This window comes from Paenibacillus odorifer (assembly GCF_000758725.1).
Taxonomy (GTDB): domain Bacteria; phylum Bacillota; class Bacilli; order Paenibacillales; family Paenibacillaceae; genus Paenibacillus_AQ; species Paenibacillus_AQ odorifer.
Window position 1 is genome coordinate 3,748,653 of sequence record NZ_CP009428.1, and the last position, 57,671, is coordinate 3,806,323.

The following is a 57,671-nucleotide window of genomic DNA, read 5'->3' on the forward strand; positions in this document are numbered from 1 at the left end:
CCACTCGCTCCAAGTATGGCTACGAGCTCACCCGGCTCTAATTGAAATCCTATATCCTGCAGGACCGGATTTTTGTCTTCCCCAACTGCCTTGGCTAAGTGTTCAACTGTGATCATAGTTCAGCCTCTCCCTGTCTTCATCTATAATCTATAGTGTACTCTGAATGTGAGTTCAATTTCCATGCGAGCACTCGTTCTTATCTTACCTCAATTTCTAGGTTGTGGCGAGAATAATAACCCAAGCAAGCCGAACACGATATATAAACCACCCATCAGGGCAAAAATACCGCCGCTTAAGCCCACTTGCAGCAACAAACCACCAATGCCGGGGCCGATAATACTGCCAATACTAAAATGGAAAGAAGCAACCACATTGGCAGCTGGCAGTAGATGTCGTGGCAAAATATCCGCGGCCAGACTTAGCCCTAACGAGAAAAAGGAGCCCACTAGTCCTCCTGCGATCATCAGAAGCACCATTGTCAACGTAAAATGATCACCTGCCAGCGGCAACATCGTAAAGGCGATCCCGCCTCCGATCCCCGCAATAATCAGTACCCGCTTGCGGCCAAACCGGTCGCTCCACAGACCTAATGGAAACTGCAGAAGCAGTCCTCCGATCCCCGCAAAAGGCAATAATGCTGCAATTTGATCTGTGCTGTAACCGATACGCAGACCATATACCGGAAAGCTGCTATTTAAGCTGGCTTCCATAAAGCCATATAAAAGGGCTGGAATTAAAGCGAACCAGGCTAAGCTGTAACAACGACCGAAACGGCGAACCTGACTTTCACCACTCTCCGCTTTATCTGGCCGGGAATCCGGCAGAATTGTAGTCACAAGAATTAAGACTAACAAAAATAGAAATGCGAGAACAATAAAAGGCACGGCCTGTCCATAACGCAGCAGACTTATCCCAAGTGGCCCTAAGCTAAAGCCCAGACCATAGGACATGCCATATAGTGAAAGATTACGTCCGCGATGCTCGGCAGGTGTCATGAGTAGAACCCAAAGCTGGGCCCCGTAATTAATCGCAGCATCGCCCACACCCACAAGCAGACGCAATACAAACCATACCTTGATCCCTGTAAAAAAGGGAAACATGAGCAAGCTTACTAAGACTAAACTAATCCCACCAGCTATCAATTTTTTAAATCCAACCGCTCCAAGAACACGTTCAGCAATCAAGGTCATCCCAAATGATCCTATGTATAGGGCAGCAGCATTCAGTCCGTTCAGTGACGAGGAGACTCCTTTTTGCTCCAAAAGAATGGATAGAATGGGCAGCAATAGCCCTTGGCTAAGCCCCGCGGCTATAGTAGCTGTAATAAGAATCATGAAAGTCATTTTGCTATTACTTCGTATAGATACTTTAAGCCGGTCTGACACGGATGATATCCCCCTATAATAAAAACAATGATGTAATGGCAAACACCGAACATTATAGTGGACAACCTTCTTCAAAACAAGAGATAATATGTAGAAGTTACGGATTTCTGGGGGTGCATGTTACATGGATTACGAATTAAAAATCGACGTATCGCCGGTTTATGAACTGCTGGACAGTTTTATGATATATGTAACCAGAAAATGGATCTCCAATTTGGACCTCGGTCCCCACTGGGTAAGTGATGTGGAAGATCGCATTACTCCTCATAAAGTAACAGCTCTCATGCAAGCTGCGGAGTGGCCATTTACGGATTATGATGTGTTATATGCTTGGGTTTACAGCCGAGGGCCCGCAACGTCAGTGCTGCATTTTCTGGATGATCTGGATTCAGCTTCTATAGAAGAGTGTTATCAGCAGATCGCACCGTTAATTCATGATTTCACCATAGATGAAGCTTCCCGGATCAAGAGCAGCTATAGTCCGCTTCTAAGACTCTGGTATGAGCAATATTTTCGTCATGTAGAACACAAGATTTTACCGTTATTAATTGAAGATGCCTCCGAGAAAAAAATGCTGGAAAGCAAAATGGACCCTATTTCTTTAATTGAATATGCATCTGGTGGTGTAGTTTTCGAGGATATACGGGATCTTAAGACTATAGTATTATTGCCTACCGTTCATAATCGACCAATTAACACCTACTGCTTCTACAAAACTATGGTGATTGTACAGTATCCTGTAGATGTGCCATTGGAAGATGAAAATGAGCCACCGATGGTGCTATTGCGCATGACCAAGGCGCTGTCGGATCCAACCAGACTCCGATTGCTTCGGTATGTCGCCCATGAACCCAAATCTTTATGGGAGATGCAGTCCGATTTAAATCAATCCAGAGAAATGCTTATGCATCACCTAATGATCCTACGCGTAGCTGGTTTACTCCGTATCCATCTTCGTGGGGAACAAGATGAGCGCTTCAGTATCCGTCCAGACGGCGCTTCTGAGCTTCAAATGTTCTTAGAATCTTATATTCACCTATAGAACACTATACAGATACAGATCCAAGGAGTGAGAGATATGAAATACATGACTCAACAAGTAATTTTCGATCTAGATGATACGCTGGTTCACTGCAACAAATATTTCGATCTAATTTTAGGGCAATATTTCGAGCTCATGACTGATTGGTTTAATGAATTTGGCCCAAGCACCAGTGAATTACGCAGCAAGCAAATAGAAATTGATGTTGATACCGTCAACACGAGTGGCCTGGCCAGCGACAACTTTCCCAAATCCTTAATCGCCACCTACCGTTATTTCTGCGCCAAATATAACCGTCCGACAGATCGCTTTCATGAGCAACAATTACACAAGCTCGGTCTAAGCGTCTATGACCAAGAAATTGAAGCTTACCCTGGCATGGTTGAAACACTCGATACGCTGAAGCAAGAGGGTCACCATTTATTCTTGTATACTGGCGGGGACGACACCATTCAGCAACGTAAAATTGAACAAATGAAGCTGGATGCTTATTTTGACGATCGTATCTATATTCGGAAGCATAAAAATGTTGAGGCACTTGAAAATATTTTGGCTACCCAAAGCTTTGACCGCAAACGTACCTGGATGATTGGCAACTCGTTACGTACAGATGTACTTCCCGCAGTTACCGCAGGCATTAACAGTATCTACCTGAAGCAACAAAATGAATGGAGCTATAACCTTATCGAGCTGGAGCAGGAGATGCAGCAAGCCGTGATGACTATTTCGTCCATCCACGAGGTGCCTCCTGTCATTCGCTCAGCCGCTAAATTCAAAAACTAATAATCTAGCTACAACGTTACGTAGCATTGTTACAAATGACATATCTACACTACCTACTGGATGATTATACTATTTTTATAGTATTCCTATATTGTCTAGGAGGTGAGATATGAATAAGAAAGTGTCAGCTAAACAATCTCAGACCAAAAGACCTTTGCTTCCCATGATATTAGGTGTCGTTGTTGTAATCCTTCTCGCTGTAATTGTTTTCATCTTAAGCAATAAGACTGATGATACAGCAGATCTACCCAACTACACCGACGTAAAGGGAAGCATTGTTGTTGATGGGCTGAAATATGAGAAGCAACCTCATCTTGGAAGTCCTGATGCCAAAGTTAAAGTTATCGAATTCGCAGATTTCAAATGTCCCGCCTGCAAAATGTGGACTGAAAAGTATCTGGATACTTTTATTAAAGACTACGTGGATACCGGAAAAGTGGAACTTTTTTTCATGAACTTTGCATTTTTGGACCGGGACTCTTATCTTGCTGCTAGCGCCGGCGAAGCCATCTACAAGCAAAGCAACGAGAAGTTCTGGGAATACCTTCATAAGCTGTACGCTAATCAAGGCGATGAGAGCGAAATTTGGGCCACTCAGAAATTCATTCTAAAATTCGTTAAGAATAACATCGAGGGCATTGATTACGCTCAATTTGAAACAGATCTCAAGAATCATACCTACATGTTCGATGTAAAAGAAGACTTTAAGATCGCTGGTTCCTACGGAGTGAACGGTACTCCTAAATTTATGGTGAACGGAGTACTGCTTCAGGATTCTTCCTATGAAGGGTTAGCAGCAGCGATTGATAAGCAGTAAGCAGATTTTAACTGCGCCCTATAAGCTGTTCACTTTGAAAAAAGCGACCTTCTTATAGGGCTTTTTTGTGTGTATGAATTAAAAAAGATGACTTCTGTGATATACAGAAGTCATCTGCTGATTACTTAATTAAGCCTCTGCTTATTCTACCAAATGACACACGGCACTATGGCCTTCTGACACGATTTTCCGTTCAGGCTTGACAGCCATACATACATCCGAGGCAAAAGAACACCGCGGATGAAAAGTGCAGCCTCTTGGTGGATTGAGCGGTGATGGCACCTCGCCTTGAATCGATACCATCTGCTGCTTCTGCTCCACACTATCCGGAATCTTCAAAATCGAATTTAGCAGGACCTGCGTGTAAGGATGCGTAGGTTTCTTGAACAATTCATCCGCCGGAGCTTGCTCAACCACCTCTCCTAAATAAAGAACCGCGATATCATCACTCAAATACTCCACTACTGCCAAATTATGCGAAATAAAGATATAAGTCAGGTTAAATTCCTTCTGCAAATCCTTTAGTAGTTGAATAACTTGAACCTGAATAGATACATCCAATGCGGACACCGGTTCATCACAAATAAGCAATTTAGGATTCAGTGACAACGCTCTGGCAATCCCAACCCGCTGCAATTGTCCACCTGACAGTTCATGCGGATAAGCGTATTGGACTTCAGAAGGCAAACCGACCCGCTCAAGAAGTTCGATCACACGCTCATGCCGGCTTACTTTAGTTCCGATTTTGTGGATAGCCATTGCATCTTCAATAGCGTCTCCTACCGTCATTCTCGGACTTAGGCTCGCCTTGGGATCCTGGAAAATAATTTGCATATCCCGGCGCATCGCCCGCAGCTTCTCTTTATTTGCCTTTGAGAGCTCCACGTCCTCAAAAAATATTTTTCCTTTGTCAGATTCGAGTAGACGCAGAACCATTCGCCCTAAGGTTGATTTTCCTGAGCCACTCTCCCCAACAAGCCCCAGTGTTTTCCCCGCTTCCAGGGTAAAAGAAACATTCTCGATGGCATGCAGCTTTTTTCCTTGTACCCGAAAAGTTTTCGAGACATTTTCTACGCGCAAGAGCGGATTATTGGGCATAGGAAGCGACCTCCTCAGCATGATGGCAGGCGATCTGATGATCGGTGCTAAAGTCACGAAGTTTAGGAACTTCATTCTGACACCGCTCAGTTGTATAGAAGCAACGATCGGCAAATGGGCAGCCGGTCAATGTCTGTGTAAGTGTCTTTGCCGTCTTTGGAATAGGCATTATTTCTTTTCCCTTGTGGCCCACTTCGATAATGGAGCGTTTCAATCCAAGTGAATAGGGATGCGCCGCCTCACTTATGAACTTGTCCGTAGTGGCTTTCTCCATGATTTGGCCCCCGTACATCACGATGATTTTGTCACAAAAGTTGGTCGCAAGGCCAAAATCATGCGTTACCATCACTACGCTCATCCCATGTTTTCTGCGCAATTCCTGCAATAGTGCAAGAATCTGCATCTGCACAGTGACATCAAGCGCGGTTGTTGGCTCATCGGCAATCAATAATTGTGGTTCACATGCCAAAGCAATAGCAATCATGATACGTTGGCGCATACCCCCGGAAAATTCGTGAGGATAACTTTTAAACCGTGATTTGGGATCCGGAATCCCCATTTCATGCAAGAGCTGAATGGTTCGGTCAAAAGCTTCCTTCCGGTTTGCATATTGATGCGTCAGCATGGCTTCCATTATTTGATCCCCGATACGCATGATCGGGTTCAAACTGGTCATCGGATCTTGAAAAACAACGCCGATGTCACGTCCACGAATATCTTCTAATTGTTTGGGACGCATTTTAAGTAAGTCCTTACCATTAAACTGAGCTGTCCCCGATGTTATTTTTCCATTTTCGCGAATGAGCCCAATTGATGACATCAATGTAACGGACTTGCCGGAGCCACTTTCACCAACAATCCCCAAGGATTCATTTTCATTGATTGAAAAACTAACGCCGTTTACGGCATAAACTTCATCTTCACTGCGGGAGAACTTCACATGAAGGTCATCAATAGAAAGTAGCGGTTCACCCATATTAATTGCCTCCTTTCGGACTGAATGCTTCCTGGAGACCGTCTGCTACAAACAGAAACGAAAGCAAGGTTATTGCAAAGATACCTGCCGGAAAATACAGCAGCCACGGAAAGCCGAGAATATTCTCACTGGCTTGAGCAATCATACTCCCAAATGAAGGGATTGGCGGCCGAAGCCCCATGCCAAAAATACTTAAGCCTGCAATCTGGATGAGATCACCGGGAATCCCGAAGGCAAGAGAGACACCCATACTGCCGATAACATTCGGCAACATATACCTTCTAGCAATATGCGCCTGAGATGCGCCTAACGCTCTTGCCGCTTCCACCATCTCCCCGTCCCGCATACTCAGGACCAGACTTCGGATCAAGCGCGCATACCCCGCCCAGCCCGGAATCCCAATCGCTAGAATCAAAGATAAATACCCACGTCCCAGCATAATGACTAATATCAAGGCGAACAAAAATCCCGGCAAGGTCATCATGAAATCCACAGCACGCATAATAATCATATCGGCAATTCCGCCGCGCAATCCGGCCCATAAGCCCAATATGATCCCGATGATGAAGCTGACCAAAGTCGCGCCAAAGGCAATAATCAAAGCGCTTCGAACACTGAACAAGATCTGGCTGAACATGTCATGCCCCACATTATCCGTGCCAAAAATATGCTGCCATGTCGGCCCTTGATTGATGGCCAAAAAATCTCCCGTGCGATAATCATACGGAGCCACCCAAGGTCCGATAATCCCCGCGATCAAAAAAAGGACAACCCAGACCAAACCAATAACGGCAAGACGATGTCTTTTAAATCGCTTCCAACCTTGATAAAACTGGGATCTCTGAAGATTCTTTTTTCTCTTCAAAGCTACATCCGATTGAGTTGCTGCAACTGTGCCAGCCAATTGCTCCCCCTCCTAGGTTCGTATAGTCTGTGCCGCTTATAATCTGACACGCGGATCAATAAAGGCATAAATAATGTCAACAAGTAAATTCATAATCATAATCATGGATCCCAGCAGAAATACAGATGTGATGGCGAGCGGATAGTCGAAACTGGTAAATGCCGTCTGCATCACCTGACCAAGCGCTGGAATGGCGAAAATTTGCTCCACCCAGATCGTGCCCATCACTGTAAAAGCAAATTGAGGTCCGATGACGGTTATCATCGCTGTCAGCGAATTTTTGACACCATGCTTAAAAATCATCGGCCAATATTTGACGCCCTTAGCTTTTGCGGTCCGCATAAAATCCGACCTCATGGTTTCGATCAGACTGCCCCGCATATATCTGGCCACAACACCGACATTTGCCGCAGATAAACAAATAATCGGCAAAATTGCTTGCCTCCAGTGACCCCATCCCGTTACAGGCAGAATCCCTTGAAACACAACACCAAATAACAAAACCATAATCACCGCGAGAACAAATGCCGGAATGGCCTGACCCGTCAATGAGATGGTGCTTACAACATAATCGATCCAAGTGTTACGTTTGAGTGCTGCAATAATGCCAAGCGGAACCCCGATAATTACCGAAAGAACAACAGAACCAAATGCCAAAAGTGTACTGATCGGCAAAGCCTGCTTCAGTTGAGTCGCAATTTGCAAAGACGGATTCTGCATCGAATTACCGAAATCGAAGGTTAATTGATGCCATATATACTTCATGATTTGCTGCCACAGCGGTAAATTTAAACCATACCGGCTTTGAAATTGGTCCATGACTTGCTGATAGAGAACAGGGTTTTGCCCTTGCAGCGGAGCCAGTGCCGTAGCCATGGTATTCGTATTCATGAAACCGCCAGGTGAATAATACATCATGGTATAGCTGACTGAAATGACCAAAATTAAAGTGATAATGATTTGTAAAATGCGCTTTGAAATAAATTTCAATATGGTCAAATTCGACCCTCCTTTACCGATTCACGGGCACCATAATTGGCGCCCGCGATTGGTAATTATTCAACCCATTTAGGATTATTCTACAGATAAAAGATGCAGCCCATAGAAGTTGCCCCATGCCCAAGGATTTGATTGCACTCCTGTAATGCCGGGTTTTACCAAGAAGTATTGCTGTTGATAATACAACGGAATAGCATAAGCTTCTTCTAGCAGGTTATTAACTACCTTAGCCGCGATAGGAGCAGCGTCTTCGACGGTCAGCGCATTTACGAATTGCGCTTGCCACATTCTCAAATCTCTTAAGGTATCGGATTGATAACCGTTGTAGTATACCTGTACATCAAGTGCATTTTGATTCAACTTGCCACCTGGCGCGTTTGGTGCTACGAAGGTCCAAGCGGTTACAAAGGCGGCATGTTTTTCATCGTTATTTTTAGCATTTTTCCAAAGATCTACAATCTGTTGCCATTGTTCGGCGGCCGTTGGAAGCCCCGGTTGTTTCAGATAAGGCTGCCAATCCGCAGGCTGCTCTGCTGTCCATTTATCCAAAAAGGCGATATCCTCTTTGGCAGCTTTTTCTAATGCTGCCCAGTCGCTCCATTCCACACCGGCGTTCTTATTGTCCGGATCTCCATATTTTTTAATGGCCGGTTTATAATAAGTTTCCTTGGTCCAATCCACGAATTGTTTCGTAGCTTCTAATGGAGCATCCAGCGTTCCTATGGAATATAGTTGCTGCGTTGCACCCATGTCCAAACTTCCTGGTTCACTCCAGTTTGTTGCGCCCGACGCCAGAATAAAGCCCGGTTTTGCATCGCCCTGAGGTCCGCTGTACTGATAAGCGTTAAACTGCGCCTCATTGAGCTGAACTAGCTCTGTTTTGATACCAAGATTTTGTTGCAGTAATTGACCTAACGCCAAAGCGATTTGCTCACCCTGAGCATCTACTTGCTTGACCCCAACATACAGCGATAAGGTTGGCAGACCTTTACCGCCTTCATAACCGGCATCCTTCAATAATTGTTTGGCTGCCTCGAGATCTTCCGGAAGTCCTTGCTCCAGTTTTTCCGTTGGCCAACCTGGTGAAGCAAAGATATTGGTCGCCCCGCCCATGCCGTTCAGCACCGATTCTACGATCGGTTTACGTTGGATCGCTTTGGCGATAGCCTGGCGCACCTCTTTTTTGTCATATGGAGATTCCGTTGTCGGGTTGCTCCAGAGCAAATATTTGATCGCATAAGTCGCTGCAGTATACAACTGGGACTTTAGCTCATCCGTTTTCTTCACGTATTGTAAATCAGACGCGCTTTGGATTAGAACAACATCCGCATGGCCGGACATATAATCCTCCACCGGCACGGTTGTTGCCGGAAGAACATGGATGGTCTCTACATTGCCGTGATTAAGCTGGCCAGCTGCACCTACATAATTCGGATTGCTCACCATGACGAGTTCACCGTTTGGTGTAAAAGATTTAACCATGTAAGGGCCATTGCTCACAAAATTCCCCGGTTCAAACCACTTACCAGGGTTCGCTTCGACCGCTTTAGGATTCATAGGCATCGACCCGGAAAGAACCATATCACCCAAAATCGCGTGAGGCAGCGTGGTCGTAATTTCCAGAGTGTAATCATCAACTACTTTTAGACCAACTTCTTCTTTACTTACAGATCCGGCATGGTATGCATATCCGTTCTTCACAAAATTAAGCACGCTTAGCCAAAGTTGTGCGGTTGTGTTAGCTGGATCCAATTGATACATATAAGAAAAATAAAAATCATGGGCGGTCACAGGATCGCCGTTAGACCATTTGGCATCTTTACGGAGGGTAAATGTCCAAGTTTTTTTGTCGTCGGAGACGGTATAACCTGTCGCAATTTTCGGAACGATTTCATTATCCTGATTGTAGCCATAAAGCCCTTCGAGCAAAGTTCCTTGCCCTACCAGAATTTGTCCTTGCCATTGTGTAGGATCAAGCGTCGGGATCTTTGGATTGAAAACGGTTACCGAACTTCCCGCCTTAATTTCAAGATCAGCAGCACCTTCATTCTTAACTGCCGTTTGACCCACATCACTGGTTGCTTTTACCGAAGTATTGCTATTGCCTGCAGCATTTTTACCGTTCTCATTGGCACTATTAGAGGAATTACTGCAAGCAGTCACAGATAACAAAGAAAATGACAGAAGTAGAGCTAAGAACGCGTTCTTTTTTTTCATCCTCAAGTGAACCCCCTCGTACATAGTCATGAATCTAAAAAATAACATTTTATTTTTTGTTATCTATGATGTTATCTTTCACCTTCTCATGTTTTGCCCCCCTAAATTTAAACTCAGATGTTTGTTTGTGAACTTTCGAATATCTTCTTTTGAATTTCACTTAGAAAACTAAGAGTAATCGCTTACATTCTAAAATTTTCCACAAAGATTGTCAAGAAAAAATGTTACTTTAGTTAGCATAACTCGTTATAATTAATATAACTTATTTGTTGAATATGAATTTTTCGTTAATATTTTATTAGCTTTTTTAGTGTTATTTCGTAAATAACACTAACTTATTGACGAATTTTAGCTTATTTCTTGTAATGCTGTTATAAACGCTATAGAAGAACAGTTCTATGAGTTCCATAGAACATAATAAAAAGAGTGTATCCCAGCAGTCATTTTATGACCTTTGGGATACACTCTGAACCATTGAGATATGGGAATCGGAATAAAATACTGCTATCGATACAAATATCAGAATAGGTGGACTCCGCCTCTACCGGAAATTATCTATACACTCATGTAGAAAGGCGTCTAGTGTGCGTGGATCTCTGCCGAGCAAACGCTTCACAGTGTCATTTGGACTTTCTGGCACCATCCTAGACATGGTTTGAATTTCCACAACGTGGTTCGCGAGCCAAGGAGGCAGATTCCCATGCTCAATAAGATTACGGAGTAGTACTTGAGGTTCCATGTTGATGTAACTTATCGGCCGATTAAGCAGGGCAGATAGTCGACTCGCGATCTGGGGATAACTGAAAATCTCCGAACCAGTAAGCGTATATATATGGCCTGATACCTTGTGGTTGGTCAGAACTTCTGCGGCAACGTCTGCAATATCGCGACAGTCAATAAAGTTACACGGTGAAACGCCCATAGAGCCGAAGAAAACATTTTGGGTTGTGATCGTTGGTGCAAAGCGCATTAAATTTTGCATGAACGCATAAGGGCGCAATACGGTATGGGTGATACCCGATTCCCTCAACGTGTTCTCAATTTCTTGATGCCAGCCCGCCACTGCCACTGGAGAGCTCTGCTCAAAAGCTGGACTGGATATTTTTACGATGTGTTTGATTCCAGATTCGGTGGCAATCTGAATGATTGAGGTTTCCAATTCGATTTGTCTTGGACTGTTGGACATGGCAAGGAAGAGCTGGCTAGCACCTGTAAACACACGTCGCAGCGATTCAGGATCGGAAGCGTCTACCCTTGCGACCTCAGTAGTCGATCGGCCTTTCTCTCCGATTTGATCACGCAACTTCTCTGGCTCTCTGCTCAGCGCCCTGACAGGTACGCCAAGATCAACCAAACGTTCCAAAAGCGCACTTCCAATCGTACCTGTTGCTCCGATAATAACTATCATTTTTATCTTCTCCTTTTGGATGAAAAATTAGTTGTGAAGGCAAGTCGCCACCGCCATGTCACTATCGTGCTCGCTATGAATCCAGACAACGGGAAATCGATCCAGACACGATTTACCCAGGCCAAGTGATTACTCGGAATCATAATTTCTACTACAACAGATGTCACCCATGCAGCGTATAGCCCAAATGAGGACCCGGCCATTGCGAATACCCCTACCACAACCAAGTGAGGTGCACCGATGACCCATCGCAAACGGCCCACTCGGCTGTGCAACAAAAGTCCAATCATCAAGGCCATCAAGGCCGATGCACCGCCAATAGTAGTCAACGCCGCTATTTGAAGCCCCCTATCTACAGTAACCAATCCCCCGATCCCTGCCATAATGGCAGGAGCAGCATAGGCCATTACAACTTCACGCCATAGTACAAAAGTCTTTTTCTTGGAACCAACAGCCTTGATGCTGTAAACATCTTCTGTCTGATTCGGGTATTTCATCTGGTTCATTTAGTTGCTCCCTTCTTCTTTGAAATAGTTCAACGATTGATTTCAGTAAATTATAATTAGGCACCTAACTATATAAGAGTAAAAAAAGGCTAGCTTCACTAGCCCAATTCTACTCATTACTGATGTTTCCCTTTGGTTTCGAGCCTAATTCGCCCGTAAGTGCTGAAATGCCCTGTGTAACTCGACCCAGCAAGTCGAGAAATACGCTGCGTTCTTCGATGTTGAGCAACCCCACCATCGCTTCCAGCCGAGCGAAATGCTCAGGAGCCATTTCACGGAGCTTCTTCGCTCCTTCTTCCGTTAAAACGACTGATTTCTGACGGCCATCGTCTGAGCTTAATCGCCGAGATACTAGCCCATCTCGTTCAAGAATGTCGATAAGACCAGTCACTGTAGCACGTGTAACGCCTAGATGCTCCGCTAATTGCGAAGGCAACTCTTCTCCTTCGTTATCTTCAAGATCTGCCAATAAACGATAACGCCCTGTTGATAAACCGAATCTAGAGAAATGAATCTCAGAGGCGTGTCCAAGCATGGCTCCCGCTGCCATTAGCCTAGACGCGACGAGTATAGCCTGTGCGTCTATGTCTAGGTTATAACGATCAATCTGACGCTTGGATTGTACAAGCGAGGGAATAGCCTCAATGTCGTTTATTTTTTTATTATTGTTGTTCATATATGTAGTATGGTCCCTAACTACTTTTGTGTCAACTCATTTTTTTATAACTCGTCAACCCTGGAGTTATACAGTTGGATTTGGTTGTAACTCTATATTTCTCCCAAAGCTCGATCAATCGACCTTCAAGCTCTTCAATTCAAGAGGTCCTTTGCAACAAAATCTGTTGATGCTAGCTCATACCATGTGTGACGATAATTTTCCAGAGACTGCTTACTCCATCCTGTCTCTACGAGAATTCTTTTGGCACCTACAGCTGCAGCTGCAAGCATATCTGTTGAACCTACATCACCAAAACGCGCCGTCGTATAGTGAATATTGTGCTCTTATTTTCTAAAGTAGTAGAAGTTCTGTCCGCATCATTCTACTATTCAAATTTTAACTGAAGCGAATCACAAATTGGCATATAGCCTATCTTTTGATAGATGCTATTAGATGTGGGATTTGCTAAGTCCGTATATAAGACGCACTTAATAAACCCTTTATCCAATGCAAGTTGGCTTATTTGCGCCACAATTGAAGTAGCGTAACCCTTTCCGCGCTCATATGGAGGGGTATAAACAAATGCCACGCCAATTGCCGTCTGCATTTCCCTTGTATATCCTGCCATAGATACGGGTATCCCGTTGTCCTCTAAAATATAGAGTTTCTTCGATGCTATTCGGTAGAGGTAAGGGTCTGCATCTTGCGGGATGGACATTTCTGTTTTACCATAATTCCCCGCTGCATAAAATGCTTCAGCCCAGTATGGGAAAAAGTGAATATCCTTTTCATCTAGCAATCGAACGATACCAACCTTTTGAATGTCTGGATTTACTGCAGTAAGTTCATATATACGTTGGCTCATCATTGTTTTAAAGGATATTCCCTTGCGCAAGGTATATTCTTTGGCAAAATACTCTGCCAAGGTTTTTTCGGTCATCACACCTGGAATTTCACGGTCTTTCAGCCCATCTATCAGACAGTTTATAGCTTCTGGGTTTATTATGTTGTCTGTTGCATAAAGCGTAATATTGTGTAGCGGTGTCATTATGGCGGTAAGTTGTATGCCCCTAGAATCTGAAATAGTTACCATAAGCCAATTTACAGGGTCACGCCAGTCTGTTTTGTCTTTTCCTTCATGCCCAATTATGATATTGCCAAGAGGAATCAAATTTTGTGCTTCATGACGCATCAGCATACCATAGGTATCATTGTAAAACTCATGCACATCCGTATACAACTTGAATTGCATTGCAATATCACCCTTTCATCTGCTCAACGTTTTTCCAGATTTTTCGAACTAATCGTTCTTCTTACAGTTTGTTGATTTTTCGCCTGCCAATTTAATAATTAATTAATGAAGACGCAAAAAACCCCATCCCATTAGGGACGGAGTTGCTCCGCGTTACCACCCTGATTGACGTTTATAATAAACGCCCTCTTAGCCATCGTCCAACAACGATGCTTCTTTGTAACGGTAGAATCCCGGTCCCATCTACTATAATTCGGGGGACAGCTCTGAGGTGATTTTTTGATTCGGATATCCGCTGCCTCGCACCAACCGGCAGTTCTCTGAACGGCGTTTCCAGATCTAATTGTCCTCTTCATCGCATTTGGTAATTATTAATTAAGTTTAATATAAGATAATAGGAATATTCTGTCAATAACTCAAACAACAATAGGGATCTCTAAACTTATATTGCTTCTAAAGCAGATAATCCAACTAATCATGCGACTATATGATTGCGGAGACTACACTACAGTCTGCTTATTTTCTTCATCAACACATAGCACCTGCTTAATCTGTTTCGATTAGCTTGGAGGTCAACTTCACTACTGGCCTGATATACTTCAAAAACCGCTCCGGATCGTGATAAACGTAATGGATTCTCCCAGGGGAAGTATCAAAGCAGTAACCAGTGTCTGCAAAATTAAAAGCTGCCATTGCCCTTTCCATCTTTTCCTCTACACTACGATTTTCCTGTTCATAATTGAATGGCCCATGTTCAAAAACAATATACTCGGCTTCGAGAACATCAATCATAAGCATTTGTGGAGGTACTTCACCTTTATAATCAAGAGGAAGACGTACACCAAAACACTCTGTACGTGGAATACCCCAATCGCAGAGTCTGCCATCCGGGTCATTAATGTAAGCCATAATCTGACCGCTGCCACCGTTAGATTCACTCCCGCCATCGTCATCCAATTTGCCCTTGATACTATCGAGTAAGCCGCAAATAGTTTCGCAGTCCTGTCCTGTAATAAGGCTTTGCTTTTGCCAAAAATCCCAATACCCATTACTCTCATAGTTTTTAATGTGCAAAAATTTGTGAGTGGGAATGGTTACAAAATAAATGTCAAGATCATCTGTAGATTTCATCATACCAATCTCTCCAAATCCGAAAAAGTAGCGGTCGAAAGAGTTTATTTTTGTACGAAGGGCGACAGGCATAGGCCTTTTCCGGTATTCACTTGGAGTTACACCATATGTTCCCTTGAAAGCCCTGGTAAAAGCTTCATGTGATGAAAAACCATAATCAAAAGCAATATCCAAAATGCTCTTTTCACTATCCCGAACCTCTTTTAGTGCGAAGGCTAATTTTCTATGCCGTAGATAATCCCTAAATTGCATTCCCGATATTTCCTTAAATTTTCTCGTAGTATGAAATTCGGAATAACCTAACTTGTGAGAAAGAAATCGTAGCGTTATTGCTTCACTGTTACGATTCTTAATACACTCGTCAATTTCATTAACGATTATTTGGATTTGCTTGTGCCACTCGTACAAATGGTCTGTTCACCTCGTTTCAACCACTCTATAGTCATTGTAGAGTAATGGAATTTGCATTACTTGATTCTACTTGCGGAAAAGAGAGGAGAGGATATATTTGTTCCTTAAATCGCCCTGGAAAATATCAACGTTATCATTCAATGACAATTCAAACGTTTTGGTCCTACTATTTCGGAATCTCATCAGATTTCCTCTTTGCATTTAGTGGTCGGTGTATAACCCTATCGTTATGTCAAAGTATTTCCGCAAGCAGCTTAAGCGTGTCATGCATTCGCAGGATGGACAAGAAGCACGGAGTATCGGGAGGCATTAAACAAAAGGGCTCGGACCCGTTGAGACATGGGAGTGAAAATCACATGCCCTTACAGTTGTTCCAAGCCACCGCCTCCTCAATTTCCTTCTTATCTCACATTTAGCTAAAGGTAAAATCCTACGAATTCATGAGCCTGCGTGAGTAAACTAGATCATATCGGATTAGTTCAATGCCCATCTCATTCCGGGTAATGGTGATGATTAGGCCCTGTTAGAGTCTCGCGAACGTGATGTAATCGACTTGGACAGGCTCTGCCAATTCGATCCGCAGTGCCCGGTTGATCTGTCCCCGGTGATATTGCCCATGTAAAATGACCTGCGACAGGATGTCACGGACGGACGTTCGGAACGGGACTCCGTTCTGGTTCGCATAGTCGATCATCACGTCCAAATCAAATTCCTCCAGCCCTTCGATATACACACGATATTGCTCGGCGTTTTCTTCGAACATCGTTCGGATCACTCTCAGGTCTTCCGCTTCCTCCCACAACGAATATTGCGCACTGCCCTTGCCCTGCAATCGGGACAGCCAGACTCGTTCCGCAACCGCGACATGCCGAACCAGCTTCAGAAGGTCATTGTTCTTCATCTCACTCTCCTCGAGCGCTTCCAAGATTCGTGCGTCCGCCCAGTACAGGTGGTCCATCATGCGCTTGATCGTCTTCATTTCCGTTTCCCCCTCTTCGTCTCATCGATTACTTGAACCTACTGTTTCCCGCATTGGTCATTTATTTCTCTAATCGTCATAATCTTCAGCAGTCCAAGGTTCTTTTTTTATCGCGCTCATTGGAATCAGGAGACGTGTATCGCCTTTTGGTTAGAATCAGAAAATATAAAAGATGAGACCTTTGCCCTCGGCTACAGTTTGGCTGTAAAAACGCCGAATTTCGTTAAAATGTTGAAGCATGTAGGCAAAGAACGCGTCCTCATCCTCGTCTGAAACAATATCAGGTTCAAGAGGATACACCTCTTCCTTCACCATGGCCGGGAAATTATACCGCAAGCGGAGCTGCGCTTCATCCATCTCAGAAATAGCCTGAAGCGCTTCTGCTACTTGCTCAGCGCGTAAGGAAAACGCCCCGAATGAGCCAAAATCGATGCCTTTGTCTGACGTCAGCGGAACAACATAGCCAAGAGGGGCATCTCCATCGGAAATAGCTCCACAAAGCAAGTAGTGAATCGCCTCCCAGGTTCTATCAATGTCCAGTCCGGGATAATCGTCTATTTTCAAGCTCTTCAATGCAATGTCACCTGCAACGATTTGCTGCACCAGGTTGTCAGACATAGCAAAGTAATATCCACGCATTCCCATGTAGTCATCCTTCCTTCCATTCTAGTAGTGACTATACTGCCCAATCAAAATGTAACCTCTGGATTTATCCCGCAAGATAGAAAAAGAGTGAAGATCAGCCCCCTACGTAATCATAATATCTTGTGCGCACAAGTTACTACATCCCGTTTAAGATAGGTATGTCCTACACTCTTTAACTAATGAATTTTATGTGTAAAAGATATAATCTCCCACAGCCGACACTGAAACCATATCCCCTATACGGCGAGTCTGACTAATAGTCTTGACTACGGACCCAGCTGAAGCTATTGGCGAATTTATAGCCGTTGGAGCAAGTTTGCGGACTCCAGTGCTGTATTCTCCCGCAAGCGGTGCATCTATAGCCCTTTACGCCCATAACGACTATGGGGTCCGATAGCAGTCCAAAAAGGACGTATTCCCGCGCTTAAGATCAACTGTGTCCGATAGCGGCTTTGTACGTGCAAATTCGCTGTAATCATCCATGATCCATTCAAGCTTCCAGTTAGACTATGACTCCACTGTTAATTGACCCGTATCCATATTATTGAGCACAAGTTTGCCTTCCAGCGGGGTTCCGTCTTCGCTCGTAAGCTTCAGCTTTCCCGTACGGCCTTTTTCTATCAATGCCTTTACTTGAGTATCTGTAAGGGTACGTCCGTGGTTTTCTTTCCAGATCACGAACTTGCAGCCTTCTTTGTAATGAGAGCAGCCGTAGCCTTTTTTACCCATAAAAATCATCCCGCCACAGCCAGGACGCGGGCAGTTTCCGATAATTTTCGGACCGGAATTTGCTGATTCCTCTTCATTAGCTGGTTTACGTTTTCTTGGCGCGGCAGGTTTATCGATGGTTTTACGAGATGTACCTCCACCACTCCGACCTTTAGCCCCTGTATTCACAGAAGGAGTTTCCCCTTCAAAAGAAGTTTTGGACGCCCGAGACTGCTCACGAACCTTGTCCACGATCATGCAGGCAAATCTTTTTACATTCTCCATAAATTGTCCGTCCGACGCCGTTCCTCTGGATATCTCGTTCAAGCGACGTTCCCACTGGCCGGTCATTTCAGGTGAAGTCAACAGCTCGATGCCCGCTCCACGTATCAGTTCAATAGCCGTTCGTCCTTTTTGCGTGATGGCGATTTTTTTACCTTGCATTTCAATGTATCCGACATTCTTAAGCCGTTCAATGGTTGCAGCACGTGTGGCTGGAGTGCCTAACCCTGAATCCTTCATAGCATCCCGAAGCTCTTCGTCCTCAATCTGTTTTCCGGCACTTTCCATCGCTCTAAGCAGCGTGCCTTCTGTATAGTGTTTTGGCGGCTGTGTATCCTTCTCTTTAACAATCGCATCACTACAGATCACTTCATCTGCCGGAGCAATTGTGAACGGTTCATTCACTTCAATCTCTTCGTCTTCCTCATCATCCTTGTTTTTTCCCTTGGACGACTTTGCTTTGTCTTTTTTCTGGTCCGCGTAAATGACCTTCCAGCCGAGACTTAATAATTCCTTAACAGTAGTTTTGAACTTTTCGTCCTCTACATCAGTCATAACCGTATGCACTTTATATTCCGCAGCCGGATAGAACTGTGATAAAAAGCGCCGCACAATCAAATCATACAGCTTTCCCTCATCCGCACTAAGCCCTGTTGCTTTTCGATATGTAGGCAAAATCGCATGGTGATCCTCGACCTTCGAGGGATTGCAGATAAATTTATTTCCTTTATGAACGAGATTACGATTCGCGCCTTTCACCCATTCATCATAAGCCGTCCCTTGGAGCGCAGATAAAGTCTTATGCATCTCCGGAATATTCTGTTCTGTAACATAGTTAGAATTTGTCCGCGGATAGGAAATCACCTTATGCTTTTCATATAACGCTTGTGCGATATCGAGTGTTTTTTTAGCGGAAAAAGCGTACTTCCCATTCGCCTCCCGCTGCAACAGCGTCAAATCATACAGTTTATTCGGATACTCTTTCGTTTCCTTAACCTCATAAGAGTCAATTCGTCCCGGTTTTCCTTTGACCTTGGCAGCCAGCGCCTCCGCCTTCTCACCATCAGTCAGCCGGTCACCCTGCCACATGCCTTTATAAGTCATTTCATTTTGTGTAAAATGGCCCTCTACCTCAAAAAACTTAAGGGATGAGAACGCCTCAATCGTCTTCTGGCGATCATAAATAAGTGCAAGTACTGGAGTTTGAACTCTCCCCACCGACAGCAGCACATTATGTTTCGTAGTAAATGCACGTGATCCGTTCATACCGATTAGCCAATCGGCTTCACTGCGCGCTTTTGCCGCTTTTGTTAGATTCTCGTACTCCGCCCCATCCTTTAGCTCTTGAAATCCTTTGCGGATTGTCTCTGGTGTCAAATCGGAAATCCACAGCCGTTTCACAGGATGTTCAAGCTTCAAATGCCGCTGAATGAGCGAAAATATATGCTGGCCTTCCCGCCCGGCGTCACAAGAATTTACTAGCAGATCGCTTCGTTTAGCCAGCTCTCCGATTACCTTCAGCTGATCAATGGTCCGCGCATTAGGAACCAGCTTGAATTGGTCCGGAATAATGGGAAGATCATTAATATTCCATTTTTTGTATTTTACATCATATGCATCCGGCTCAGCCAATCCTATTAGATGCCCTATTGCCCATGTAATAATGTACTGCTCCCCTTCAAGATAGGAACGGTAATTTTTAGCCTTTGGTTCTATTGCGGCGGCGATATTCCGCCCCATGTCCGGTTTCTCCGCAATAATAAGTGTCTTCAAAAACATTCGCTCCTTACCTTCTCGTTCTTAAGTCCAAAATAGGTCCAGTACTCTATTATAACATTAACCTCGGTTTTTTTTAATCGACCGGACTTTTCATAGTCTTTCGTTTGATTTAAAATAAGTTGGTATAAGCGTATTCATGTATCGGAGGGAAACAAACCTTGTATGAGAATCACAGATTTACAGAACCTTTTTCTGATCGAAGCCTCTCTGCCCTGAAGGCGGATTGTGAGCAGTGCTTCGGCTTATGTTGTGCCGCATTACCTTTTGCTGCTTCCGTAGATTTCGCTAGAGACAAAGACGCTGGACAGCCGTGTCACAATCTACAGTCGGACTTTCGCTGTGGTGTACATACAGAGCTAAGAGAATTAGGCTACCGTGGTTGTACGGTCTATGACTGTTTTGGAGCTGGGCAAAAGATTTCTCAAGTCACTTATGCTGGAGAAGACTGGAGGAAAAAGCCGAAAACTGCGAAGCAGATGTTCGAGGTATTTCCGATTATGTGGCATTTGCACGAGCTGCTTTGGTATTTACATGAATCTTTGAACCTAGAAATAACCCGTACAATCCATACTTAGCTGCAAACAGCTCTCGATGAAACAGAACAGCTCACCTTGCTCAATCCTGAAGCTCTTATAAAGGTGGATGTTTCCGCTCATCGAGCAAAAATCAATATGTTACTGTTGCAGGTCAGTGAAATTGTAAGAACTGACGCTCGTCGTAAACTAAAAAAATCCACGAAGAATTTCAGTCGAGGTGCCGACCTTATGGGAGCAAAGCTCAAAGGAGCCGATCTTAGAGGCGCCAACTTGAGAGGAGCCTATTTAATAGCCGCAGACCTTAGGGATGCTGATCTCAGAGGTGCAGACCTTATTGGGGCAGACTTTCGCGATACTAACCTCAGAGGTGCTAATTTAGCAGAAGCTCTCTTTCTCACCCAGGCACAGATCAATGCGGCAAAAGGCAATACTCTCACGAAATTACCAGCAGCACTCTTGTGCCCTGATCATTGGCACTCTCATTAGATTAAAAAGATCATTTATATCAGCGGTGAATAGAATTTTTTGATCCGAGACACAGCTTCCATAATTTCTAAGACTTCTTTCTCCGCTGTGTTTCGTTCCAGATACTCTACTCTTCCCTGAGATGCTTCCTTGCCCACAACTATTGATAAAGGTATCCCGATCAAGCTTGAATCTTTAAATTTCACGCCAGCGCGTTCATCCCTATCATCGATCAGCGTCTCAATGCCAAGCTTGGTTAGTTGATCATAGAGACCTTCTGCAACCGTCCGCTGCTCACTATCCTTGACGGCCATTATCAAGATATGAACCTGATAAGGTGCCAATGCTGCTGGCCACATTAATCCATCCTCATCATGATGCTGTTCAGCAATAGCGGATAAAAGCCGTGAGATACCAATTCCGTAACAGCCCATAATCATAGGTTGACTTTTGCCTGAAGAATCTAAGTAAGAAGCGCCTAGCTTTTCACTGTATTTAGTACCTAATTTGAAGACATGACCCACTTCAATCCCTTGATGAAAATGCAGAATACCCTCCAAACAATGCGGACAAACTTCACCTTCTGCTACATTCCGTAGATCCCCCACATGCTCAAGCGCAAAATCTCTACCTGGTACTACGTTACGGAAGTGATAATCTTTTTCTCCCGCCCCTGTAATCCCTTGGGTCATATCTGCTACTGCTGCATCCACTAGGACAGTCAGGGTTAAACCCACAGGTCCTACAAATCCACTCTCTACACCGGCTAAGGATTTCACAGCCTCGTAGTCAGCAAGCTTAATCTCATTCATTCCTAAATATTTACTTACCTTAATTTCATTGACTTCATGATCTCCCCGGACCAGAACAGCAAAAATCTGTCCGTCACCTTCATAGATTAATGTTTTAATAATCTGCTCTGGCCGGATATCTAGCTCCTGCTCTAGTTGCTCAATTGTGCGCAAATCAGGAGTGAGGAACTTCTCTATCTCCGGTACTTGCATGACAACTTCATTTTTTGCAGGCCGCACGGACTCTGCCTGTTCCAGATTGGCCGCATAATCACAAACGGAGCATGCAGCAATCGTATCCTCCCCAATCTCAGCCAGCGCCATAAATTCATGACTGCCGCCCTCGCCTCCAATCGCACCGGAATCCGCATGGACAGCACGGAATTTCAATCCACATCGCTCAAATATCCGGTGATAAGCCTCGAACATTTGGATATAAGATTTATCGAGACCTTCCATGTTTGTATCAAAAGAGTAAGCATCCTTCATCAAAAACTCTCTGCCTCTCAGCAGTCCAAAACGTGGTCGGCGTTCATCACGGAACTTGGTCTGAATCTGATATACGGTAATAGGAAGCTTACGATAAGAGCTGATCTCATTCCGTACGAGCGTGGTTACTACTTCCTCATGTGTAGGACCTAATATGAATTCCCGCTCATGACGATCCCGCAGCGTCATCAACTCCTTACCGTATACCTCATATCGGCCTGATTCTTTCCAGAGCTCCGCAGGCTGCATAGATGGCATCAATACCTCCTGAGCCCCAGAGAAATCCATCTCATTCCGCACAATCGCTTCTATTTTCCGTAAAACACGTCTTCCAAGCGGTAAATAAGTGTACACACCCGCTGCTAATTGGCGAATATATCCCGCACGCAGCAGTAGCTGATGACTGCTTGTCTCCGCCTCTGAAGGTGCCTCACGCAGAGTTGTTAATAAAAGATTACTTTGACGCATATTTGTACCCTCCCTAAAAAATGAACGCTCTAAACGCAAAAAGACACATTCGTCAGGGACGAATGTGTCGTGATACCACCCTTATTTAACCGCCAGCCCATTATAGTCTACATGGCGATCCTCGATCGAATAACGGCCGATTCCGGCAGCGGTTGTACGCTGCAGCTACCCAGGCAGGATACCATCCACACGTATTTGAGGAACCTTTCAGCCGGTGAGTTCCCTCTCTGTTCTAACGCTTCTAGGATCGTAAGTCCTTGGTCAATGCTTTTGTCATTTAAATATTGTATTAAATCTATATGAAAATAATATTTCCGTCAAGCGTCGGCTCCAAAAAAAAGCCGCTTCTCCAGCAGGTAAACTGCTTTTGAAACGGCTTCTTAAATTAAAGCCTAGACAAGAACGCTTGAGCCCATCAGATATTTATCCACTTCACGTGCAGCTTCGCGACCTTCGTTGATGGCCCAGACCACCAAACTTTGACCACGACGCATATCGCCAGCAGCAAACACCTTATCCACGTTCGTGTTGAACTTGCCGTAACGTGCTTTCACATTGGTACGACGATCGGTCTCCAGTTTAAGCTCCTCAACAATATCTTGCTCTGGTCCATCGAAACCAATAGCGATAAGAGCGAGTTGAGCAGGATATACAGCTTCTGTTCCAGGAACGGGCTGATAGATTTTACGACCTGTCTCATCCACGATCCGGCGGATCTGCACGGTATGAAGCTCCTTCAAGTTCCCCTCTTCATCCCCAACAAATTTAGTGGTCATGATTGAGAATTCACGCGGATCATCACCAAAAATAGCTTTCGCTTCTTCTTGCGCATAATCCAAGCTGTACACATTCGGAAATTGCGGCCAAGGATTAGCAATCGGATCCCGTTGCAGAGGCGCTTTTTCATGTGTACCAAATTGAGTGATACTGCCGCAGCCATGACGAAGTGCTGTGGCAACACAGTCAGAACCTGTATCCCCTCCACCCAAGACGATTACATCTTTACCTTCAGCGGATACATAGTTACCATCCTCCAGATTGGAATTCAAGTAACTCTTGATCGTTCCATTTAAATAATCCATGGCATACATAACGCCCTTAAGCTCACTGCCTTCAATGTTGAAACGGCGTGCTTTAGTAGCTCCACCACACAGAACAACCGCATCATATTCATCAACAAGCTGCTGAGCCGGAATGTCTTTACCGATCTCAGTGTTCACCACGAAGTTAATTCCTTCAGCAGCCAGCAAATCCACACGACGTTGTACAACTTTTTTATCAAGCTTCATAGTAGGTATTCCATATGTCAGCAGTCCGCCAATGCGGTCACTGCGCTCAAATACAGTTACAGTGTGTCCAGCCTTGTTAAGCTGTGCTGCCGCGGCAAGTCCAGCAGGTCCAGAGCCTACAATTGCAATTTTTTTGCCAGTCCGTTTCTCAGGAGGATTAGGTACAACCCAGCCCTCTTCAAAACCCTTATCAACGATCGCAAGTTCAATTGTTTTGATGGTTACCGGCTGTCCGATCAGACCCACTGTGCAAGAGCCTTCACATGGGGCGGGACAAATACTGCCTGTGAATTCAGGAAAGTTGTTTGTCTTATGCAGACGTTCCAGTGCTTCTTTCCAGAGTCCACGATACACCAAGTTATTCCACTCCGGAATTAAATTGTGTACTGGACAACCTGAGGTCCCGCCAGCCATATCAATACCTGTATGGCAATAGGGGGTTCCGCAATCCATACAGCGTGCGCCCTGTGTCCGAAGCTCGTCCTCGGATAAATGATGGTGGAATTCTTCCCAGTCCTTTACCCGCTGCTCAGGATCCCGATCACCTGGGAGCTGCCGTTTATACTCCATAAAACCTGTAGGTGTAGACATGTTTACGTTTCCCCCATCCGTTCTCTTCGTGTTGAAGTATAGTACATTGTAGCATATTGCGGCTTCGTATGGTTGTCAGCAACGCAATGAAGTACCTGCACATTCTATTCTATACCTATACATAATCATTTCTAATTTTAATTATAGTAACATTCATCACTTTTGCACAGTAATGGATAAATCTACTGATTATTTGTACTATTTCACATGTTATGTCAGAGAAAACGTTTTATTGCTATTCCGTACGTTCATAAACAAGGAAACGGTAATCATACGGATTCTTCTCATCACGAATTCCCTTGATATTGGAGACCTCTTTCCACATCCTCCAGTCAATCTCAGGAAACCGGGTATCTCCTTCAAAATCCTGATCGATCTGCGTCAACATTAGCTTGTCAGCATACGGCAGCATCAAGCGATAAATTTCTGCACCACCGATCACCATCAGCGCATCTTCTTTTCTACCCTCGCTGAGAGCCTCTTCAAGCGTGTGTAGAACCACTGCACCTTCAGCTGAATAATCAGTATCCCTAGTTAGAATTAGGCTCGTTCTGCCCTTCAAGGGCTTGCCTCCGAGCGAATCCCATGTTTTGCGGCCCATTAGCATTCTTTTGCCCAATGTTTCTGCTTTGAAATAAGCAAAATCCAGCGGTAAATGCCAAGGCATATCGTTATCTTTTCCTATGACATGATTGGCACCCATTGCCCATATTAAGCTAATACTCATGAAGTTCCCTCCTTCCTTCATACTAAATTAAAAAACTACGCTGCCAGAAATTATATTTGCGAATCTTAATTTATAACAATTACGCTATACTGCGATCGGCGCTTTTATCGAAGGATGCGGATTGTACCCCTCAATGACCAGATCTTCCAGTTCAATATCAAAAATTGATTTCTTCTGTGAATTAATAACCAGGGTAGGCAATGCTCTTAATTCTCTTGATAATTGCTCTTTCACTTGCTCAACATGGTTTGAATAGATATGCGCATCACTAATGCTGTATACAAACTCACCTACTTCTAGACCACATTCATATGCAATTAAATGCGTAAGTAATGAGTAAGATGGAATATTGAAGTTTGCCCCGAGAAAGGAGTCAGCACTGCGTTGCAGCAAGTGGCAGCTTAGTTTACCATTTGCAACATAGAACTGGAACATAACGTGGCAGGGCGGTAACGCAGCTTTACTTCCTTTTGTTCCGGCATTTATAACATCTTCCGGGTTCCATGCGCTCACGATTAAACGCCGAGAATCAGGATTTGTTTTGATCTGATGAATAACGTCTTGTAATTGGTCAATTGATTCACCAGTAGAAGATGTCCAATTCCGCCATTGCTTACCGTAAACATTCCCTAGCTCACCATATTTCGCAGCAAACTCATCATCTTCTAAGACACGATCACAGAATGATTTCATCTCTGCTTGATACACTTGATTAAAATCTTCATCAACTAAACAACGATTCCCGAAGTCTGTCATATCCGGGCCAACATATTCGTCTGATTCAACCCATCTTTTAAAAGCCCATTCATCCCAAATATGATTATTATTTTTCAATAAATAACGAATGTTGGTATCGCCTTTAATAAACCACAATAACTCACTTGCAATTAAGCGAAACGGTGTACGTTTTGTTGTAAACAGCGGGAACCCTTTTGATAAATCAAATCGCATTTGATAACCAAAAACACTAATTGTACCAGTTCCTGTACGATCTTCTTTTTTTACACCATGATCTAAAATATATCGTAAAAAATTCAAATAGGTTTGTTCTAACTCATTCGTCAATGTACTGCACCTCCGTAATATTACACCTCATATATTATATCTGAAAAATCCGAATTTTGTAGAAGGTAAGATAATTTTTAAATATATTTAATAATCGGGTTACATATTCAATTATAAAGGATTGGTTCAGCAAGTGTATCTTTACTCCGCTATCCTAAGCTCCACTCTGGCCCCATAAGCACGAACGTTTGCTTGTCCACCCACAGGAAAGGTAATCATCGGCGATGTATGTCCAAAGTCCACGTCTGCGATCACAGGAATATCAGATAATTCTTCTTTTGAGCGGATAATTGTAGTTAGCAGCTTCTTTGACATACGCGATTCTTTTTGGAATCTGCCGATCACCAACCCTTTGACCCCTTCAAACTCAGGCTGATGAATTAGGGATTGCAGATCTCGATCAAAGGTTGCAGGTGCTGACTCATAATCATCCTCGATGAACAAAATAGAATTCTTTAAACTAGGCATATACTCTGTTCCCTGCAAAAGATTTAAAGTGCATAAATTGCCACCAATAATCGTTCCTTTCGCTTCCCCATCATTGATAATGAACGGACCTTCATTTTTAATAAATATCCGGTTTTCCTGATTCAGATACCACTCATCATCACTCCAATGCTTGGAAGGCTGCACGAGAATTTCTTTATTGTCCATCATCAGCCTGCGGAAATATTCGATGGTATATTCATTATCGTGGAGCATCGCAAATGTGGAAAAATGCGGCCCGGAGTATGTAACTAATCCTGTTTGAGCATAAATCGCATTACTTAGTGCAGTAATATCCGAATAACCACATAAACGCTTTGGATTCTCCGCAATGATTGAATAATCTATATAACGCAGCAGCTGGTTACTATTGAAGCCTCCAATGGACGTTAATATTCCTTTCACTTTGGGGTCTAAAAAGGCTTCGTGCAAATCCTCAATTCTCGAATCAATAGAAGAGGAAACAAAATCATCCGTCTCAAAAGAATTTGTTGAAATGGATATCCGAAAACCTAACCGTTCAAGCTGCTCTTTGGCAATTTTTCTTTGCTGAGCATCGATTAATGACAAACTTCTGGAAGGAGAGATAATACGCAGCTCATCTCCAAGCTTTAATTTATCAGCTCTCATCATTGAACCTCCCTATATTCATGAATTACAGATTAGGTAATTACTCTTCCTTCCAGTATATCTCTTTTCAAAAAAGTGGAAAACACAAAAAAAGGCGGAACGCATTTGCGTCCGCCTTTCTGTTGCCTGCTAGAGCAATTTTGGAGAAAAATTATTTCATTACATGAATTGGGTGACCTTCAACCAATTCAGCAGCTTCCATGACGATTTCGCCAAGGGTTGGATGCGCGTGAATAGTCAAGGCGATATCTTCAAGCGTTGCGCCCATTTCGATTGCTAAACCAAGTTCAGCGATCAAGTTGGATGCTTCGATACCAACGATTTGAGCTCCCAGTACCAAATTGTTCTCGGAGTTAGCAACAATTTTGATGAAGCCCTCTGGGCTGTTCAAAGATACTGCGCGACCATTTCCTGCGAATGGGAATTTGCCGCTTTTCACTTTGTAGCCTTTGTCTTTTGCTTCTTTCTCAGTCAAACCAACGCTTGAGCACTCAGGATCTGTAAATACAACAGCTGGGATGACTTTGTAGTCAACAACAGATGTAAGTCCTGCGATTGCTTCTGCAGCGATTTTACCTTCGTAAGAAGCTTTGTGAGCCAAAGCAAGACCTGGAACAACATCGCCGATAGCGAAGATGGTAGGAATGCTTGTGCGTCCTTGGTGATCAACTTTGATCAATCCGCGCTCGTCGAGCTCAAGACCGATCAGGTCCAGACCAAGTTCACCGTCAGTGTTAGGACGACGACCTACAGTAACAAGCAAGTAATCTGCTGTAACTTCTTTGGACTCGCCACCAACAGAGTATTTCACGGTTACTTCTTTGTCGTTCTGAACAGCACTTTCAGCTTTAGCGTTAGTTACGATTTCGATGCCAGTTTTAGCCATGTTTTTCGCAACAAGACGAGTCATATCTTTATCGAAGCCTGGAAGTACAGTATCCAAACCTTCGATGATTGTTACTTTAGTGCCAAATTTAGAGTACATTTGACCAAGCTCGGCACCGATGTATCCACCACCGATTACGATCATGCTCTTCGGAATTTCTGGAAGTTCCAGAGCTTCAGTCGAAGACAGAATACGTCCGCCGAATGGGAAAGGTTTAAGTTCAATTGGACGGGAACCTGTAGCAATGATGCAGTGTTTGAAGCGGTAACGTGGAGATTCATGATCATTGAACACACGTGCTTCTGTGTCGCTGATAAACATGCACTCGCCGTTAAATACTTCAATTTTGTTGCCCTTCATCAAGCTAGTCACACCGCTAGTCATTTTTTTAACTACGCTGTTCTTGAATTCTTGAGTTTTGGCAAAATCCACTTTAACATTCTCAGCTGTAACGCCGAAAACTTCACCATGCTGTGCAGATTCAAATTGATGTGCAGCAGCGATCAAGGCTTTAGAAGGAATACATCCACGGTTCAAACATACACCGCCGAGTTCCGATTTATCCACGATGAGGACTTTTTGGCCGAGCTGGGCGGCACGAATTGCCGCCACATACCCACCAGGACCTGCACCAATGACCAATGTATCAATATCTAGTGAAGCGTCTCCTACTACCATAATTATACCTCCATAACCAGCAGCTCAGGATTATTGAGCAGCGATTTAATGTAGTTCATAAAGTTTTGAGCAGTCGCACCATCGATAATACGGTGGTCAAAGCTGAGTGACAACGCCATTACTGGAGCAACTACGATTTCACCATTTTTCACAACTGCTTTTTCACTGATACGGCCAGTTCCGAGGATAGCCACTTCAGGGAAGTTGATGATTGGAGTAAAGAACATACCGCCAGCAGAACCGATGTTACTGATGGAGATCGTGCTGCCCTTCATTTCGTTAGCAGACAATTTACCGTCACGGCCACGAACAGCCAAGTCAGTGATGCTGCTAGCGATCATCCAAATGCTCTTACGGTCAGCGTCTTTGATAACTGGAACGATCAAACCGTTTGGTGTATCAGTAGCGATACCGATATTGTAGTATTTCTTGTAGACAATTTCGCCTGCTTCTTCATCAATCATAGCATTAAGTGCTGGGAATTGACGGGAAGCTGCAACAAGAGCCTTAACGATGAATGGAAGGTAAGTAACCTTAACGCCTTTTTTCTCAGCAATAGGTTTCATACGCGTACGGAATGCTACCAGTTCAGTAACATCTACTTCATCCATGATGGTTACGTGCGGAGCAGTGTAAGCCGATTTAACCATTGCGTTGGAGATCGCCTTACGAATACCCTTGAATGGTACACGTTCTTCTTCAAGACTAACGTTACCGCTAGCTGCTGCAGGTGCTGCTTTAGCTTCGGTCTTAGCAGCCTTAGGAGCTTCAGACGCCGCTGCTGCTGCAGGAGCCGCAGGTGTAGAACCACCTTTCAAGAAGGCTTCTACGTCTTCACGAGTGATTTTGCCACCTTTTCCAGTTCCGTTCACTTTGGAAATATCCACTTTTTGCTCACGAGCAAATTTGCGAACGCTTGGTGTAGCCAATACATCGCGGTCAGGAGCTGGTGTTACACCTGCAGATCCGCCTTCTTTAGCATCAGCAGGGCTTGTTGCTGCAGGGGAAGAAGTAGTGTTTGCACTTCCTTTTGCTGCATCAGCTTCAGCAGATGCATGACCTTCTTGTTCAGGAACGTCGCCTTCAGCAGCGATAATAGCAACAACTTCGCCTACGCGGCAAACTTGGCCATCTTTAGTCAGAACTTCCAATACAGTACCATTCACTGGACATGGAACCTCAACTACCGCCTTGTCATTTTGAACTTCCATGATGATGTCATCATCAGTTACCTTGTCACCGGCTTTGATATGCATTTTGATGATTTCACCTTCATGCAGACCTTCACCCAGCTCAGGGAAGCGATATTCAAAATTCGATGCTTTGTTAGATGCTGGAGCAGCTGGTGCAGCTGGCGCTTGAGCAGCAGGAGCTTCAGTAGCAGCACCCTCTTGATCAGGCACGTCACCTTCTGCTTCGATAATAGCCACCACTTCACCGACACGGCATACTTGACCGTCTTTAGTCAGAACTTCCAATACAGTACCGTTTACTGGGCAAGGCACCTCAACTACCGCCTTGTCATTTTGAACTTCCATTACGATATCATCATCCGTTACCTTGTCACCGGCTTTGATATGCATTTTGATGATTTCACCTTCATGCAGACCTTCACCTAGTTCAGGAAATCGGTATTCAAACTTTGCCACTTTGAAAACCTCCTCGTGAAATTGGGACTAACCTTATGATTTAAACTTTATAAGATGAAACAACGTTGTCATCCATATGGATGACAACTGTTTCTCGTAAAAATATTTAGAATTCCAAAACTTTCTTCACGCCTGCAATAATACGCGCAGGGTTTGGAAGCCATGTATCTTCAATTTGTGCAAATGGATATACAGTGTCAGGACCTGCGATACGAAGCACAGGAGCTTCTAAGTGCAGTAGAGCTTTTTCATTGATCTGTGCGATAACTTCAGCAGCTACACCCGCACTCTTTTGTGCTTCTTGCACCACGATAGCACGGTTAGTCTTCTTCACAGACGCTACAATAGTGTCGATGTCGATCGGACTTACAGTACGAAGGTCGATAATTTCAACATTAACGCCTTCTTTTTCGAGTTGCTCGGCTGCTTTGGTAGCTGTATGTACCATCAGCCCGTAAGTAATGATCGAAACGTCAGAACCTTCACGTACTACGTTCGCTTTACCAAGTTCAACTGTATATTCACCTTCTGGCACTTCAGCACGGAATGCATGATAAAGGTTCAAGTGCTCCATGAAGAATACAGGGTCATTGTCGCGGATAGACGCGATTAAAAGTCCCTTAGCATCATATGGGTTTGAAGGAATTACAACTTTAATCCCTGGGCTTTGTGCAATCAAACCTTCGAGTGAGTCAGTATGAAGCTCAGCAGCCTTAACTCCGCCACCAAAAGGAGTACGGAATACTACTGGAGCATTATATTTACCGCCAGAACGCCAGCGCAGACGTGCCGCTTGAACAACGATCTGATCCAGAGCTTCAAAGATAAAACCTACGAATTGAATTTCTGCAATTGGGCGGAAGCCTTGTACACCAAGACCAAATGCCAGACCGCCGATAGCGGACTCAGCTAGTGGTGTATCAAAAATACGATCTTCGCCAAATTCCTTTTGCAGACCTTCTGTTACACGGAAAACGCCACCTACATTACCAACATCCTCTCCGAAGATAAGAACGTTAGGGTCACGATTCAGTTCAACGCGCATCGCGTCGCGGATCGCTTCTTTCATATTCATTTGTGCCATTGCCTGATATCCCCCTTATTCAAAATCGGCTTTTTGCTCTTCCAGATGTTTAGGTGTTACTTCGAACATGCTGTCGATCAAGCCAGGTATTGTCATTTTTTCGGTTTGTTCAGCTTTTTTGATCTGCTCGTTAACAGTAGCTTTCGCTTCATCTTTCACGCGCAGTGTATCTTCTTCAGTCCAAAGACCTTTCTTCTCCAAATACTTGGCAAGACGGGCGATTGGATCCTTTTCACTCCATTGTCCTTCTTCTTCTTTCGAACGATATTTACTTGCATCGTCAGAAAGGGAGTGTGGACGGAAACGGTAAGTTACAGCTTCGATCAATGTAGCACCTTCGCCGTTGCGTGCACGTTCAGCAGCATCGCGTACAGCACTGATTACTGCAAAGATGTCCATACCGTCAACCTTAATCCCTGGAATACCAGCTGCAACCGCTTTGTGAGCGATCGATTTGGAAGCCGTTTGTTTAGCGAACGGAGTCGTAATCGCGTAACCATTGTTTTGAACAAAGAAGATTACAGGCAGTTTAAAACGACCAGCAAAGTTCAAGCCTTCGTAGAAGTCACCTTCTGAAGAACCGCCATCACCAGTGTAAGTAATTGCAACATTCTTTTGTTTTTTCAATTTGAAGCCCATAGCAATACCAGTAGCGTGCAGGATTTGCGCACCAATGATAATTTGTGGCATCAATACATTAACACCATCAGGAATAGCTCCACCATGTTGGTGACCACGGGAATATAAGAAAGCTTGGTACAATGGAAGTCCGTGCCATACTAGCTGCGGAATATCACGGTAGCCTGGGCATAAGAAGTCTTCTTTCTCCAAAGCGAACTCACTACCAATCATGGTAGCTTCTTGACCGGATACCGGTGCGTAGAAACCAAGACGACCTTGACGGCCAAGGTTTACTGCACGATCATCCCAAGTACGGGTAAATACCATACGATACATAATTTCTTTCAGTTGATCGTCAGTTAAATCTGGCATCTTATCCTTATTGATAATTTCTCCATCCGGGGAAAGTACCGATAGAGCCTCGACGTCCTCTGTATACACTTCATAAGGAACTTTACTCATTATCTTCACCTCAATAAAAAAATTTGAATATCAGCTGCCTCTGTTATAATATTATTATACACCTGTTTAGTTACTTTCGTCAAAGAAATACTTATAAAATTTATATTTCTTTAAATTTTGTATGTATAACAGGTGAGATAATTTAATATAACAGTTTAACACTTTTCCAACAAGTAAATGATTAATAACACAGTTACACATTTAATAATTTTAGCGTAACCCTGTGTGTATTGCAAAATTCGACAAAAAAGGTGACGTGACAACGATGAGCGATTCTGTTTTTCTGAAACGCACAATTGTAAAAGAAACGCTTTGGAGTGAACATCTGCAGGAGGAACGTAAATTACGTATCTATCTGCCCCCAGGCTACAATGAAGTTCTCAGTTACCCCGTGGTGTACTGCCAAGACGGAGAAGAATTTTTCAACTTTGGACGCATTGCTACACTTGCTGGACAACTTATTATAGAAGAAGATGTCGAGCCCTTCATTATCGTCGGTGTAGAAGTTAACGTCGCTGTTCGGACTCAAGAATACGCTCCGTTCGGCAGCCGATTCAAGCAGTACCTATCTTGCTTTTCCGAAGAGATTATTCCCTTCATTGAAAAAAATTATCCCGTACGCCGTACACCCGAAGAACGAATCTTAGCCGGCGATTCCCTTGGAGGCAGCGTCTCCCTCCATCTCGCACTTGCTTATCCAGCTATCTTCACACGTATCATCAGCCTATCCGGTGCATTCTATCCCGAATCACAAGCCATGCTGGCAAAAGAAGAAGATCTCGCCTGGCTTAACATTAATATGGTCGTTGGACTGCAGGAAACAGATTACCAGACTGATACAGGGACCTATGATTTTGTTCAGATGAACAGAGAAACAAAAGCGTTGCTTGAAGCACGTGGAGCTACCGTATCCTACCGTGAGAAAGACGGTCGTCATCTCTGGGGCTTTTGGCAAAAGGAACTCCCTGAATCTCTACTCTATTTTTTAAACACATAATGCCTTATTGATAGAAGCAAAAAATGAACATCTAAAGAACGTATGTAGATTTCAGCCGTGTTTGCGCTTACAGTTTAATCCAGCGAATTTCCTTAATTTACTTTAATACTAATCAGAGAGGGCTGGAACCCAACCGGGTTACAGCTTTTCTCTTATCACCATTTCAAGCAAAACGTCACAGCCTGCATTGATTAAATCATATACCTGCTCAAAATTCCCTGTAAAATAAGGGTCTGGCACTTCTCTCAATTCTTCCTCAGGCAATAAATCCATGAAGAACAAAAGCTTAGCCTCTTCCCCACCAGGAACCTTTCGAACATTCTCTCCATTAGACTTGTCCATACAAACGATATAATCAAACTTCTGAAAATCCTCGCTACTGACCAAACGCGCTGCCATATTTGCATAACTAATCATGTTTTGATCAAGTATACGTCTAGTCCCTTCATGCGGTTCCTTACCAATATGCCAATCTCCAGTTCCCGCACTGTCAACCAGAATCTTATGTGAAAGCTCTTGTTCATCAATCTTATGGCGCAGAACTGCCTCCGCCATTGGTGAGCGACAAATATTACCCAGACATACAAATAGCACGTTTACGATTTCATTCACCTCCCAATTGTTAAAACATAAGTAAATATGAATTTATGCACATAAAAAATCGCACACTATCATTTTAGCGTTGTCTTGGTCAATTGTGCAACTTTTCAATCTGCATTATACTGGGACAGGATAACCAACTAGAGTTTTAGAGGAGGAATGGATGTTATGCCATCCAAACGTGTCGTTATTTTTGCCGGTGGAGAACTATCTCCGGATTATTTCGCTCTATTAGATGAAGAAGATTTTATTATCGGTGCGGACCGGGGTGCATTATTCCTAATCTCACATGGATATATACCAGATATTGCAGTAGGTGATTTTGATTCTGTATCGCCTGAAGCTTTTCAGGATATTCAATCCAAAAGTAAAAAAACCATCACTTGTGATGCCGTAAACAAGGATTTAACCGACAGTGAGATGGCGCTCGATATTGCGATGAATCAGCAACCTGATTCTATTTTACTATTAGGAGTTACAGGCACTCGAATTGACCACTCCTTAGCCAGCATTCAAATGATGACAAGGGCTCTGCAACGTCAAATCAATTGCTACGTCATGGATTCTAATAACTATGTGACACTTACCGGATCCCAAACAGTCATTGAAGATTTGGGCTACACCTATGTATCTTTGCTTCCATTAACTCCTGAAGTAACAGGGATTACATTAGAAGGATTTCAATATCCTTTGAATGACGCCACTTTAAAGCTAGGCCAATCTCTAGGTGTAAGCAACAAACTGATTTCCTCCACTGGAACAGTTAGAATACGTAGTGGATTATTGCTGATTATCCAGAGCAAAGACTAAATACATAGTGATATAGAAACATCCTTGTAACTTTTGTTTTAAAATCAAAAAGCCGATAAATCCCTTATATATCAAGGGGTTTACGGCTTATTTTATTGTCCAAAATATCAAGTTATTAATTTTTTGTAACTTTTAATGAATTTTTAATAAAACGTTTACAACCCAGGCCCAGCCTCACTTTATTGCTGCTCTACCAAATTTTATGACATAGATAACCTGCTATACTACGAATCAGGCAAGCAAGACAAGACACAGCAAGACAGATTGATATACTAACTTTGGAGGTACTTACAACATGAATAAACAACAATGGATAAAAAAAGCGATTGTCATAGGAATGGTTACTACGATGGGCTTAGGAACAATGATGGCAACAGGCGTAGGCGCAACTAAAGTCGAAGCCGCTACGGTGTCCAAAGGACAAAGCGTTGTCAATTTCGGGAAAAACTATATGGGAACTCCATACAAATTCGGAGCATCTACTTCTACTACTAAGGTTTTTGATTGCTCTTCATTTATGAAACATATCTTTAAAAAGTATAATGTATCATTACCCCGTACAGCTGCAGCTCAATCAAAAGTAGGAACTTCTGTTTCCAAAGCAAACCTTCGTGTGGGCGATCTTGTATTCTTCTCTAGCGGCAGCAGAGCAACTGGTAAAAATGTAACTCACGTAGCTGTTTACGCCGGAAACGGTAAAATTCTGCACACTTACGGTAAACCAGGTGTTACGGTTTCTGATCTTAATTCTGGTACATGGAAAAAGACTTATCTAAAGGCTCGCCGCGTACTGTAAACAACAGCTCTATAGTAGAGTCTTTTCTATAAAAGAGAATAAGTCTCAGGATGTGGTGCTGCCTTCGGGCACCCTCATTACATATCCTGTTCCGCGAACAGTGTGAATTAACTTGTTCCGGTACCCTTTATCAATCTTTAAGCGGATATGCCTGATGTATACATCTACAACATTGGTATCTGCATGGAATTGATATCCCCATACTTGTTTGAGTATTTCCTCGCGGGAACATATAATCCCTCGATTCGCAGCGAGATAATATAGAAGATCGAATTCTTTATGCGTCATCTTAAGCTCGATCCCTTCACGGGTGACCAGCCTGCGGCTGGGATCGAGCATTAAACCATCCACCTTTAACAGATGTTTTAAATTTCGACGCCGACCCGTGAGGGTTAATAAATTTAGAATTCTACATTTGAATTCACCGGTATGTAGTGGTTTTGACATAAAATCATTCCCCCCGGCTAAAAAGGCCGCAACCGCTCCGTTACCCGATAACTCTTCGGAAATCACCATGACCGGAAGAATCATTCCCTCATCTCTTACTGCGGAAATGATTTTCCATCCTTCCCATGTTCCCACCTCGCCTAAATCAGCAACCAGCAATACCGGTTCTACTTCAGAAATGGATAAGCGAAGATCTTCGGGATCTTCGCTTTTTGTTATTTGCAGACCGATATCATTAAACACTTTTTCTATAGCGATTCGCTCTTCTTCTCCTCTTTCGTTTCCCTCAGACATATACCATATCAGTTGCTCACTCACAAAGATCCCCCGTATCCATCAGGCATGCATCAGCATCCCATTAATAGATATAGAATCCCCGGAAAGCAAAGAGACCATTCCTAGGAAATGGTCTGAAGATCAGTTTATCTTGCTTTTTAACCGAAATATCGATGATAAAAGCTACGGGCGGCGGCAATATCCTTCGTCCCATGAATCAATGCCCGGCCATCTGCGAAGATCACCATCCGGTAAGGACCTTCTTTAAAGGAAATTAGATAAGGATTGCTCTCTACCTCACCGTCTCCTAAACGAGACAAGCGGCTGGCTGTTTCCTGCAGGTTAAGGCTCTGCGGCCGGGCAGGGCGGATTTGTACGGTATCCCTACCACAAAGCACATCACTTCGTTCCGTATTCAAGGCTGTTAGATAAGGGTAGATCGGATGAGTCCCACAAGAAGGGCAATTCTCCTTTTTGGCACTTTTCACTCCAATTTCTTGATGTTCATTACGCCATACATCGAAAGTGAGCAGTTTATTTCTTAATTGGTCCTTACGGTGACCGAGAAGCTTTAACGCCTCAGCTGTAGCATTTGCAGTAACCAATTGCACGGCCTGTGGAAGAATACCCGCTGTATCACAGGTATCTCCCCCTAGTGGGACTGTACCTAAAAGACAATGAAGACATGGCGTTTCTCCAGGCAAAATCGTATATGTAATTCCATAGCTTCCTACACAAGCTCCATAAATCCAAGGGATATTATTCTTTTGGGCAATATCATTAATGATGAGACGTGTATCGAAATTATCGGTCCCATCCATAATCAGATCCACCCCTGAGATGAGTCCTTCCAGTTCTTCCTTCCGCACATCCATAACATGCGCTTCTATGACAACCTCAGAATTAATCTGCTGCAGTCTGTTCTGGGCTGCTATGGCTTTCGGAGCTCGCTCCTGTGCATCCATCTCGGTATACAGCTGTTGCCGCTGCAGGTTACTCCACTCTACATAATCGCGATCAACGATAAGGACATGCCCAACACCACAACGGACCAATGTCTCTGCAATCCCTGTACCTAACGCACCCGCACCAACCACAAGCACTTTTGATTTTGCGAGCCCTTGCTGTCCTTCAGTACCAAATGGCGCGAAACGTATCTGTCGTGAGTATCGATCTTCTCGCCCGGCGTAATGAAACATACATTATCTCCTCCCCATATCCAAAAAGCGGAGAACAGCAGGATGTCTGCTATTCTCCGGATTTATGATTATTCTATACTTGTACAGCTGACCACTGCTCAACATCCCAAATTTTCGTAACCCAATCTTCATAGAAATCAGGTTCATGGGATACAAGCAGGACTGTGCCTTTATATTCTTGCAAAGCGCGCTTCAGCTCTGCTTTAGCAATAACGTCAAGGTGATTGGTAGGTTCATCGAATAGTACCCAGTTGCTTTCACGCATCAAAAGCTTACAAAGACGCACCTTCGCTTGCTCCCCACCGCTCAGCATACTAAGCGGACGTGTAATATGTTCATTTTTTAGACCACAGCGAGCCAGATGCCCACGAACTTCGTTCTGAGTTAAACTGGAGAATTCATTCCAGACATCCTCAATAGGCGTAAGACTAGCTGCTTTCACTTCTTGTTGGAAATATGCAGGGTTCAGATAATCCCCAAGATAGGTTTTGCCGCTGTATGTTGGGATCACTCCCAGAATAGTCTTCAGCAGTGTAGATTTACCTACACCATTGCAGCCAACAATAGCAATCTTCTCCCCACGTTCAATGACCATATTTAGCTGTGGCAGCAGCGGACGATCATAACCAATCTCGAAATCAATTCCTTCGAATACGGTTTTGCCGCTTGCCCGGCTCTCTTTAAACTTAAAGGTCGGCTTAGCAGCTTCTTCAGGACGATCAATTCGGTCCATACGATCAAGCTGCTTCTCACGGCTTTTTGCCCGGCCTGAGGTTGAAGCACGCGCTTTATTCCGTTGGATGAAGTCCTCTTGTTTTTTGATAAAATCTTGTTGTTTCTCATAGGCATCGATATGCTGGTTTTTGTTCATCTCCGCCATATCAAGGAATTTCTCATAGTTCGCCGTGTAACGGGTCAATTTACCAAACTCCAAGTGATAAACGACATTAACGACTTTATTCATGAACTCAGTGTCATGGGAAATCAATATAAATGCATATGGGTACTGTTTCAAATAGTTGGTCAGCCAATCGATATGCTCAACATCCAAATAGTTGGTAGGCTCATCAAGCAATAGTACATTGGGTTTCTCAAGCAAAAGCTTTGCCAGCAGTACTTTGGTTCTTTGACCACCGCTAAGAGAAGCTACATCACGATCAAGCCCAATCACGGACAGGCCTAAACCATTTGCCATTTCCTCCACTTTTACATCAATCAGATAGAAATCTCCGATGTCCAGTTGTTCCTGAATGTCCCCCATCTGCTCCAATAGTACTTCTAGTTCCTCAGGCGAAGCATCACCCATCTGCTCTGTGATCTTCAGCATTTCCTGCTCTAACTCAAGCAGTGGCAGAAAAGCGTCCTTTAGAACATCGCGAATCGTTTTTCCTGGTGTAAGAATCGTATGTTGGTCCAAATAACCGTAACGCACCCGAGGGGTCCATTCTACTTTACCATTATCCTTCAAAAGCTTTCCTGTCAAAATATTCATTAGCGTCGATTTACCAACGCCATTTGCTCCAACAATTCCAACATGTTCTCCTGGTAACAACCGGAAAGACACGTTCTTGAACAACGTCCGATCCCCAAAATTGTGGGAAACGTCTTCTACAGTAAGTAAACTCATAAATTCTCCGCAAGCTCCTGTCTATACTTAAATAATGCGTAAATCAAATCACGTATAAATATATATTTTATCACACTTTAGCGGAACACTGAATTAAATGTTAGTCCCAATAGCCTATCTTAAGAAAAAACCACGGCGTTTTCCATCGTTTCGTTCGCCCTTAATGTCCCCTAACAGCTCAGCAATTACATCTGCCAACTTCCCTTTTTGTAAAAATGGATCTTGCTGACACGGTAAATTATAAACCCTATCTATACCTAAAGAATTTCGCAACAGTTCAACAGATTGCTGTTCAGCAAGTGGTAAACCCACTCTCCAATCCCGTTCAGGCTGCAGCCCCTTCCTCCTAATCCATAATAAAGTTTCCTCCAGTCGCCAATCTGCGCCAGAAGCAATTAGAATGGGAATATCGCTATGTTTGATTTCTTCCAGCGCTCCATCAAATCCACCCGTGCCCAGATCTAATACCACAAATTGATAAGCCCCTCTCATAAGCTCTGCTACATCCCCATGGTGAGGTCGCTTCCAGTAATGAACCTTCATCCAGGAAAATACAGACTCAGAGCTCTCAGCAGGAACTGAAGCGCTCTGCACATCAAGCAAATTGTGCATGCGATCATAAACCGATGAATCCGGTGATAGATCAACCCAAGCTGTTGAACCAATCTGTGCCAGATAACTGCTAATCGCAAATGAAGTATGTGTTGTTCCAAGTCCTGGCCCTACTCCAAGTAAGGCAATCACTTTAGCTTTCCGTTTGTCAACTGCTAGGGGTACAGACACTGCTGAATGATTACCTTCATCCATATCAGCCTCCACATGAACCAGTGCTTGAATAACAGCTGTTGCCTCCTGATATCTTTCCTCCGGATGTGGCCGTAATAAACGTCTAATTATCGGAATAAAAGCTGCGGGAACTTGGTCACGCAACTTATTTTCCATTCCTGACTCCCAGTGGCTGCATAATCCTCCGGTAGCCATATATAAAAGCAACGCACCAAGACCATATAAGTCAGAAACCGGTTGACTCTGCCCATTCCCATACTGCTCAGGAGCCGCGAATCCTACCGTACCAAGCTTCACCGTATCTTCAGCGATGCCTTTTCTAAAATTTCGAGCGATTCCGAAGTCGATTAACATTAATTCTTTTTGCTTAGTTAACATAAGATTGGAGGGCTTTAAATCACGATAAACAATGGGCGGATGATGACCATGCAAATATTGCAGGACTTCTAAAAGCTGTTTAGCAATTTGTAGGATGAATTCACAAGGCAAAGGTCCGGGATTATCCCTCATCAGCTGACTTAAAGTTATCCCTTCAATATAATCCATGACTAAATAAGAATACCCTTCTTTATCCGAAAGATAGTAATCAACAATACGTGGAAGCCGCGGGTGATCCAGCCCCATTAGCATCTCCGCTTCCGCTTCAATGTCCGAATGCAGCGTTGCTGAGCTAACACTTTCTTTTACAGCCCAACGTTTCCCCTTTAAACGCAGATCCTCCGCAAGATAAACAATACTCATTCCACCTGTTCCAATCTGGTCAATAATTCTGTATCTGGCGTCCATTATCTGCCCTACCCCAAGCTTCGATGCAAAATTCACTGAACTTCCCCCTTTTTCACATAAAAAAAAGAGAAAGCTTCCGCCATTAACGTTGTTACCGCAGATTACGATAACGTTAATAACGGGATGCTTTCCCTTAAGATTTTTAAATTAGGATCTTACCTAGTATTTAATCATATAAAGCGTGATCTCGTCACGATTATGAAACAGCTGCTTAGCCCGCTGAATCTGCATACGTTCGCCCTCAAACATTGCAATGATCTCTTTGATCATCGCTAGAGGTTTCTTATGCATCAGCTTTACGGTCACAATCGCTGTTCCGCCTGGTGACAGGCTGTGCAGCAGCCCGGTTACAAGCTTTGCCATCAGCTTAGGACTCCAGCTCATATCACATACAAGCAGATCAAATTCATTATCGCGGAATTTCACTTCTCCGGCATTTTTGCGCAGGATCTTCAGACCCGGGTAATTACGCAGCGATTCATGCATCAAAGCAGGGTCAACCGCTGTTACCTTCATTCCACGCTCCAGCAAGAAAGAAGTCCAGCCCCCTGGAGAGGCGCCAATATCAAGCGCATTACGGAAGCTGTAAAAAGGAATAGCGAACTCCTTCTCCGCTTCCATCAGCTTGAACTTAGCACGTGAGATTTGTCCGTCTTCTTTGCGGAAGCGGATTGCACCGCCATTCCAGCCGGATAGATTCTCTTCTGGTCTGGAAACTCCTGCATATAAGGCATTCCCGTCTGCGTAGACAGAAATGACCCATGCCGGATCTTGTACTGTAAATTCTGCACCCAAGCTTTGTAATTGCTCCTGCAGCCATTCACGAAGTTCGCCCGGACTTTCCTGCCAGAAGGAAGGATCCCCTTTACGAACATTTAGGGATACTTTCTCCCCCTCTAGCTCACTGCGGCGGCTTAAATACACAGCCAAACGCTGTAGTGCTTCCATGGTTCCTTCATCCTGAAACTGCACAGGCTGTATATGACGAAGGAAAATGGGCAGATTCTGTGTGAGCAATCGTGATACTTCCTCGGGTTCAGACTGCAAGGTGGCGAGAAAGATTTCTCCCGGCAACAGCAGCGTACTCTTCACTGCGCCGAACAAGCGCCGAAGCTCTTCCTGAGCATATGGCGCAAAGCCGTGATTAGCTGTACAAATATATCGGGAGTACACTATTTCTTCCGGAGCAGTGGTCTGCTCTTCGTTATCATGTCTTAATTCGTTCAAATCGTTTTGCCTCCAGGTCTAATTTTAATCCAGGGACGACCGCTATCCCATTCTACATCAACAGGAATATCATAGGTGGCCAAGATCATTTCTTTGGTTAATACTTCTTCTTTCGGTCCGGAACCAGCTAGCTTACCGTCGCGAATTAAAGCAACATGTGTAAAAAGCGGGACAATTTCTTCCACATGATGAGTTACATAAACAACGGAGACATTACGTTGTCTTAGCTTATCTACTTCAGCCAGCATTTTTTCTCTTTCGTACAGATCAAGACCTGCACAAGGCTCGTCCATAATCAGTAGTTTGGGGTCAGCCATAAGACATCTTGCCAGCATTGCTTTTTTTCGCTCTCCCTGTGACAAGGTTCCAAAAGGATGAAGTGCCATATTGCCCAGATTCATATCCTCTAGCAAGCGGATTGCCTTCTCCTTCACTTCGTGTGGAATGCTCTCGTAGAAACGCAAATAAGCGTAAGCTCCTGTAGCGACAACCTCCCACACCGGATCATTTAAAGACATCTTCTCCATTAAGGAAGGACCAATATAACCAATTTCTTTACGAACCTCGCGTAAATCACATTGACCATATTTATTCCCCAATACCTCAACAGTTCCTTTGCTAGGGAATAAATAACCTGTCATAATCTCCAAAATTGTTGTTTTGCCAGAACCATTCCGTCCCAAAATGACCCAGTTTTCGCCTTCCTTAACTTCTAAGGACACATCGTCCAAGATTAGGCTTTCTTCTCTGCGCAGAGATAAATGTTGTAATGAAATGATCATGATATAACACTCCTTATGTATTCCAGAATCCGCTCAACTGAAACCATTGAATAATAAATATGCGGATCCTCTATCCGGTCAGCAGAAGCCACTAGTAGAGCAGGAACACTGGTAATACGGTATTGTTGTACCAGATTAGGCAACATGTTCACATTTCCAGCAACCATTTGGAGTTCAGCAGGCAACAGATGTGCCGCCACTTCCAACATGCGTTCTGTTGCCTTACAGGTACCACACAGCGGAGTATGCAAAAACACTACCAGCGGTTCTCCCGGTCTCGTGAGTATCTCCAGTAAATCCGCTTCGTTCATTTCCTTCATTTTAGTCCCATCTCCCCAGCGATATCTTGAAGCTTATCAGAACTCAGGGGACCATTAAACAAGCGCATCCCCTCAGGTTTAGCCGCGTATAAGATTTCATACATTTCTTTTCTCCCTAAAACGCTGGAGGTGTGTAGATAGATTTCACAGGGGTACAGTCCTTCCAGAACAATCCGTCTAGCCACTTCCCCACCTGAATAATCATCCGGTCCCATATCATAATCTAACGATAAAATACCGACCTCACACTCACGCAGCATCAGAAGACATTCTTCTGTTGTCCGGGCTAAAGCAAATCCAAGCGGACCTTTACGGAGATCGTCCATATAGATATGAATCACTTTCTAGCCCCCCGCTTCAAACCAACTGCGAACAGTAGCTATTTCATTCCGATGACTGCCATCTGGACCCTTTTCAGTTTCCAAAACAACAGATGTTTTACGTAATGGATCAGAAGTTATTAAGCTTTCAAGACCCTTTTCGCCGATAAAACCTTTTCCTATTCCAGCATGCCGGTCCCGTCTTGAACCAAAGGGAAACATAGAATCATTAAGATGAACAGCTACAAGATGCGGCCAAAATCCAAGCTGGTTTCCTCGTTCAAGCAAGTCTTCCGTATGTTCAGGATTCCAAATTCCTGCTGCAAAAGCATGACAGGTATCCAGACAAAATCCAATCTTCTCGGGAAACTGGCTAAGCTCACGAACCTTCACCAATTCTTCAAGTGTAATCCCTTCGGTACCATGGTTGCCCGCTTGATTCTCAATTAGCAGCTTGGCGTTACCTTCCCAGGACTCCAGCGTCTCATTCATACATTGTATAATATTTTGATAGCCTTGTAACGGCTCCATTCCAGCAAAATGTCCAAAATGAACAACAATGCCTAAGGAACCACAGGCTTCAGCAATTTCCAGATCGTTAAGAAGGGAGTCTACATACACCTTTCGAGGGGTAGCGTCATCCCTATTCGCAGCCATATTGATTGCATAAGGGGTGTGGGCGATAGAGGTGATCCCTTTTTCTTGGCAAAAGAGTGCACAATCCCTTGTATCTCGAATATCAACCGTCTTTAACTTCAGACTGCGCGGATTTTTCGGAAAATATTGAAAACTTGTTGCACCGCTCTCCCAAGCAAATCGGGCAGCTCTCCCATATCCACCACGAATGCTGACATGAGCCCCTATTTTGGGTTTAGGCTTCATGCTGACAGTCTGGGCAATAAAATACTTTGCGTCCAGACAGCTCTGTTTTGATAATCGTTCCCCCATCGCGTAGGCAAGGCTCGCCCTCACGGTCATAGACTTTACATTGATCATTATAGGAACCCGTAACCGTGTCACCAGTCATAAACGGCATTTCCATGTATCCGCCGATCACTGTCGCATCAGTTAATACTTTTTGAATGCTTTGATACAGACGGGAAATGGCTTCAGGTGATAAATTTTGTACTAAAACTGAAGGCAGAAGCCCAGCGTCAAAAGCAATCTCATCCGCATAACAATTTCCAATACCCGCCATTACATGCTGATTCACTAACAGACTTTTTAACGCACCACGCCGCCCTTTTAATATTCCTGCAAAACGTTCCGGCGTCATCCGTCGATCCAGCAGCTCAGGTCCAAGCTTACCCATCGTTGCTTCGCTTTCCTTCACGGATACTAAATGTAAGAACCCTAACCGCAGGCCCATAAAATAAAGGATCTGATCACCAAATGCGATTTCTACTTGCGTATTACGATCCGGCCGCTCTTCTTCTGAACCATAAAAAAGCAATCCACCCAGCATTAAATGCAATAGTAATCTTCGTCCATCATGGAGATGAAACAAAATGTACTTGGCGCGCCGCTCTACAAAAACAACACGCGCACCGATCAAGGCATCAATGAAAGCTTCTGTTTCCATGTTAATTGTTTTTTCTCTGTTCACAATTACATTAGTTATCGGAACATTTATAATACGCTGGCTAAGCAGCTGTCTATAATTCTCCATTTCCGGCAATTCTGGCATACTCATCGTCCCCTCTAAGTTGGTGAAGTAATAAGACCCTAGCTATTATACACCGAGAAACATTTTAAGTTCAGCTAAATCGGCACATATTTCATCGGGAGTGATCCCTGTGATACTTTTATAGTGCTCCAGATTCTCTGTAGTGGTTAAACCGGTAAGAACAAGGATTGTACGACAGCCCGCATTAACACCGGCAGCGATATCCGTACGCATATTATCCCCAACAACAGCAGCATGTTCAGGTTGAATTTTCAGAAGATCTGTCGCATATTTGATCAGATGCGATTCAGGCTTACCGATCACTACTGGCTTCACACCACTGGCAGCCTCAATTGCTGCACCGATCGTACCCGCACCCGGCATAACCCCATCATCTGATGGTAACATTAAATCTGGATTGGTGAGCACAAACTTTGCCCCGCTCAAAATCCAACGCGAAGCTTGAGCTAACGAAGCATAATTAAAAGAACGATCGATACCTTGCACCACATAATCAGGTGATTCTGTGACGATTTGGAGCCCTGCCTCAATGCAAGCCATACGCAGTCCCTCTTCTCCAAGTATCGCCACTGTAGCCCCAGGTGATTCCTCAGCTATGTAACGTGCGGCTGCCATAGAAGAGGTACATACCTCCTCAGCTTTCGCCTCAATTCCCATTCCACTTAAGTGGGCAGCAACGTTAGCTGCCGTGCGCGATGAGTTATTGGTAACAAATAAAAAAGGGATATCCGCTTCACGAAGAGCCTTTATCAGCAGATCAGCACCGGGAATCATTTTATGCCCATGGTACAATGTACCGTCTAGATCAATCAATAATCCTTCAATTTGTTCCATCACTAACCCCTCAGTTTCCATAATAAATTTAATTAATATAATAAATAAATAATAGTATTAACAAACTCGCAGCCTTTGCCCTGCTTGGATTTACAGGCATACTCAAGCCCTTTAGGTGGAAGATATCACCTACTGATTTTCGGCAATATGTCCAGCCATTCGTTCGTCTTTTACTCCGTGATTACTTTAAATCTAACACACTTCGTCGAATGAAATCGAACAAGCGTCCCATCCAGCATTTTTTAGCATAGCACTGTCATTTCCTGCGCTTTCCCGGAAAATAATCATTCCCCCTATTGCCCATTTAGTCTGCGAGGTACCGGATATGCATTAAATTCCTCAGCTAATAATGTCTCAGGGAATATGAGTTCAGCTTCCTCAAGCAAAGGAATTAACTCTTCATGCGAGCTGTAACGAGAACTGAAATGAGTCAGCAACAGCTGTCCTGCTTTGGCTTCTTTTGCTAACTCTGCAGCCTGACGCGCTGTACTGTGATGATATTGATACGCCATGTCAGCCAGATCATGGGCGAAGGTTGCTTCATGAACAACAAGGTCTGCATTAAGAGAGAGTTCTAAGGCTCCCGAACAAGGTCTTGTATCCCCAAGGATAGTAACAATACGTCCTCGTTTAGGTTCCCTGACAACATCAGCAGCACAGATTCGTACACCTTCATCCGTAACAACATCTTCACCTTTTTTTAATTTCCCATAAATCGGTCCCGGTTTTAAACCATAACTCTTAAGCAATTCCGTATTGAGGCTTCCGGGACTATCCTTTTCCGTTACCCGGTAGCCATAGCTGTCAATGCGATGCTCAAGTAATGCAGCTTCAACTTTAAAGCCATCATCCTCGAATATAGTTCCTCCTGTATGCTCCACAATCTCAATCTTATAAGGAATTCGGGATTGGCTCACAGCTAAGGAGATCTCTAGGTATGCTTTTAATCCAGGGGGGCCGTACACCGTTAACGGCGCTGTCCCTCCCTGATAACCACGACTTGATAATAGACCTGGAAGACCAAATAGGTGATCACCATGCAAGTGGGTAATGAATAGCTTTTCCAGCTTTCCTAGCCGAATCGGTGAACTAAGAACCTGATGTTGTGTACCTTCCCCACAATCGAACATCCAAATACTGCGACGTTCTTCCAGCAGTCTTAATGTAACGGACGTTACATTACGTTGTAGCGTTGGCACACCTGCATTAGTACCTAAAAAATATAAATCCATTCTTTTTCCTCCCTTCTACTTATTGGCTCAACCATCTCTTTTCAATTCTAAACGACCTTCTTCCAGCAAAAAACCCCCCAGTTACGGGAGGTTCCGCTGAAGGGGATACAATCCCCTACAGACCAGGTATATAAATGAAAGAATTACAGCTTCTCTACATTAAAATACTGCGCTTCTGGATGGGCAAATACCATAGCCGAAACGGAAGCTTCGGGCTCCATCATAAAGCCTTCTGTAAGGTGAACACCGATATCCTCCGGAGATAACAACTTAAACAGTGGACCTTGATCTTCTAAATCCGGGCATGCAGGATAACCAAATGAAACACGGATCCCTTGGTATCTTGCCCCATGTCTTTGCTTCATCGTCATATCCGCCGGATCTGAGAAACCCCAAGTATCGCGCATCATATGATGGACACGTTCTGCCAGTCCTTCTGCCACTTCAAGTGCAACCGACTGCAAGGCGTGTGAACGCAGATAATCTCCGCTTTCTTTCAGCTGAGTAGACAATTCACGTACACCGTGACCTGCTGTTACAACTAGGAATCCAACATAGTCCATAATACCACTGTCAACAGGTTTCAAGAAGTCCGCCAAGCACAGATGAGGCTCTACCCCTTGTCTTGGGAAAGTAAAGGTATGCAGGATCTCGGACGTATTCTGTGGATTATACACTATAATATCATTCCCTTGCGATTGTGCAGGGAAGAATTGATACATAGCATGTGGAGTAATGGTACCCTCTAGCATCGCTTGATGGAGAATATCGTCTACGGTACCCTTCAGTTCAACAGTCCGCTGATCTCCAGCAGCTAATTGGGCTTCTACAGAACCCCGTAACCCCAAATGATGACCCAGCAGCATTTGCATATTCACATAGGGGATAATATGCCCCAATGGATAGTTACGCAGTACGTGGCGTTCTAAATCCGGTGGAACAAAAACAGGTGCATCTGGAGATATTTTGGAACGCACTGCTCTGGTTAGTTTCGGCAGTTCTTGCTTAGGCGCAACCGCAACCGCTGCTTCTGCCTCCACACGAATTTCCTCGGCAATCTTCTCCCGTTCTTCAGGGTTCATAAGCCGATTGGCAATATCCAGCCCGTCCATAGCGTCCTTAGCATACAATACTAGGCCGTCATATTCTGGACGAATACGGGTCTTCGTAAATTTACGGGTCAAAGCTGCGCCGCCAACCATAATCGGAACATCGATCCCAGCTGTACGTAAATCCTGAGCGGTGAGCACCATCTGCTGAGCAGATTTTACAAGCAGCCCGGACAATCCTATCGCATCAGCTTTTTCTCGACGGAAGGCTTCGATAATGGTCTCTGGTGGTACTTTTATACCCAAATTAATGATCTGATAACCATTGTTGGAGAGGATGATCTCCACTAGATTCTTACCAATATCATGCACGTCCCCTTTTACGGTCGCCAGCATAATTTTTCCTTTAACCGCTGTCTCATCCTTCTGCATAAACTGCTCTAGGTGATTCACAGAAGCCTTCATCACTTCAGCGCTTTGCAGCACTTCAGCAACAATCAATTCATTATTATTAAATAACCGGCCGACTTCCGACATCCCTGCCATCAGCGGTCCATTGATGATCTCCAGCGGACCAGATTTAGTCAATGCTTCATTTAGATCAGGAATGAGTCCTTCCTTCGTACCTTCAACCACATAGGAGGCTAAACGTTCTTCAAGTGACAGGTTGGAAATCTTCTCTTTTTTCTCTACTTTTTTACCACGGAAAGCAGCTACAAAAGCAGAAAGCGTCTCATCATTCGTATTATAAATCAGTTCCTCAGCAAGATGACGTTCTTCGGCAGGAATGGAAGCATACCGCTCCACTTTCTCTGTATTTACGATCGCATAATCTAATCCAGCTTTTGTACATTCATAAAGGAATACTGAGTTCAACACTTCACGTCCCGCTTCTGGCAATCCAAAGGAGACGTTGCTGATGCCCAAGATCGTATGAACACCTGGAAGTGCTTCCTTGATCAAACGAATGCCGTCAATCGTTTCTTTTGCTGAACCGATATATTGTTCATCTCCGGTTCCTACAGGGAACACCAGCGTGTCAAAAATAAGATCTTCTCCTGCTAAACCATACTTGTTCACTAGCAAGTCATAGGAGCGTTTAGCCACTTCCAGTTTATCTGTCGCCTTAATTGCTTGTCCCGTCTCATCGATGGTACCCACAACAATAGCTGCGCCATATTTATGAATGATCGGCGTCACCAGCTCGAATTTCTCTTCACCATCTTCAAGGTTAATAGAGTTAATTATCGCCTTACCTTGGCAGTACTGCAAAGCTAAATCAATAACCTTAGGATCGGTAGTATCGATCATCAGAGGTACTTTAACCTTTTTTACAACCAGTTCTAAGAAAAGCTTAATATCTTCAATCTCATCGCGGTCAGGGTCTTGTACACACACGTCAATAACCTGTGCCCCACTCTTTACCTGAGCTCGGGCAATTTCTGAGGCTTCCTCATATTTACCTTCGACGATAAGACGTTTGAATTTACGAGAGCCAAGTACATTCGTACGTTCACCAACCATGTAAGGACGGTTGTCGTTCTCAATATAGATAGGCTCAATACCTGAAAGTGCAGGTGGATGATTACCTGCCAGCGGGCGTGGAGGATATTCGAAAAGTGCTTCCTTCATCGCACGGATATGCTCTGGTGTCGTTCCACAGCAGCCCCCCGCAATATTCAGCCAGCCTTTTTCAGCAAAGGCTGCAATCTTGCGAGCTAAAGAATCTGGAGATTCATGATAATGTCCATTCTCATCCGGCAATCCTGCGTTTGGATAACAGCTCACGGCTGCCGAGGAGATCTCCGAAAGCGAACGAATATGATCCCGCATGAACTCTGGACCAGTCGCACAGTTGAGGCCCATAGAGATAGGCTTCAGATGTTCTAATGAGATATAAAATGCTTCAATATTCTGACCCGCCAGTGTAGTACCCATTGGTTCAATTGTTCCTGAAATCATAACCGGTAATGTGATGCCAGTCTTTTCAAAAGCATTACGAATACCAATACTTCCAGCTTTAACGTTAAGTGTATCTTGAGAGGTCTCCAGCAGCAAAACATCTACTTTACCGTCGATCAATGCCACTGCTTGTTCCTCATAGCTATCAACTAGCTCTTGGAAAGTAACGCCTCCAGTTACTGAGAGCGTTTTTGTTGTTGGACCCATAGCCCCCACGACGTATCGCGGACGGTCAGGTGTGTCATATTTGTCTACTGCTCTGCGGGCCAACTCTGCTGCCGCTAGATTGATCTCACGTGCGCGCTGAGGAATATCATATTCCGCCAGTACAACAGAGGTTGCACCAAATGTGTTAGTCTCAATGAGATCAGCCCCTGCTTCGAGATACTGCTCATGAATCGTCTGAATGACTTCTGGACGTGTTAATACCAGCATTTCATTACAGCCATCCAGCTCATCGCCACCAAAATCTTCTCCAGTAAGAGGCACCTGTTGGATCATTGTGCCCATTGCGCCATCAAGGATCAAAATCCTTTGTTGTAAGCTTTCCTCAAGTGTATATTTAGCCAACTAATAGTCCCCCCAGTAAAACATTAGAGTAAGTTTAGCAGAATAAAGGAATTTCGAAAAGCCTTCCTTTCCACTCTGCTTTATCTGTTATTGCTCAGCAACCGTTGTGAACCTTTGAATCATGGTTTCACAGACAGCTCTTTGCTAGGCATAGAGTGCTGTGTCCGGGCTGTCACATGTGAAGTGACATTATATTGTCCTTCCTTTTCAAGGGTCCCTTCTGCTTGATAGACTCCTTTACCTATTAGCTTTCCCTTAAGCTCTATTTTCTGTCCCTCATCATTTTTATTCACAATTTCGAACAGAACCTCTTTTGCATCATCTACTGCCTCGTTATCTTGGGTCACCACAGCTTCAAAGGTTACCTTTTGATTTACAACAACTTCTTCAGGACTCCATTGTAGTTCGACTTTGATAGGTTCCATAGACATGTTCATATTCATGTTATGTATTTCTGAATGCTTGGTTCCATTTGAAGAACATCCACCTAGTACTAGAAGTGTTGCACCTAATAATACAGCGACTAATTTCTTCGATCTCATCATTTGGAGCCCTCCCAATCATTATCGAATAATAAAAATCTACCAATTCATGTTATACATCTCCATCTATTATACACATTATTATTGGTTTTTCAGTATTTTGCATCAATTCCGCATTAGACTTGTGACTTAAATCATTTACTTAAAAATCTAATGAAATCCTTATGTTAGTATGTATGTACAGAAAAGCAGCGAGTTTCTTAGGATCTCAGAAACTCGCTGCTTTTATAAAGTCTTTATGTTGGAGCTAATAGCTCTGTATATCTTACAAGGATTGAACTAGTGGAAGAAGTTCCTCAAGGTGATTGATTTCATGATCCGGATGAATATCAAGACTAGGTGCTCTACCTTTTCTATTAATCCAGACCGTGGTCAACCCTGCTGCCAGCCCCCCACGGATATCCGTTGTAAGCTTATCGCCGACCATAACCGCTTGCTCAGGAGTTACATCAAGAAGCTCTAAAGCATGCAGGAAAATTTCCTTATCCGGTTTGCCTTTACCAAAGCTTCCGGAAATCACAATATGATCAAAGAAAGGAATTAACTCTGGCACACCATCTAGTTTTTCTTGTTGCAGTGCAGGACAGCCGTTCGTAAGTAGCAAAAGCTTCACTTGACCCCGTAACTGCTCCAGTACATGCATTGTTTCTTCATAGATGTATGGACGTTTTCTGCGCTCTGCTGCGAATTTAGTTGCCAAGGTCTCAGCTAGTGCTTCGTCTTCCACCCCTAAGGCTGCAAGTCCGCGACGCCAAGACTCTTTACGATATACCGGTGCAAGCTGCTCCAATTGACGGAATTCTGGTTGTTCACCTGCCGTAAAGTTAGCCCAGAGTGCTTCATATGGATTAATTCCGATCATCTTTGTAAATGGGAACGTCTCATAAGATTCATACAAGCTACTTGCTTCCTTACGAACTGCAACTTCTAGTTCTTGTGGATCAATCGTATCCCCGGCGGCTTCACAAGCAGAACGAAATGCTTCTTCGACGCTCCGATCATCCCACAGCAATGTATCATCAAGGTCAAATAGTACAGCAGAAATTGGCATTACAGGTCTCCCTCTCCCTTTAACTGGTCTAGTTCTATTCGTGAACTACTTCAATGTTGTGAGCTTTAGCAAATGCTTCTAATCGTGTACTCATCGCATTAGTATCATAGCGATTCATAAGTCTTGTGAAAATCCATTTCGTACGTTTCCCTTTGTGCTTAATGACTACAGCTCCACGCGAAAGGGTGATTTTCTCAATATCTGCAGCTGGAAGCCCGCGTTCGCGATTGAATTTAATAGTAGACAGTCTTGCTTTTTCCACCTTCAAGTACGGACGACGGAAGAACAATAGCGCTGCCAGCAAATAGTACAGTACTACTCCCAACCAATTAGCCAGCATGCCATTTCCTTTGGCCTGATCAATAGAACCAACTACCCAAAACATAGTGCCAAGTATCACTAACACTACCGGAAATGCAATGTTGCGACCTTTAAAGACTTCGGCATTCTGGGTAGGAGATTTAGAGGCATAAATCGTATCCTTGCCTTGTTTCTTTCTTTGCTTGTTGATTTGCTGTGTGTTGCGTTGAACCATTCTTTCCCAAGAACGGGCCATGTGCGTTCCCCCTAGTCATCCTGAAATATCTATGAAAAGGAACAGCGAGCTAATGTTTAAGCCCCTTGTTACCTTGTTCATGCTCATCGTTATCTACTACTTCAATAGTATTTAATTGTGCTCGGAAGTTATTGCGGATATTCCCCAGGTAAATTTCACGAAGCTTGGCGCGTTCCGCCACTTCCTCTTGATTAAGGCCTACGCTCTTCTGTTTGCGTGCCAATTCGTTAATTCGCGCGACCAACTCATCAATATTCAATACTTTCCCTCCCCCTATAAATTAATTCTAACTCTGCCATGAGAAAAAGAGCTTGTCAAGGTCTACTCCCTGCAAGCTCTACTGGTCATTCTATTATGTTCTCAGAAAATTAATAAATAGGTAAAGTAAGTATGTCTCCAGCGTTAATTTGACTACTCTTAATCCCACTTGAACGTTTAATTCCTTCTATATAAACAACTGTCTTCATATCAGCCGGTTTATTCTTAAGGGCAATACTCCATAGTGTATCTCCACGTTCAACCACAATCCGCTTCTCTTCCTTCATTATAGTCGTCGATCCTGCAAATACATTTCCCACTACTGTTAGGCCAGAAAATACTAGCACGATAATCAATATTAACTTAATAAAGAAGTCCTGACGGAACAACGAAATCATCCCTCCTAGCAAACGTTCCGTTATCTCTTTTACCTTAGCGGAATTACGGGCAACGTCATTATGTCCTAAAGATTCAACCACTGGGGCCTTATCGTAGATGCTGCGGTATGTACTGTATTTTAGCATAATTATCATCCTCCAAACACTTGTTCTTACTTTCGAATTCATAATAACACGAACATGTGTTTTGTTCAATACTATTTCAGAACAATTGTTCTCTTTTTTTCGAGAGACTCAAGTGGTACATTTTATTATCATTCGTCTACCATTTTTTAACTCTAGCAGATTAATATTTATAATAGTTAGAACTTATGTTTGTGCGAACGGTAGTTCTATGTTATAATTTTCCCAAACATTACTATATGGGGTTGATTCCAATGTCAAAGATTTCAAGTCGCCAGCTGGCGATCCTGGAATTTATACGAAGCGAAGTCCGCAGCAAGGGTTATCCACCTTCCGTCCGGGAAATTGGAGAAGCTGTTGGCCTTGCTTCCAGCTCCACAGTTCACGGTCATTTGGACCGGCTTGAGAAGAAGGGACTTATTCGTCGAGATCCAACGAAGCCACGTGCAATAGAATTACTAGGCCAAGAGGATTCAGAGAATGTTCACCAATTCGCCCAGACCATCTCACGGATTCCTGTCGTAGGTAAAGTTACCGCCGGGGTACCTATCACTGCTACAGAGAATATCGAGGATTACTTCCCACTTCCTACTCACTATGTAGGTGACAACAAAGTATTTATGCTGTCAGTTATGGGTGATAGTATGGTGGATGCTGGCATTATGAATGGTGATTATGTAATTGTTCGCCAACAACAAACAGCGGACAACGGAGATATCGTTGTAGCCATGACTGAAGAAGATGAAGCAACCGTTAAGACCTTTTACAAGGAACGTGATCATATACGGCTTCAGCCGGAGAATCCAGCTTATGAGCCTCTTCGCCTTAATCGCGTAACTATTCTCGGAAGAGTCATCGGATTGTTTCGAGATATCCACTAAGTATGCACTCCTACCATAAAAGGCTGTTCCGCAAATGCGGAACAGCCTTTTTTCTGTGTATTTTGCTTTCTCAACCACTAACGAACATTTGTTCTCGTTCGCTAAAATGGGCATTTTCTATGAATAACCGTTTAGGCGTTCTGCTCATATCCTAATTAGAAAGGAGTGTTGTGCATAATGCCAAATTACCGAATTATTGTAGATCTGACCCAAAGAATGTTATATCTTCTGGACAATGATATTGTGATTAGAGGTTTCCCTGTCGGCATTGGTAAGATGTTAACCCAATCCCCAGTGGGAGAATTCACGATTATTAACAAACAACCCAATCCAGGTGGTCCCTTTGGTGCCTTTTGGATGGGACTGTCTAAACCACACTACGGGATTCATGGAACGAATGATCCTTCCTCCATTGGGAAAGAGGTATCCCACGGCTGTATCCGGATGTACAACGAGGATGTGTTAACACTCGCAGCTATCGTCCCTATAGGAACACGAGTAACGATAAGGAATTGAATTCGCTGAGGACCTCACAACCCCCAAATCACCATATACAGAATGGGGGTCATTACATAAGTAAGTATTTTTTCATTAGCATACTAGGAGTTTGGTGATTATATGTCGAATATTGTTAACAGGATTGCAAATTGAAAAGGATGTGTTTAGTTTTGAATAACTCAAAAATTAGAACCCTCGTCGATTTTAAAGTCGATGCACTGGGTAAGCTGTCCGGTTTACTTTTAAATGATGAACAAGCTAGTGGAAAAAAAGTGAATTTGCTCACCTCTTTTGGCAGCATTCAGGGAATCGTCTCTCCAGCCGTCTCCAACAAAGAGGATGTATTTGATTTAAAATCTTTGATGGATGATGTAATAGTAGACGAATACATATCTTATTTGGGAGCAGAACACCCTGATAAAAATTTCAGCTATAACTTTGTTGTCCTCAATGACGTTACTGTAAGACCTTATGCTAGTTATGGGACTCCGATCGAGTACAAACAGCTGATTGTTTATACCGATCATATCACTGCCTTCAATTTTCTATAGGTTATATACTTACCTTAAAAAGCACCCTTGCAGCAACCCCCAATTTTGCGCCATTTGCAGAATCGGCAGGTTTCTCCGGGTGCTTTTTTTGGGCTAATTCCGAAGCCGATCCTATAATTCCACGAATTTCCCTTTTAAAAGATACTAGTGGGGATCATTCAGGCATATCTTTCAATAAGCAACAATTTGAGTCTAATGAGATAACTGGGAGGTGATTATATGCTGATTATCTTAGTGTACTTATTTGCTATTTTAGGAGTTGTTTTAATTCTAAGTGCCGCCATTATAAAATTGAAAACGCTATCCACTTCATCTGATATTTCTATGCTAGTTAATGCGGCTGCATCCTTTAACATCATTTTCACCAAAACATTCATTCCCCCCAATCAATCTCACTTGATCGCACTTAACGAACCTAATAAAAAATTAGCAATAGGCGCCAGAAATCCGAAGAACAACAAAAAAGCAGTAGCAAAGCTATACTCTTTCGATAATGTAATGGGATCCGAGATTGTGGTTAACGCACTTACCCTTTCAAAAGTCTCCAAAAGACAACAAAACAGCAAAACAACTGCAACTAGTGCAGATATTAACGTCCTTAAGGAAGCTGATGAAGAAGCTAATGTGATTGAAGAACTCACGCTTAAAATATATATGAACAGCAAAGAAACGCCTGTGTATTGTATTTCCTTCTTGCCGGGTTTATTGCCTATTCAACAATCCGACAACCAGTACAAGGAAGCTTACTCCCAAGTACAACAATTGCATGCACTCTTCAGGTCAATCGTATCTGAATAATTAAGTTGTTATCGCCACACCTCTCATTTGTTTTCGACATTGAAAGAACTAAAATTGCACACTGAACCCATCAAACTGGTGAATACCCGTACCATGTGCCACTACCTTTTGCTCACGCAACTCACGAACTGCCTTTTTGACCCCTTGCAAAATAGATGGATCTAGACCCAGCGTATTATGAGAGCCGTATACTTGGGTAACCCCTGGAATTTCTGTAATCTTCTCTAAGGATGCCACTAAATCAGCCGGACTAGTCGAAGGGTAAAAAGCATAGATTGGCGTAACGTCATACAATAAATCACCTGTAAACAGATATCCGTTGGCATGATCAAATAGGCTGATATGACCTGGCGAATGACCTGGTGTGTGGTAAATTTCTATTTCGCGCCCACCTATGTCGAGCACATCCCCCTCTTGTAAAAGAGCCGTTGGTTTCCCTTGAAAAGGTATGTAGGTGTTAGGATCAAAGGTTTCAGGAACAGGAAGGGTGATGTCTCGACTCATATCCTTTCGAATCTGGGCAAGGGACAAGCCTTTTATTCCGTTAATCAGCCAATCCTCATCCTCTTTATGAACATAGATTGTCTCGAATTGTCCGTGACTGCCAATATGATCTGCATGCACATGTGTAGTTATGACAGCGATAGGTAAATCCGTTAACTGATCCGTTATTCTTTTTATATTATCAATACCTAATCCCGTATCAATTAACGCGGCTTGTTTTTGCCCCAAGAGTAAAAAAGAATGCACCTTTTCCCAATGTCCATATTCACTGATTGCATAGGTGGTCGGATCAATTTCCGTTACTGTA

At 43.7% G+C, this 57,671-nt stretch carries 55 protein-coding genes, 1 pseudogene and 1 other annotated feature (2 of these 57 cut by a window edge); of the genes and pseudogenes, 11 read left to right on the top strand and 45 right to left on the bottom strand.

The genetic code is table 11. From position 1 onward, the window contains the following. Nucleotides 1–116 carry the 5' end (the start) of a phosphonate ABC transporter ATP-binding protein gene (locus PODO_RS16275; protein ID WP_036687647.1) on the bottom strand. Its footprint begins 610 nt before the window's first position, so the window shows 116 of its 726 coding nt (coding positions 1–116); the start codon lies at nucleotides 114–116; its stop codon lies beyond the left edge, outside the window. 90 nt (nucleotides 117–206) lie between these two features. Then, nucleotides 207–1,343: an MFS transporter gene (locus tag PODO_RS16280; protein ID WP_370510606.1), complete on the bottom strand. Its 1,137-nt coding sequence runs from the start codon at nucleotides 1,341–1,343 to the stop codon at nucleotides 207–209. A gap of 166 nt (nucleotides 1,344–1,509) precedes the next feature. On the opposite strand from PODO_RS16280, the gene PODO_RS16285 reads away from it, so the two are divergent. From PODO_RS16285 to PODO_RS16295, 3 genes are all read left to right on the top strand, one after another. Continuing rightward, a complete protein-coding gene (locus PODO_RS16285) occupies nucleotides 1,510–2,427 on the top strand; it encodes an ArsR/SmtB family transcription factor (protein WP_036687649.1) in 918 nt (305 codons plus the stop codon). A gap of 36 nt (nucleotides 2,428–2,463) precedes the next feature. After that, nucleotides 2,464–3,210, top strand: a complete 747-nt coding sequence (locus PODO_RS16290) for an HAD family hydrolase (protein ID WP_036687651.1) — start codon at nucleotides 2,464–2,466, stop codon at nucleotides 3,208–3,210. Between the two features lie 109 nt (nucleotides 3,211–3,319). Then, entirely contained in the window at nucleotides 3,320–4,027 is a 708-nt protein-coding gene (locus tag PODO_RS16295; protein ID WP_036687653.1) for a DsbA family protein, read from the top strand. Between the two features lie 141 nt (nucleotides 4,028–4,168). Here PODO_RS16295 and PODO_RS16300 read toward each other — a convergent pair whose 3' ends face one another. The 14 genes from PODO_RS16300 to PODO_RS16360 form a co-directional block, all read right to left on the bottom strand. Continuing rightward, entirely contained in the window at nucleotides 4,169–5,125 is a 957-nt protein-coding gene (locus PODO_RS16300; protein WP_036687656.1) for an ABC transporter ATP-binding protein, read from the bottom strand. Then, nucleotides 5,115–6,101, bottom strand: a complete 987-nt coding sequence (locus PODO_RS16305) for an ABC transporter ATP-binding protein (RefSeq protein ID WP_036687658.1) — start codon at nucleotides 6,099–6,101, stop codon at nucleotides 5,115–5,117. Before PODO_RS16305 ends, PODO_RS16300 begins: the two co-directional genes overlap by 11 nt. Nucleotide 6,102: 1 nt before the next feature. Beyond that, the gene (locus tag PODO_RS16310; protein WP_080742512.1) at nucleotides 6,103–7,005 is read right to left on the bottom strand and encodes an ABC transporter permease; all 903 of its coding nucleotides are present in this window, start codon (nucleotides 7,003–7,005) and stop codon (nucleotides 6,103–6,105) included. Nucleotides 7,006–7,041: 36 nt separating this feature from the next. Further along, the gene (locus PODO_RS16315; RefSeq protein ID WP_036687660.1) at nucleotides 7,042–8,004 is read right to left on the bottom strand and encodes an ABC transporter permease; all 963 of its coding nucleotides are present in this window, start codon (nucleotides 8,002–8,004) and stop codon (nucleotides 7,042–7,044) included. A gap of 75 nt (nucleotides 8,005–8,079) precedes the next feature. After that, complete coding sequence (locus PODO_RS16320; protein ID WP_052097081.1) at nucleotides 8,080–10,221, bottom strand: peptide ABC transporter substrate-binding protein; 2,142 nt, start codon at nucleotides 10,219–10,221, stop codon at nucleotides 8,080–8,082. A gap of 541 nt (nucleotides 10,222–10,762) precedes the next feature. After that, the gene (locus tag PODO_RS16325; protein WP_036687662.1) at nucleotides 10,763–11,629 is read right to left on the bottom strand and encodes an SDR family oxidoreductase; all 867 of its coding nucleotides are present in this window, start codon (nucleotides 11,627–11,629) and stop codon (nucleotides 10,763–10,765) included. Nucleotides 11,630–11,631: 2 nt separating this feature from the next. Continuing rightward, nucleotides 11,632–12,135, bottom strand: a complete 504-nt coding sequence (locus PODO_RS16330) for a hypothetical protein (RefSeq protein ID WP_174890041.1) — start codon at nucleotides 12,133–12,135, stop codon at nucleotides 11,632–11,634. A gap of 109 nt (nucleotides 12,136–12,244) precedes the next feature. Further along, entirely contained in the window at nucleotides 12,245–12,811 is a 567-nt protein-coding gene (locus PODO_RS16335; protein WP_036687664.1) for a MarR family winged helix-turn-helix transcriptional regulator, read from the bottom strand. A 134-nt stretch (nucleotides 12,812–12,945) separates the two neighbouring features. Next, nucleotides 12,946–13,128, bottom strand: coding sequence for an HAD hydrolase-like protein (locus tag PODO_RS31130; protein ID WP_256715430.1), 183 nt, complete (start codon nucleotides 13,126–13,128; stop codon nucleotides 12,946–12,948). A 50-nt stretch (nucleotides 13,129–13,178) separates the two neighbouring features. Continuing rightward, nucleotides 13,179–14,045: a GNAT family N-acetyltransferase gene (locus PODO_RS16340; protein ID WP_038571528.1), complete on the bottom strand. Its 867-nt coding sequence runs from the start codon at nucleotides 14,043–14,045 to the stop codon at nucleotides 13,179–13,181. Nucleotides 14,046–14,175: 130 nt separating this feature from the next. Further along, nucleotides 14,176–14,410: a binding site (T-box leader), on the bottom strand. 181 nt (nucleotides 14,411–14,591) lie between these two features. Continuing rightward, nucleotides 14,592–15,584 carry a helix-turn-helix transcriptional regulator gene (locus tag PODO_RS16345; RefSeq protein WP_038571530.1) on the bottom strand — a complete coding sequence of 331 codons (993 nt, stop codon included), beginning with the start codon at nucleotides 15,582–15,584 and terminating at the stop codon, nucleotides 14,592–14,594. Nucleotides 15,585–16,110: 526 nt separating this feature from the next. Next, nucleotides 16,111–16,566, bottom strand: a complete 456-nt coding sequence (locus PODO_RS16350; RefSeq protein ID WP_038571533.1) for a DinB family protein — start codon at nucleotides 16,564–16,566, stop codon at nucleotides 16,111–16,113. Nucleotides 16,567–16,722: 156 nt separating this feature from the next. Beyond that, nucleotides 16,723–17,211, bottom strand: a complete 489-nt coding sequence (locus tag PODO_RS16355) for a YfbM family protein (RefSeq protein ID WP_038571536.1) — start codon at nucleotides 17,209–17,211, stop codon at nucleotides 16,723–16,725. 507 nt (nucleotides 17,212–17,718) lie between these two features. Beyond that, on the bottom strand, nucleotides 17,719–19,974 hold the full coding sequence (locus PODO_RS16360; protein ID WP_038574535.1) for a type IA DNA topoisomerase: 2,256 nt from the start codon (nucleotides 19,972–19,974) through the stop codon (nucleotides 17,719–17,721). A gap of 164 nt (nucleotides 19,975–20,138) precedes the next feature. Here PODO_RS16360 and PODO_RS16365 point away from each other — a divergent pair. Next, nucleotides 20,139–21,002, top strand: a pseudogene (locus PODO_RS16365) (pentapeptide repeat-containing protein). A gap of 14 nt (nucleotides 21,003–21,016) precedes the next feature. Here PODO_RS16365 and PODO_RS16370 read toward each other — a convergent pair. The 9 genes from PODO_RS16370 to pdhA all read right to left on the bottom strand — a co-directional run bounded on the left by PODO_RS16370 (nucleotide 21,017) and on the right by pdhA (nucleotide 32,897). Next, nucleotides 21,017–22,729 carry a proline--tRNA ligase gene (locus PODO_RS16370; protein WP_038571539.1) on the bottom strand — a complete coding sequence of 571 codons (1,713 nt, stop codon included), beginning with the start codon at nucleotides 22,727–22,729 and terminating at the stop codon, nucleotides 21,017–21,019. 392 nt (nucleotides 22,730–23,121) lie between these two features. Continuing rightward, a complete protein-coding gene (locus tag PODO_RS16375) occupies nucleotides 23,122–24,609 on the bottom strand; it encodes a glutamate synthase subunit beta (RefSeq protein ID WP_036687677.1) in 1,488 nt (495 codons plus the stop codon). Between the two features lie 235 nt (nucleotides 24,610–24,844). Next, nucleotides 24,845–25,336, bottom strand: a complete 492-nt coding sequence (locus tag PODO_RS16380) for a dihydrofolate reductase (protein WP_038571542.1) — start codon at nucleotides 25,334–25,336, stop codon at nucleotides 24,845–24,847. An 84-nt stretch (nucleotides 25,337–25,420) separates the two neighbouring features. Continuing rightward, nucleotides 25,421–26,401 (bottom strand): thymidylate synthase, encoded by a 981-nt coding sequence (locus PODO_RS16385; RefSeq protein WP_036687680.1) that lies wholly within the window; start codon nucleotides 26,399–26,401, stop codon nucleotides 25,421–25,423. Between the two features lie 141 nt (nucleotides 26,402–26,542). Beyond that, entirely contained in the window at nucleotides 26,543–27,517 is a 975-nt protein-coding gene (locus PODO_RS16390) for a S66 family peptidase (protein ID WP_038571546.1), read from the bottom strand. Between the two features lie 151 nt (nucleotides 27,518–27,668). Then, complete coding sequence (gene lpdA / locus PODO_RS16395; protein ID WP_036687684.1) at nucleotides 27,669–29,081, bottom strand: dihydrolipoyl dehydrogenase; 1,413 nt, start codon at nucleotides 29,079–29,081, stop codon at nucleotides 27,669–27,671. A gap of 2 nt (nucleotides 29,082–29,083) precedes the next feature. Continuing rightward, nucleotides 29,084–30,730 carry a 2-oxo acid dehydrogenase subunit E2 gene (locus PODO_RS16400; protein ID WP_038571549.1) on the bottom strand — a complete coding sequence of 549 codons (1,647 nt, stop codon included), beginning with the start codon at nucleotides 30,728–30,730 and terminating at the stop codon, nucleotides 29,084–29,086. A gap of 106 nt (nucleotides 30,731–30,836) precedes the next feature. Continuing rightward, on the bottom strand, nucleotides 30,837–31,814 hold the full coding sequence (locus tag PODO_RS16405; protein ID WP_038571553.1) for an alpha-ketoacid dehydrogenase subunit beta: 978 nt from the start codon (nucleotides 31,812–31,814) through the stop codon (nucleotides 30,837–30,839). Nucleotides 31,815–31,829: 15 nt separating this feature from the next. Beyond that, on the bottom strand, nucleotides 31,830–32,897 hold the full coding sequence (gene pdhA, locus PODO_RS16410) for a pyruvate dehydrogenase (acetyl-transferring) E1 component subunit alpha (protein WP_038571556.1): 1,068 nt from the start codon (nucleotides 32,895–32,897) through the stop codon (nucleotides 31,830–31,832). A 265-nt stretch (nucleotides 32,898–33,162) separates the two neighbouring features. Between pdhA and PODO_RS16415 the strand changes: the two genes are divergently transcribed. Then, entirely contained in the window at nucleotides 33,163–33,894 is a 732-nt protein-coding gene (locus tag PODO_RS16415) for an alpha/beta hydrolase (RefSeq protein WP_036687691.1), read from the top strand. A gap of 138 nt (nucleotides 33,895–34,032) precedes the next feature. Here the strand turns inward: PODO_RS16415 and PODO_RS16420 are convergent, their stop codons facing one another. Then, a complete protein-coding gene (locus PODO_RS16420; protein ID WP_036687823.1) occupies nucleotides 34,033–34,497 on the bottom strand; it encodes a low molecular weight protein-tyrosine-phosphatase in 465 nt (154 codons plus the stop codon). 165 nt (nucleotides 34,498–34,662) lie between these two features. Between PODO_RS16420 and PODO_RS16425 the strand changes: the two genes are divergently transcribed. Continuing rightward, nucleotides 34,663–35,304, top strand: coding sequence for a thiamine diphosphokinase (locus PODO_RS16425; protein WP_036687693.1), 642 nt, complete (start codon nucleotides 34,663–34,665; stop codon nucleotides 35,302–35,304). Between the two features lie 295 nt (nucleotides 35,305–35,599). Beyond that, nucleotides 35,600–36,100, top strand: a complete 501-nt coding sequence (locus PODO_RS16430; protein WP_036687694.1) for a C40 family peptidase — start codon at nucleotides 35,600–35,602, stop codon at nucleotides 36,098–36,100. Nucleotides 36,101–36,145: 45 nt separating this feature from the next. On the opposite strand, the gene PODO_RS16435 is transcribed toward PODO_RS16430, so the two are convergent. From PODO_RS16435 to PODO_RS16520, 18 genes are all read right to left on the bottom strand, one after another. Beyond that, complete coding sequence (locus PODO_RS16435) at nucleotides 36,146–36,865, bottom strand: winged helix-turn-helix domain-containing protein (RefSeq protein WP_051491528.1); 720 nt, start codon at nucleotides 36,863–36,865, stop codon at nucleotides 36,146–36,148. A gap of 116 nt (nucleotides 36,866–36,981) precedes the next feature. Beyond that, on the bottom strand, nucleotides 36,982–38,022 hold the full coding sequence (locus PODO_RS16440) for a ThiF family adenylyltransferase (protein ID WP_036687696.1): 1,041 nt from the start codon (nucleotides 38,020–38,022) through the stop codon (nucleotides 36,982–36,984). A gap of 73 nt (nucleotides 38,023–38,095) precedes the next feature. After that, nucleotides 38,096–39,649 carry an ABC-F family ATP-binding cassette domain-containing protein gene (locus PODO_RS16445; protein ID WP_036687697.1) on the bottom strand — a complete coding sequence of 518 codons (1,554 nt, stop codon included), beginning with the start codon at nucleotides 39,647–39,649 and terminating at the stop codon, nucleotides 38,096–38,098. Nucleotides 39,650–39,763: 114 nt separating this feature from the next. Then, entirely contained in the window at nucleotides 39,764–41,257 is a 1,494-nt protein-coding gene (locus PODO_RS16450; RefSeq protein WP_036687699.1) for a serine/threonine-protein kinase, read from the bottom strand. A 123-nt stretch (nucleotides 41,258–41,380) separates the two neighbouring features. Then, nucleotides 41,381–42,448, bottom strand: coding sequence for an SAM-dependent methyltransferase (locus PODO_RS16455; protein WP_036687700.1), 1,068 nt, complete (start codon nucleotides 42,446–42,448; stop codon nucleotides 41,381–41,383). Further along, entirely contained in the window at nucleotides 42,445–43,230 is a 786-nt protein-coding gene (locus PODO_RS16460; protein WP_282579836.1) for an ABC transporter ATP-binding protein, read from the bottom strand. Before PODO_RS16460 ends, PODO_RS16455 begins: the two co-directional genes overlap by 4 nt. Continuing rightward, a complete protein-coding gene (locus PODO_RS16465; protein ID WP_038571558.1) occupies nucleotides 43,227–43,550 on the bottom strand; it encodes a thioredoxin family protein in 324 nt (107 codons plus the stop codon). The genes PODO_RS16460 and PODO_RS16465 overlap by 4 nt, the downstream gene beginning before the upstream one ends. After that, on the bottom strand, nucleotides 43,547–43,891 hold the full coding sequence (locus tag PODO_RS16470; protein WP_038571560.1) for a cyclic-phosphate processing receiver domain-containing protein: 345 nt from the start codon (nucleotides 43,889–43,891) through the stop codon (nucleotides 43,547–43,549). Before PODO_RS16470 ends, PODO_RS16465 begins: the two co-directional genes overlap by 4 nt. Nucleotides 43,892–43,894: 3 nt before the next feature. Further along, nucleotides 43,895–44,752, bottom strand: coding sequence for a deoxyribonuclease IV (locus PODO_RS16475; protein ID WP_052097082.1), 858 nt, complete (start codon nucleotides 44,750–44,752; stop codon nucleotides 43,895–43,897). Further along, nucleotides 44,742–45,557, bottom strand: a complete 816-nt coding sequence (locus PODO_RS16480) for an Fpg/Nei family DNA glycosylase (protein ID WP_038571564.1) — start codon at nucleotides 45,555–45,557, stop codon at nucleotides 44,742–44,744. Before PODO_RS16480 ends, PODO_RS16475 begins: the two co-directional genes overlap by 11 nt. A 45-nt stretch (nucleotides 45,558–45,602) precedes the next feature. Continuing rightward, nucleotides 45,603–46,391 (bottom strand): TIGR01457 family HAD-type hydrolase, encoded by a 789-nt coding sequence (locus PODO_RS16485; protein WP_038571566.1) that lies wholly within the window; start codon nucleotides 46,389–46,391, stop codon nucleotides 45,603–45,605. A 293-nt stretch (nucleotides 46,392–46,684) separates the two neighbouring features. Continuing rightward, nucleotides 46,685–47,623, bottom strand: coding sequence for a ribonuclease Z (gene rnz, locus PODO_RS16490; protein WP_036687710.1), 939 nt, complete (start codon nucleotides 47,621–47,623; stop codon nucleotides 46,685–46,687). Nucleotides 47,624–47,766: 143 nt separating this feature from the next. Continuing rightward, a complete protein-coding gene (gene metH, locus PODO_RS16495; protein WP_425311692.1) occupies nucleotides 47,767–51,144 on the bottom strand; it encodes a methionine synthase in 3,378 nt (1,125 codons plus the stop codon). A 179-nt stretch (nucleotides 51,145–51,323) separates the two neighbouring features. Next, the gene (locus tag PODO_RS16500; RefSeq protein ID WP_038571571.1) at nucleotides 51,324–51,749 is read right to left on the bottom strand and encodes a FixH family protein; all 426 of its coding nucleotides are present in this window, start codon (nucleotides 51,747–51,749) and stop codon (nucleotides 51,324–51,326) included. A gap of 262 nt (nucleotides 51,750–52,011) precedes the next feature. Further along, complete coding sequence (locus PODO_RS16505) at nucleotides 52,012–52,797, bottom strand: HAD family hydrolase (protein WP_036687714.1); 786 nt, start codon at nucleotides 52,795–52,797, stop codon at nucleotides 52,012–52,014. A gap of 34 nt (nucleotides 52,798–52,831) precedes the next feature. Next, nucleotides 52,832–53,353 (bottom strand): hypothetical protein, encoded by a 522-nt coding sequence (locus PODO_RS16510; RefSeq protein WP_036687716.1) that lies wholly within the window; start codon nucleotides 53,351–53,353, stop codon nucleotides 52,832–52,834. A gap of 49 nt (nucleotides 53,354–53,402) precedes the next feature. Further along, nucleotides 53,403–53,612 carry a DUF896 domain-containing protein gene (locus PODO_RS16515; protein ID WP_036687717.1) on the bottom strand — a complete coding sequence of 70 codons (210 nt, stop codon included), beginning with the start codon at nucleotides 53,610–53,612 and terminating at the stop codon, nucleotides 53,403–53,405. Nucleotides 53,613–53,721: 109 nt separating this feature from the next. Beyond that, nucleotides 53,722–54,135, bottom strand: coding sequence for a LysM peptidoglycan-binding domain-containing protein (locus PODO_RS16520; protein WP_036687719.1), 414 nt, complete (start codon nucleotides 54,133–54,135; stop codon nucleotides 53,722–53,724). 251 nt (nucleotides 54,136–54,386) lie between these two features. Between PODO_RS16520 and lexA the strand changes: the two genes are divergently transcribed. The 4 genes from lexA (at nucleotide 54,387) to PODO_RS16540 (ending at nucleotide 56,860) form a co-directional block, all read left to right on the top strand. Then, on the top strand, nucleotides 54,387–55,013 hold the full coding sequence (gene lexA, locus PODO_RS16525) for a transcriptional repressor LexA (RefSeq protein ID WP_036687720.1): 627 nt from the start codon (nucleotides 54,387–54,389) through the stop codon (nucleotides 55,011–55,013). Nucleotides 55,014–55,190: 177 nt separating this feature from the next. Continuing rightward, nucleotides 55,191–55,529, top strand: a complete 339-nt coding sequence (locus PODO_RS16530) for a L,D-transpeptidase (protein WP_036687722.1) — start codon at nucleotides 55,191–55,193, stop codon at nucleotides 55,527–55,529. A 152-nt stretch (nucleotides 55,530–55,681) separates the two neighbouring features. Beyond that, nucleotides 55,682–56,062 carry a hypothetical protein gene (locus PODO_RS16535; RefSeq protein WP_038571576.1) on the top strand — a complete coding sequence of 127 codons (381 nt, stop codon included), beginning with the start codon at nucleotides 55,682–55,684 and terminating at the stop codon, nucleotides 56,060–56,062. 219 nt (nucleotides 56,063–56,281) lie between these two features. Then, on the top strand, nucleotides 56,282–56,860 hold the full coding sequence (locus tag PODO_RS16540; RefSeq protein WP_038571578.1) for a hypothetical protein: 579 nt from the start codon (nucleotides 56,282–56,284) through the stop codon (nucleotides 56,858–56,860). A 48-nt stretch (nucleotides 56,861–56,908) separates the two neighbouring features. Here the strand turns inward: PODO_RS16540 and PODO_RS16545 are convergent, their stop codons facing one another. Continuing rightward, on the bottom strand, nucleotides 56,909–57,671 hold the 3' portion of the coding sequence (locus tag PODO_RS16545; protein ID WP_038571581.1) for an MBL fold metallo-hydrolase. The gene runs 20 nt beyond the window's last position; 763 of the gene's 783 nt are visible here — the last part of the coding sequence; its start codon lies off the right edge, out of view — the gene reads right to left on this strand; its stop codon occupies nucleotides 56,909–56,911.

Coding starts and splice junctions, on each gene's coding strand:
- PODO_RS16290 (WP_036687651.1), top strand. CDS start 2,464: ATGAAATACATGACTCAACAAGTAATTTTCGATCTAGATGATACGCTG.
- pdhA (WP_038571556.1), bottom strand. CDS start 32,897: ATGAGTAAAGTTCCTTATGAAGTGTATACAGAGGACGTCGAGGCTCTA.
- PODO_RS16295 (WP_036687653.1), top strand. CDS start 3,320: ATGAATAAGAAAGTGTCAGCTAAACAATCTCAGACCAAAAGACCTTTG.
- lexA (WP_036687720.1), top strand. CDS start 54,387: ATGTCAAAGATTTCAAGTCGCCAGCTGGCGATCCTGGAATTTATACGA.
- PODO_RS16340 (WP_038571528.1), bottom strand. CDS start 14,045: ATGCAATTCAAGTTGTATACGGATGTGCATGAGTTTTACAATGATACC.
- PODO_RS16355 (WP_038571536.1), bottom strand. CDS start 17,211: ATGGGAATGCGTGGATATTACTTTGCTATGTCTGACAACCTGGTGCAG.
- PODO_RS16480 (WP_038571564.1), bottom strand. CDS start 45,557: ATGCCAGAATTGCCGGAAATGGAGAATTATAGACAGCTGCTTAGCCAG.
- rnz (WP_036687710.1), bottom strand. CDS start 47,623: ATGGATTTATATTTTTTAGGTACTAATGCAGGTGTGCCAACGCTACAA.
- PODO_RS16445 (WP_036687697.1), bottom strand. CDS start 39,649: ATGAGTTTACTTACTGTAGAAGACGTTTCCCACAATTTTGGGGATCGG.
- PODO_RS16475 (WP_052097082.1), bottom strand. CDS start 44,752: ATGAAGCCTAAACCCAAAATAGGGGCTCATGTCAGCATTCGTGGTGGA.
- PODO_RS16465 (WP_038571558.1), bottom strand. CDS start 43,550: ATGAAGGAAATGAACGAAGCGGATTTACTGGAGATACTCACGAGACCG.
- PODO_RS16530 (WP_036687722.1), top strand. CDS start 55,191: ATGCCAAATTACCGAATTATTGTAGATCTGACCCAAAGAATGTTATAT.
- PODO_RS16370 (WP_038571539.1), bottom strand. CDS start 22,729: ATGCGTCAAAGTAATCTTTTATTAACAACTCTGCGTGAGGCACCTTCA.
- PODO_RS16520 (WP_036687719.1), bottom strand. CDS start 54,135: ATGCTAAAATACAGTACATACCGCAGCATCTACGATAAGGCCCCAGTG.
- PODO_RS16350 (WP_038571533.1), bottom strand. CDS start 16,566: ATGAAGACGATCAAGCGCATGATGGACCACCTGTACTGGGCGGACGCA.
- PODO_RS16415 (WP_036687691.1), top strand. CDS start 33,163: ATGAGCGATTCTGTTTTTCTGAAACGCACAATTGTAAAAGAAACGCTT.
- PODO_RS16320 (WP_052097081.1), bottom strand. CDS start 10,221: ATGAAAAAAAAGAACGCGTTCTTAGCTCTACTTCTGTCATTTTCTTTG.
- PODO_RS16505 (WP_036687714.1), bottom strand. CDS start 52,797: ATGCCAATTTCTGCTGTACTATTTGACCTTGATGATACATTGCTGTGG.
- lpdA (WP_036687684.1), bottom strand. CDS start 29,081: ATGGTAGTAGGAGACGCTTCACTAGATATTGATACATTGGTCATTGGT.
- PODO_RS16540 (WP_038571578.1), top strand. CDS start 56,282: ATGCTGATTATCTTAGTGTACTTATTTGCTATTTTAGGAGTTGTTTTA.
- PODO_RS16500 (WP_038571571.1), bottom strand. CDS start 51,749: ATGATGAGATCGAAGAAATTAGTCGCTGTATTATTAGGTGCAACACTT.
- PODO_RS16280 (WP_370510606.1), bottom strand. CDS start 1,343: ATGACTTTCATGATTCTTATTACAGCTACTATAGCCGCGGGGCTTAGC.
- PODO_RS16305 (WP_036687658.1), bottom strand. CDS start 6,101: ATGGGTGAACCGCTACTTTCTATTGATGACCTTCATGTGAAGTTCTCC.
- PODO_RS16330 (WP_174890041.1), bottom strand. CDS start 12,135: ATGAACCAGATGAAATACCCGAATCAGACAGAAGATGTTTACAGCATC.
- metH (WP_425311692.1), bottom strand. CDS start 51,144: ATGGGCACAATGATCCAACAGGTGCCTCTTACTGGAGAAGATTTTGGT.
- PODO_RS16510 (WP_036687716.1), bottom strand. CDS start 53,353: ATGGCCCGTTCTTGGGAAAGAATGGTTCAACGCAACACACAGCAAATC.
- PODO_RS16430 (WP_036687694.1), top strand. CDS start 35,600: ATGAATAAACAACAATGGATAAAAAAAGCGATTGTCATAGGAATGGTT.
- PODO_RS16380 (WP_038571542.1), bottom strand. CDS start 25,336: ATGAGTATTAGCTTAATATGGGCAATGGGTGCCAATCATGTCATAGGA.
- PODO_RS16405 (WP_038571553.1), bottom strand. CDS start 31,814: ATGGCACAAATGAATATGAAAGAAGCGATCCGCGACGCGATGCGCGTT.
- PODO_RS16390 (WP_038571546.1), bottom strand. CDS start 27,517: ATGAGAGCTGATAAATTAAAGCTTGGAGATGAGCTGCGTATTATCTCT.
- PODO_RS16325 (WP_036687662.1), bottom strand. CDS start 11,629: ATGATAGTTATTATCGGAGCAACAGGTACGATTGGAAGTGCGCTTTTG.
- PODO_RS16440 (WP_036687696.1), bottom strand. CDS start 38,022: ATGTTTCATTACGCCGGGCGAGAAGATCGATACTCACGACAGATACGT.
- PODO_RS16375 (WP_036687677.1), bottom strand. CDS start 24,609: ATGTCTACACCTACAGGTTTTATGGAGTATAAACGGCAGCTCCCAGGT.
- PODO_RS16335 (WP_036687664.1), bottom strand. CDS start 12,811: ATGAACAACAATAATAAAAAAATAAACGACATTGAGGCTATTCCCTCG.
- PODO_RS16485 (WP_038571566.1), bottom strand. CDS start 46,391: ATGGAACAAATTGAAGGATTATTGATTGATCTAGACGGTACATTGTAC.
- PODO_RS16425 (WP_036687693.1), top strand. CDS start 34,663: ATGCCATCCAAACGTGTCGTTATTTTTGCCGGTGGAGAACTATCTCCG.
- PODO_RS16300 (WP_036687656.1), bottom strand. CDS start 5,125: ATGCCCAATAATCCGCTCTTGCGCGTAGAAAATGTCTCGAAAACTTTT.
- PODO_RS16460 (WP_282579836.1), bottom strand. CDS start 43,230: ATGATCATTTCATTACAACATTTATCTCTGCGCAGAGAAGAAAGCCTA.
- PODO_RS16285 (WP_036687649.1), top strand. CDS start 1,510: ATGGATTACGAATTAAAAATCGACGTATCGCCGGTTTATGAACTGCTG.